The organism is Micromonospora sp. NPDC005172, assembly GCF_040608555.1.
GTDB lineage: Bacteria > Actinomycetota > Actinomycetes > Mycobacteriales > Micromonosporaceae > Micromonospora.
Map to the genome: position 1 here is coordinate 57672 of NZ_JBEXIL010000019.1, position 57343 is coordinate 115014.

Sequence of the window (57343 nt, forward strand, 5' to 3'; positions counted from 1 at the left end):
GACCGGATCGGCCGGTACGGTGTCGTGGCCGGCGGCGGCGAGCAGTCGGCCGGCGGCGGCCACCGCGTCCCGGTTGGGCGCGTCCGGCGCGACTCCGCGCACCGGCGAGCGCAGCGAGACGCCCACCCGCAGCCGCTGCGGCGGCACCAGCTTCTCCGGGCGTCGACCGGCGAGCACCGAGAAACCGACAGCGGCGTCCGCGACCGTGCTGGTGAGCATCCCGTGCTCGGTGAGGCCGAACCAGTCGTCAGCGCCGAGCTGACAGGGCACCACACCGCGGCCGGGCTTGAGGCCGACCAGGCCGCAGCAGGCCGCCGGGATGCGGATCGAGCCGAGGCCGTCGTTGCCGTGCGCGATCGGCACCAGGCCGGCCGCGACCGCGGCGGCGGCACCGCCCGAAGATCCTCCGGGGGTACGCGTGTTGTCCCACGGGTTGCGGGTCACCGCGCTCTCGTCGTCGGTGAGTGCCCACAGCCCCAGCTCGGGCATCCGGGTGACCCCGAGGATCACCGCGCCCGCGCCGCGCAGCCGGCGGACCACCTCGTGGTCGGCCTCGGCGACGTCGGTCCGTGCGGCGGCCGACCCGTTCCAGGTCGGCAGGCCGGCGACCGGGGTGTTCTCCTTGACCGCCACCGGCACCCCGGCCAGGGGGAGGTTGGCGAGGTCCTCCTGCTCGTCGACCTTCTCCGCCTCGGTGATCGCCTCGCCGCCGCGAACGGCGCGGAACGCGGCCAGTTCGCGGTCGGCCGAGGCGATGTACTCGAGGTGGTCGGCAACGACCTGGGTGGCCGAGACGTCACCCCGACGTACGCCCCGGGCGATCTGCTTGGCGGTCGCCCCGACCCAGGTCGCCATGATGTCCTGCACGGCCGTCCTCCCCAGCGGTCAGCCCAGCGCCTGCTCCAGATCGGCGAGCAGGTCGTCGACCGTCTCGATGCCGACAGACAGTCGCACGAGATCGCCGGGAACTTCAAGCGGCGAGCCGGCAGCACTTGCGTGTGTCATCCGACCCGGGTGTTCGATAAGCGACTCGACACCGCCCAGCGACTCGGCGAGCACGAAGAGCTTGGCCCGGTTGCAGATCTCCACGGCGTGCTCCTCACCTCCCGAGGCACGGAACGAGATCATGCCGCCGAAACGGCGCATCTGCTTGGCCGCCACCTCGTGACCAGGGTGCGAAGGCAGCCCGGGATAGATCACCTCGGACACCTTGGCGTGCCCGTCGAGGTACGCGGCGAGGCGCTCGGCGTTGTCGCAGTGCCGGTCCATGCGTACCCCGAGGGTCTTGATGCCGCGCAGGGTGAGCCAGGCGTCGAACGGGCCGTTGATCGCGCCCATCGCGTTCTGGTGGTACCGCAGTTCCTCGCCGAGCGCCGCGTCGGCGACGACGAGCGCGCCCCCGACCACGTCGGAGTGGCCGCCGACGTACTTGGTGGTGGAGTGCACCACCACGTCCGCGCCGAAGGCGATCGGCTGCTGGAGGTACGGCGAGGCGAAGGTGTTGTCGACCACGAGCAGCGCACCGGCGTCGTGCGCCACAGCGGCCAGGACCGCGAGGTCGGCGATGCCGAGCAGCGGGTTCGTCGGCGTCTCCACCCAGATGATCTTCGTCCGACCGGGCTGCACGGCAGCCCGGACCGCTGCCGCGTCGGAGACCTTGGCCGGCGTGAACTCCAGACCCCAGCGCTGGGCCACGCGGGCGAAGAGTCGATAGGTGCCGCCGTACGCATCGTCCGGGATGATCACGTGGTCGCCCGGCTGGCAGACCGCCCGCAGCAGGGTGTCCTCCGCGGCCAGACCACTGGCGAAGGCGAGACCCACCGGCCCGCCCTCCAACGCGGCCAGGCACTCCTGGAGGGCATCGCGGGTCGGGTTGCCGGAGCGGCTGTACTCGTAGCCGAGCCGGGGCGCGCCGACGGCGTCCTGGGCGTACGTGCTGGTCTGGTAGATCGGCGGGATCACCGCGCCGGTGCGGGCCTCAGGGTCCTGACCGGCGTGAATGGCGAGCGTCTCGAAGCCGTGACTCATTCTGGTGAGGCTAGTGCCCCGTCGCGGCGGCCTGGAACGGAACCCGTGCTCCGGGCGGGGGCCGGACCGATCGGTCCGACCCCCGCGCTCCGGTTCGGGGTCGTCGAGGGCTCTCAGCCGGCCGGGACGGGCAGGACGTGCAGGGTGACCGGGTGGGCGCCGGTCCAGTCGTAGGAGACCGCGTAGAGCCGGGCGCCGTTCGGCGCCCAGGCCAGCGCGCCGGAGCTGAGGTCGTCGCCCAGCTCGAAGTGGGCCACCTCGGTGCCGGCCGTGGTGAAGACGAACACGTCCGGGTCGTAGGAGGCGTCGGCACCGCCGGCGACCCGGGTGCCGTCGCGCGAGACCTCGACAGCATTGGGGTACGCACCGGTGGGGTAGGTCGCCGAGGGCGTGGTGATGTCCGCGAACGGGAACGCCTGCACCTCGTACGGGGCGCCGGACGCGGTGAACACGGTGGCGCCGGTCGGGTCGAGGGCGATGTCGCGCAGGTTGCTGCCGATCGCCATGAACTCGTTGGTGCCCGGCGCGCTCAGCACGCCCCCCGCGCCGATGGTGTACGTGTAGACCGAGGCGGGGCTCAGACCCGGCTGCCCGGCCAGCAGCACCGAACGGTTCTGGCTGGCGGCGGTCAGCAGCGGAGCACCGTAGAAGCCGCTGCCGGTGTCCAGGCCGGTGGTCACGCGAGCCGGCTGGCGGCCCAGGTCGATCCGGCCGATGTTGCCGTCCCAACCGCCACAGCCGTACCCGAACCACAGGTAGCGCCCGGTCAACGCCAGCGACGACGGGCACGCGCCCGCGCCGGTGTCGTACCGGGCCGACTCGACGAGCGTGCCGGTGTCGAAGGCGGCGATGGCATTGGCGGTGGGCAGCGCCACGTAGAGGGTCTGCCGGTCACCGCTGAGCACCAGGTCGGACGGACCGGGCAGGCCGGACAGGGTGCCGACGACCGCGCCCGTCGCGCTGGCCACCACGACGTCGGTCGACGAGGGGCCACCGCTGACGAAGACCCGATCACCAGCCGAGACCACGTCGGACACCGCCGGCAGCGACAGCGGGGTGGCCGTCGGCGTGGCGGCGGCCTGAGCGGGGCCCGGGAGACCGGCGGTGAGCAGCCCGGCGGCGGCCAGTGTCGCCAGCGCCAGGGTCGTGCCTCTCTTGATGTACACGTGCGTTCCCCCCATGTTTTGATCCAGACGCGTCAATGAGTACCACAGTCGATGCGTGCGTGGGGGGCACGTTCCGGCAGATCGGGGCTATAGCCTGGCGCGATGAACGGGTGCGTGTTCTGCGGGATCGTGGCGGGTGAGGTTCCGGCGTTCCGGGTCGCCGACGAGCCGGACGGGGTGGCGTTCCTGGACACCCGTCCGGTCTTCGCGGGGCACGTACTGGTGGTGCCGAGGACGCACCTGGTCACCCTTGCCGAACTGCCGGCCGACCTGCTGCCCGGCTACTTCGCGCTGGTCCAGCGACTGGCGGTGGCGGTAGAGGCCGGTCTGGGTGCCGGTGGGACGTTCGTGGCGATGAACAACAGGGTGTCCCAGTCCGTTCCGCACCTGCACACCCACGTGGTCCCCCGCACCAAGGGTGACGGGCTGCGGGGCTTCTTCTGGCCGCGCACTCGGTACACCGACGACACCGAGGCACAGACCTACGCCGACCGGGTCGCCGCCGCCCTCGGCAGCGGGGCCTGAGTCACAGCGGCGCGGGTAAGGAAGCACGACTCACCGGTGTTACACGCTGGCAGAGGCATGAGAGGAGTCCCACCGTGTTCCTGCGCCGTATGAACGCCGAGATGATTTCGCCCGAGCAGGCCCTGCCGGGCCGGCCGATCGCGATGCCGGTCGCCGACCGCCACGAGGTGCTGGGCACCCCGCTGAAGGGCCCGTTCCCGGAGGGCCTTCAGGTCGCCGTCTTCGGCATGGGCTGTTTCTGGGGCGCCGAGCGGCTGTTCTGGACGCTGCCCGGCGTGTACACGACCTCCGCCGGCTACGCGGGCGGCTTCACCACCAACCCGACGTACGAGGAGACGTGTTCCGGCCGGACCGGGCACGCCGAGGTCGTCCAGGTGGTGTACGACCCCAGCAAGATCACGTACGAGGACCTGCTGAAGGTCTTCTGGGAGAACCACGACCCGACCCAGGGCATGCGCCAGGGCAACGACGTGGGCAGCCAGTACCGGTCGGCGATCTACACGACCACCGACGAGCAGCGGGCGATCGCGGAGTCGTCCCGGGACGCCTTCCAGCCGATCGTGACCCGGGCCGGCAAGGGTGAGATCACCACCGAGATCGCCCCGCTCGGCAGCTATTTCCTCGCCGAGGACTATCACCAGCAGTACCTGGCACCGACCAAGAACCCGAACGGGTACTGCAACCACGGCCCGAACGGGCTGAGCTGCCCGGTCGGCGTGGCCCGTACCGCAGGCTGACCCCGTCCACCTGCTGGAGCGCGATGCCCGGCCGCCGACATGGCGGCCGGGCATTCCCGTTCGGCCCTGTGATCGAAATCCGTTGCCGAGCCCGCGGGTACTGGATAGCGTGGCAGTACACGTGAAAGGAGGTGGTCCAGACTTGTATAGCAATCGGACTCGTGAGGTGGCTGTCCGCTAGCCGCTGTCCTCGACAGTGAACCGTCCGCCGCGAGGCGGGCAACCAGTACGACCGTCGAGACCGTGTGGCAGCGGTACGGCGAATCCACGACAGCCACCCGACCCCCGGGGTGCCGGCATAGTCCAGCCGGCCCACGCGACAGCGTGGAGCGCCCCGGGGGTCGCTTCATATCCGCGGGAGATCAGCGTGTCGATGCGCGAGCTGGTGATTCTCGGGACGGCCAGCCAGACGCCCACCCGGCAGCGCAACCACAACGGTTACGTGCTGCGCTGGGACGACGAGGTGATCCTCTTCGACCCCGGCGAGGGCAGTCAGCGCCAACTCCTGCACACCACGGTCACCGCCACCGACCTGACCCGGATCTGTGTGACGCACTTCCACGGCGACCACTGCCTCGGCCTGCCCGGCACCATCCAGCGACTCTCGCTGGACCGGGTGTCACGTCCGGTCGCCGTGCACTTCCCCGCAGGCGGCGCCGAGTACTTCGCCCGACTGCGGCACGCCACCTCCTTCTACGAGACCGCGGAGCTGGCGGTCACCCCGATCGAGACCGACGGCCAACGGATCGCCTTGAGCTGCGGCACGCTGGAGGCCCGCCGGCTGCGACATCCCGTCGAGACGTACGGCTATCGGCTCGTAGAGCCGGACGGCTGCCGGATGCTGCCGGAGAAGCTGGCCGCGTACGGCATCGCCGGTCCGGCCGTCGGGGAGCTGATCCGCGTCGGGCACCTGGACCTCGACGGGCGTCGCGTCACCCGGGACGAGGTGAGCGTGCCCCGACCGGGGCAGCGGTTCGCCTTCGTGATGGACACCGGCCTCTGCGACGGCGTGTACGCCCTGGCCGAGCACGCCGACCTGCTGGTCATCGAGTCGACGTTCCTGGAGTCGGAGGCCGCGTTGGCCGCCGAGGTCGGCCACCTGACGGCGGCGCAGGCCGCGCGGGTGGCGACCGAATCGGGGGTACGAACGCTGGTGCTGACGCACTTCTCGCAGCGCTACCCCGACCCGCGCCGGTTCTTCGACGAGGCCCGCGCGCACTTCGACGGTGATCTGGTCGTCGCCGAGGATCTGACCACCGTGCAGGTCCCGCCGCGCCGGGTAGCCTCGGCCGGGTGACCGTCACGCTCCGCCCCGCCAGCGATCAGGACCTGATGGGGGTCGGTGCCCTGCACCAGCGCTCCCGGGTCGCCGCGTACTCGTCGTTCCTGCCGGCCGAGGCGCTGGCCGAGCCGACCGGTGAGGCGATGGGGCGGTACTGGGCCGAGCGGTGGCGTTGGGAGCGCGACGACCACCGGCTGACCGTGGCCGAGCGGGCAGGGACGCTGGTGGGCTTCAGCTACCTGGGTCCGGACGACGAGGACGACCCCGCCACCGGGCTGCTCAACGCGATCCACCTTGACCCACGCGAGCAGGGCCGGGGCATCGGTCGCGCGCTGATGGTGGACGCCCTGGACGACATGCGTGCCCGGGGTTGGCGTCACGCGGCGCTCTGGGTGCTGCGGGAGAATGCCCACGCCCGCTCGTTCTACGAGCGCGGCGGCTGGACGTCGACGGGCACGGAACGCGAGGAGCACATCGGCGCGGCCCTCACGCCTCAACTCCGCTACACCCGCCCTCTCTGAGGGCGGCGCCGCGGTAGCAGACCGACCGCTCTGAGCACGGCGCGACGGCACCCGTCCCACCGCGCCCCACCCAGGCCCGCCCACCCAGGCCCGCCCACCCTCACCCGGGCCGACCCTCACCCGGGCCCGCCCACCCCACCCGGGCCCTTTGCTCTGCTTCAACGGAGGCAACAGTGACGGGGCGTCTTTGTTGCCTGGGTTGAAGCAGAGCAAAGGACGAGGACGAGGTGGTGCCGTGCCCACCCGCAGGTGGGCACCCGGTGACGCGCGGTGGGGGTAGAAGCAGCTAGTGGGCGCCGAGGTGGGACAGGAGGTCCTGGCGCGTCAGGACGCCCTTGGGCTTGCCGTCGACCAGGACCAGGGCGGCGTCGGACTTCTCCAGCAGGCCCACGGCCTCGCTGACCGGCTGGCCGCCACCGATCATCGGCAACGGCTCGCCCATGTGCCGCTCGATGGTGTCGTGCAGGTGGGCCTGGCCGGTGAACAGCGCGTCGAGCAGGTCCCGTTCGGCGATCGAGCCGGCGACCTCGCCGGTCACGACCGGCGGCTCGGCCTTGAGCACCGGCAACTGCGAGACGCCGTACTCACGCATGTAGTCGATCGCGTCGCGGACCGTCTCGGTCGGGTGCACGTGCACCAGTTCCGGCAGCCCGCCCGGCTTGCTGGCCAGCGCGTCGGCCACCGTCGGCTCGGCGCCGGAGTTGTCGAGGAAGCCGTACCGGGCCATCCACGAGTCGTTGAAGATCTTCGAGAGGTAGCCCCGCCCACCATCGGGCAGCAGGACCACCACGACGTCGTCCGGGCCGGCCTTGCGCGCGACCTCCAGGGCGGCCACCACGGCCATCCCGCAGGAGCCGCCGACCAGCAGCCCCTCCTCGCGGGCCAGCCGCCGGGTCATCTCGAACGACGCCTTGTCGGACACCTCGACGATCTCGTCGGCGACACTGCGGTCGTAGGTCTCCGGCCAGAAGTCCTCGCCGACACCCTCCACCAGGTACGGCCGACCGGTGCCGCCGGAGTAGACCGAACCCTCCGGGTCGGCCCCGACGATGCGAACCCGACCCTCGGACGCCTCCTTGAGATAGCGGCCGATGCCGGAGATCGTGCCGCCGGTGCCGACGCCCGTCACGAAGTGGGTGAGCCCGCCCTCGGTCTGCTTCCACAGCTCCGGGCCGGTCGTCTCGTAGTGCGAGCGCGGGTTCGCCGGGTTGCTGTACTGGTTGGGCTTCCACGCGCCGGGGATCTCGCGGGTCAGCCGGTCGGAGACGTTGTAGTAGGAGCGCGGGTCCTCCGGGGCGACCGCAGTCGGGCAGACCACCACCTCGGCGCCGTACGCCCGCAGCACGTCCTGCTTGTCCTGACTGACCTTGTCGGGGCAGACGAACACGCACCGGTAACCCTTGAGCTGTGCCACCAGGGCCAGCCCGACGCCGGTGTTGCCGCTGGTCGGCTCGACGATGGTCCCGCCCGGCTTGAGCAGACCGGCGGCCTCGGCGTCCTCGACCATCCGCAGGGCGATCCGGTCCTTGACCGAGCCACCCGGGTTGACGTACTCGACCTTGGCGAGCACGGTGGCCTGGATGCCCTCGGTGACGTTGCGCAGGCGTACCAGCGGGGTGTTGCCGATCATGTCGACGACATTGTCGTAGTACTGCACGGTGTGCCCTTCGTTGCGGCGCCGGCGACGGCGGCCGGGCAGACGTATCCTCGCCGCCCAGCGTACGTGTCGTCAGTGCACCAGACCCCCGGGGATGACCGAGCTGCGCCGGGCCTCCCACTCCAGGAAGCGGTCGGTCTCGGAGAGCACGCTGCCCGCCAGCCAGGTGACCATGACGGCGTCGTCGGCCAGCCCGAAGATCGCCAGCGGGATCTCCGGCAGGAAGTCGATGGGCGAGACGATGTACGCCGTGGCCGCCGTCATCAGGGCCAGCCGGAGCCCACCGTCGTACTGCCCCCTGGTGGTGGCCCGGATCATCCGGGGCAGCGCCGCCAGCCGGGTGCCCAGCGACGGCCCGCCGCGTGCCCCCGCCGCCAGCGCCCGCGCCAGGGCCGCGAACGCCGCGCTGCGCTTCAGTGTCTTCCCCATCGTCGCGCTCCTCTCCGCCGGATCAGCGTGGCGGGTCGGCGCAAGTCCGCCGGCCTCCACCGGACAGGTACCCCGTCGCGTCGGTTTCCAGGCACCCGCGAGCCGTGACGACGACAGCGGTGTGTCGGGCCGGCGCGATAATGTCGGCATATGGGGGTGGCTGGTTCTGTCGTACCCGTTGGTCCGCGCTGGCGGCAGGCCTGGCGGATCGCCCGGCTGGCGGCGATCGGCACGGGCGCCACGGCGGCGGCCGCGATGGCGACCGGCGGGGTGCTGCTCGGCCAGGCCCGCCAGGCCCGTCGCACCATTCCGATGGCCGAGGCGCCACCACCGCGCTGCGACGGGCTGTACGGCGCGAAGTTCCCCGGCCCCGCGCTCACCATGGTCGTGCTCGGCGACTCGTCGGCGGCCGGCTACGGGGTGCACCGTCGCCGGGAGACACCCGGAGCGCTGCTCGCCACCGGCCTGTCCCGGCGGCTGCACCGCCCGGTGCTGCTGCACCGGTTCGCGGTGGTCGGTGCCATCTCCGCGGCCCTGCGGCACCAGGTGGAGGCGGCGCTGGAATGCGCCCCGGACATCGCGGTGATCCTGATCGGCGGCAATGACATCACCAACCGCACCCCGCGCGGCCTGGCCGTGCGCTACCTGGTCGAGGCGGTCCGCTCGCTGCGCGACGCCGGCTGCGAGGTGGTCGTCGGCACCTGCCCCGACCTCGGCGCGATCCGACCCATCCAGCCGCCGCTGCGCTGGCTGGCGCACCGGTGGAGTCGCCAGCTCGCCGCCGCCCAGACGGTGGCCGTGGTCGAGGCGGGCGGCTGGACGGTGTCCCTGGGCGACCTGCTCGGCCCACGGTTCGCGGCCGAGCCGCTGCGGATGTTCGCCTGGGACCGGTTCCACCCCTCCGCTGAGGGGTACGCGATGGCCGCCGCCGCCCTGCTGCCGACGATGTTGTCCGCGCTCGGCGCGGGGCAGGAACGACGGGTCGCACCGGCGCGGGGCGAGGGCGTACGGTCGCTGCCAGAGGCCGCGCAGGAGGCGGCCCGGCACGCCGGCACCGAGGTCAGCGGCACCCAGGTCCGGGGCCGCGACCGGGGTCCGGCCGGCCGGTGGGCGCAGCTGCGTCGCCGGGCGTTCTTCGGTGTGCACGCGGTGCCGCAGCCAGGCCCCGCGGACACCTCGACAGTGGAGGGACTGGCATGAACCAGCGCAGCGAGCGGGACGTGACAGCCGGCCTCCCCGGCCGCCTGGGTCGGGCGGCGGCGCTCTCGCTGCTGGCCGGCACTGTTGGCAGCGCCGCCGTCCTTGCGGGCGAGGCGTTCGTCGCGCGCCACCGGCGCTACGCCCAGCCGGAACTGGGGCTTGCGCTGCGCGCCACGATCGGCGGGGCCGATGCCGCACCGCTGCGCCTGGTGCTGCTCGGTGACTCGTCGGCACTGGGTGTGGGCGTCGACCGCCTCGACGACACCATCGGTGGGCAGTTGGCCAATCTCCTCGCCGAGGGTCCGTCCGGCCGGCGGGTGCACCTGTCCAGCGTCGGCGTCTCGGGGTCCCGCTCGACGGATCTGACCACCCAGGTCGCCCGGGCGCTGCTCGGCGAGCGGCCCGACGTGGCGCTGATCCTGATCGGCGCGAACGACGCCACCGGGCTGCGCCGGCCCGGTGACGCATCCGCCTATCTGGCCGCGGCGGTGCACCGGCTGCGGGAGGCACGCGTCGAGGTGGTGGTGGGCACCTGCCCCGACCTCGGGGCCGTACGCGCCATCGCGCCACCGCTGCGTCAACTCGTCGGCTGGTCCGGCCGGAGGATGGCCCGCGCGCAGACCACGGCGGTGCTGGAGGCGGGCGGGACGGTGGTCGACCTGGCCACCGAGACCGGGCCGGTGTTCCGGGCCGACGCGGGCACGCTGTGCCACGACGGCTTCCACCCGTCGGCCGACGGCTACCGGGTATGGGCGCACGCCCTGCTGCCGGCAGTCGTGGCCGCCGCGGCGGTCGCCTCCCGGCGGTGACGCACGCCCGGCGAGGGTGACATTTCCCGCCGTGCCCGCTTCTTCCGCGCCATGTTACCGGCGGGTTAACGTTGGCCCATGCCGATTGAGTCGTCCCGCGACGCTGTCATCGTCGCTACCGCCCGATCCCCCATCGGCCGGGCGCACAAGGGGTCCCTGCGCGATGTCCGCTCCGACGACCTCGCCGCGACCATCGTCCAGGCCGCCCTCGACAAGGTCCCCCAGCTCGACCCGACCACCATCGACGACATCTACCTCGGGTGCGGCCTGCCCGGCGGCGAGCAGGGCTTCAACATGGCCCGCGTGGTGGCCACGCTGCTCGGTCTGGACACCGTGCCGGGTGCCACGTTGACCCGCTACTGCGCGTCGTCGTTGCAGACCACGCGGATGGCCCTGCACGCGATCCGTGCCGGGGAGGGCGACGTGTTCGTCTCCGCCGGCGTCGAGATGGTCTCCCGGTACGCCCGGGGCAGCTCCGACGGCCTGCCACCGGAGGCTCAGGCGCTGGTCGGCGGCGGCTGGGAGAACCCCCGCTTCGCGTCCGCCGCCGAGCGCTCGAAGCGCCGCGCGCAGGGCGACGCCGAGGTGTGGACCGACCCGCGCGACGCCGGCGAACTGCCGGACATCTACCTGACCATGGGGCAGACCGCGGAGAACCTGGCCCAGGTGTACGACGTCACCCGCGCCGACATGGACGAGTTCGGCGTACGCAGTCAGAACCTCGCCGAGAAGGCCATCGCCGACGGCTTCTGGGCCCGGGAGATCACCCCGGTCACCACGCCGGACGGCACTCTGGTGAGCACCGACGACGGCCCCCGACCCGGCGTCACGCTCGACGCGGTCGCCGGCCTGAAGCCCGTGTTCCGCCCGGACGGCCGGATCACCGCGGGCAACTGCTGTCCGCTCAACGACGGCGCTGCCGCCGTCGTCGTCATGAGCGCCCAGCGGGCCGAGGAACTGGGTCTGACCCCGCTGGCCCGGATCGTCTCCACCGGCGTGACCGCGCTGTCGCCGGAGATCATGGGCCTCGGACCGGTCGAGGCGTCCCGGCAGGCGCTGCGTCGGGCCGGCATGACCATCGACGACGTCGACCTGGTCGAGATCAACGAGGCGTTCGCCGCCCAGGTCATCCCGTCCTACCGCCAGTTGGGCATCCCCGAGGAGAAGCTCAACGTCTCCGGCGGTGCGATCGCGGTCGGCCACCCGTTCGGCATGACCGGCGCCCGGATCACCGGCACCCTGCTCAACGCCCTCGAATGGCACGACAAGACGATCGGCCTGGAGACCATGTGCGTCGGCGGTGGCCAGGGCATGGCCATGGTGCTCGAACGGCTGAGCTGAGCCGGGTGCTCGAACGGCTGAGCTGAGCCGTAGTCGTCAGAGCGCGTTGCGGGTCGCCGTCACCTCGGCGGCGGCCCGCGCCAGCACCTCGGGGTCGGCCCCGGCGGCCAGCAGGTCCGCCGTCACCACCCGCACCTGGTCGGGCAGCGCCAGGTCGTTGTCCAGCCGCGGCACCGTCCGGCGCGGGATGCCCTCGGCGTCGGCGGCCAGGTTGGCGACCTCCTGCACCAGCCGGTGCACCAGGTCGGCGCGGGGCACGTTGCCGGTGGTCGCCGTCGCGGCCCAGCGTGGTTGTTCCCAGTGCCCGACCTGGCCGACCAGCAACCGCACGGCCTGCTCCAACTCCGCTACGCTCACCGCGCCGATTCTACGGTCGGGCGGCGGACGGCCGGTCAGCGGCGCAGGTAGCTGAGCAGTCGCAGCAGCTGCCAGTAGAGGAACACCAGACCGGTCACCAGGCCGAACGCGCTCAGCCACGCGAACCGGCGGGGTCGGCCGTCGCGCACCGACCGCTCGACCAGGTCGAAGTCGAGGATGAAGCTGAACGCGCCGGCGATGATCGCCACGACCGAGAACGCGTACGGCAGCCAGCCCACCTGGCCACTGACGCTGTAGACCGCCAGCCCCGGCCGACCGGTGACCAGGTAGGAGACGAGGTTGACCACGCTCAGCACCGCGATGCCGAGGAGCGTGCCGATCACCAGGCGGGCCAGCCGGGGCGTCGCGCGGATGACCCGGGCCCGGTACAGCGCGGCCATGCCGAGGAAGACGCCGAAGGTGCCGGCCACCGCCTGCACGACGATCCCCGGGTAGACCTGCTCGAAGGTGCGGCTGGCCACCCCGAGCAGCAGACCCTGGAGCAGCGCGTAGCCGACGATCGGCACCGGATTGGTGATCCCCCGTAGCGAGATGACCAGGACCAGCACGATCGAGGCGATGGCGGTGCCGGCCAGGGCCGCCCCCAGCCACACCGCGTCGGGCACCACCGCCCAGGACACCGCGGCGGCCGCGCCGGTGAGCAGGAGCAGTCCGACGGTACGCACCACCACGTCGTCGACGGTCATCGGCTCGACATCGCGGGAGCTGACCACCCGGGATTCCAACCGGCTGGTCTCCTCCAGTCGGTTGAGCACCGGGTTGTTGCTGCGCACCGTCGCCTCCTTCGCCCGCGTACCCCTGGCAGTCACTCTGCCAAGGGTGGCCCGGCGGTGGCGGCGAAACGGCGCGGACGACGGCGCCCGCCCCTGCGGGAAGCGGGAGCGGGCGCCGGTCAGCGGTGCGGACGAGGTCAGTCGTCGCCCTGGAAGTAGCTCAGCAGGCGCAGGATCTCGATGTAGAGCCAGACCAGGCTGACCAGGATGCCGAAGGCGGCGACCCAGGAGTAGCGCTGCGGCAGGCCCATCCGGACGCCGTCCTCGATCTCCTTGAAGCTGAGCACGAAGCTCAGCGAGGCGACCACGATGCAGACGAGGCTGAAGCCGATGGCCAGCGGGCTGCCGTCCCGCAGACCCGTGTTGACGCCGAACAGCGCCAGCACCAGGTTGATCAGCATGACGGCGGCGAGGCCGACGATGGCCGTCGACACGACCTTCACGAACATCGGGGTGGCTCGGATGATCTTCGCCTTGTAGATCATCGTCATCAGGAAGAAGATGCCGAAGCTCGCCACGGCGGCCTGGAGCACGATGCCGTCGTAGAAGGTCTCGAACGCCTTGCTGACCATGCCGACGAAGACACCCTCGACCACCGCGTACGCGATGACGAGCGCCGGGTTTGCCATCCGGGAGAACGAGATGATCAAGCCGAGGACCAGGCCGACGACTGCCGCGCCGATCCAGGCGGTACTGACCAGCGCGTCGGGCACGAGCACCCAGGCGGCCGCGGCGGTGACGCCGAGGATGCCGAGCAGGGTGACCGTCTTGACGACCACGTCGTCGACGGTCATCGGCGCCACGGCGGGCGGTGCGGCCGGGTAGCCGGCCTGGGACGGGTACTGCTGGGGAATGCCGGGCTGGCCGTACGGCCCAGCCGGGGCGTACCCGGCGGAGCGCTCCCGCTCAGCCGCCTGGCCGAGCCGGGCGAGCACCGGGTTCGAGGTCTTCACTGTCTGGCCTCCCTCAGGGGGTCGTTTGCACGTGAACGTGCACTCCAAGAGTAAACTGCCCGACCCACTCCTGGTGATCACGAATGGGAACGCGAGGCCGTGGGCGACCGGTGCCCGGGGCGGGGGTCGAACCCGCACGCCTTTCGGCAGCCGCTTTTAAGGCGGCCGTGTCTGCCGTTCCACCACCCGGGCGGGTGGCACCCGCGCGTCGACACGCACGATGCAGTGTCACCGTAGCCGGTCGGCGGCGACCCGGCGTACCCCGCCGGGCTGGCCACATTAGGGTCGATGCCGTGAGCAGCGCAGCCCCAACGGCCCCCGACGCCGGCCCTGACCAGGCCATCCGCCTCGCCGATCGCGTCGAGGGCACCACCCGGGCCGTACGGCTGCGCACCGGCGTGCGCCGCCACCGGACGGACCTTCTGGTCGCGCTGGTGTGGGTGGCGTTGGCCGGTTGGTTGACCCACGGGCTGTGGCCCGACCCGGGTGGACGCACGTTGGCGCTCAATCCCGAGGACCAGACGCTCTACGAATGGTTCCTGGCGGTCGACGCGAGAGCGCTGCTCGGTGACTTCCACCTGCTGACCGACCGGCTCAACGCCCCGGACGGCGTCAACCTGATGGCCAACACCACGATCATCGCGCTCGGCGTGCTCTGTGCGCCCGTCACCCTGCTGTTCGGCGCGCCCACCACCTTCGCGCTGCTCGCCGCCGCCAACCTGGCCGGCACCGCCCTCGCCTGGTACCTGCTGTTCCACCGGACGCTGCGCGTGCGCCGCCTCGCCGCCGCACTCGGCGGGAGCCTGTGCGGCTTCGGTCCCGGCATGGTCTCGCAGACCAACAGCCATCTGCACATGACGGCGCAGTGGCTGGTTCCGGTGATCGTCTGGTTGGTCGTACGGCTGCTGCGGGCGTCCGACCCCGGCCCCACCACGCTCGACGAGACCGGGCGCGCCCGTTCGGCCGGCCCCGACGGACGGCGGACGGTCAGCTCCGCCGTCGGGCTGGCGGCCGCCGTCACCGCGCAGGTGTTCATCGGCGAAGAGGTGCTCTTCCTCTGCGCCGTCACCCTGCTGGTGATGGCGGTCGGCTACGGCGCCGCGGACCGGGACCTCGCCCGACGGGCACTGCCCGGGTTCCTGGGCGGGCTGGCCATCGCCGCCGGCCTGGCGTTGCTGGTGCTCGGCTACCCGCTGTGGTTCCAGTTCGCCGGACCACAGGGTGTCGCCGACGGGATGTTCAGCCCGGCCTACTTCTCCGCCGACCTCAGTAGTTGGTGGGTGGTCTCCCCGCTGTCGATCGCCGGCAGCGACGAGGCCTCCCGCCTCACCACCGGCCCGGCCGAATACAACAGCTTCCTCGGCTGGCCCCTGCTGCTGGTCACCGCCGCCTGCGCGATCTGGGCCGAGCGACGCCGGATCGTGCTCCCGTGCGTGGTGGCGGCCCTCGTGATGGGCGCACTCTCGCTCGGCCCGGAGGTCGTGCTCGGCGGCACCCGCACCGCGCTGCCCGGCCCGTACGCCCTGCTGGCCGGCCTGCCGGTGGTGGACGGCGCCCTGCCGATGCGGTTCGGCCTGGCGCTGCTCCCGATCGTGGCGACGCTGCTGACCCTCGCCGTCGACCGGGCACTGAGCGGCACCGGGCGGGCACGCAGGCTGGTGCCGCTGGCCGTCGTCGCGGCCCTGCTGCCGATCTTCCCGACCCCGCTGCCCACCGCCGGCCGACCCGCCGTGCCGGAGTTCATCACCGGCGGGCACTGGCGGCAGTGCGTCGAGCCCGGTGGTGTGCTGGTCCCGGTGCCGCTGCCCACTCCCAAGGATCCGTGGCCGATGCGCTGGGCGGCCGTCGCCGACGCCGGCTTCGGCCTACCCGAGGGATTCTTCATCGGCCCGTACGGGCGGGGCGGCACCGCCGCCATGGGCACCTTCAAGCAGCCCACCTCGGCGCTGCTGGCCGACGTCGCCCGCCGCGGCGACCAGCCGGCCATCGGTGACGAGCAGCGCCGGCAGGCCGCGAAGGACGCGGACTTCTGGGGCGCGTCCTGCGTGGCGCTGGCCGACGACGCACCGCACGCGGCGAGCCTCAAGACCACCCTGGAGCAGCTCTACGGCCCCGCCACCAGGATCGCCGACGCGTGGACCTGGAAGGTCTGACCCACCCCCGGACAGCACGAAAGGACCCCTCCGGCAAGGAGAGGCCCTTTCGTCACATCTGTCAGACTCGTGGAGCCCCGACCGGCTGGGACGCCTCGACGAACTCCTCGCGGGGGTCGTGGAGCTGACCCAACGCGACGACCTCACGCTTGAGGAAGAACGCCAGCGACCAGTCCACCACCACACGGACCTTGCGGTTGAACGAGGGAATCCGGCTCATGTGGTATGTCCGGTGCATGAACCAGGCCGGCCAGCCGGTCATCTTGATGCCGTACACCTGGGCGACGCCCTTGTGCAGGCCGAGGCTGGCGACGCTGCCCACGTGCTTGTGCTTGTAGTCGACCGGCTCGCGACCCCGGATCACCGCGACGATGTTGTCGGCCATCCGCGCCGCCTGACGCACGGCGTGCTGCGCGCTCGGCGAGCAGAAGTTGCCCGGCTCCTTGGTCAGGTCCGGCACGGCCGCGCAGTCACCGGCGCTCCACGCGCCCTCGATGACCCGGTCACCGTCGACCACCTGGAGAGTGGGGATACAGGTGACCCGCCGGCGCTCGTCACGCGGGAAGTCCGTCGCGTCCAGCATCGGCGACGGCTTCACACCCGCCGTCCAGACGATCGTGTCGGACCGGAAGCTGTCCCCGTCGGAGAGCTTCACCACCCCGTCGACACAGGACTCCAGGCGGGTGTCCAGCCGGATGTCCATGTTGCGCTTCATGAGCTGCTGCACCGTGTAGGCGCCCATGTCCCGGTCGACCTCGGGCAGCACCCGCTGGGTCGCCTCGACGAGCACCCAGCGCATGTCCTCCGGCTTCAGCTCCGGGTAGTAGCGCAGGGCGTCGCGGGCCATGTCCTCCATCTCGGCGAGCGCCTCGATGCCCGCGTACCCGCCGCCGACGAACGTGAAGGTCAACGCCGAGCGGCGGACCTCCGCATCCGGGGTCACGGCCGCAACGTCCAGCCGGTCCAGCACGTGGTTGCGGAGGTAGATCGCCTCACCGATGGTCTTGAACCCGATGCCCTGTTCGTGCAGGCCCGGAATCGGCAGCGTCCGGGACACCGAACCCGGCGCGACGATCACGTGGTCGTACGCGATCTCCCGGGCCGGGCCGACGATCGGCTGCACGGTCGCCACCTTGCGGTCGTGCTCGACGCGCGTCACGGTCCCCGCCACCACCGTGCACCGGCGCAGCTCGCGGCGCAGCGGCACCACGGCATGCCGCGGGGAGATGTTCCCCGCCGCGGCCTCGGGGAGGAACGGCTGATAGGTCATGTGGGGCTGGGGGTCCACGACGATGACCTCAGCCTCACGGGAGCTGAGCTTCTTCGACAGGCGCAGGGCGGCGTAGAGACCGACGTGCCCAGCACCCACCACAAGGATCCGCTTCGGATTCACGTCATCTATCTTTCCCCGCCCTGCTCAGGTAATCCCGCTCGCGCCCCCCATCTGTGACGGAACACAACCCCTGTGACCTGCGTAACCCTGTTGCATCACTGGTTCACCTACGCCGCAGCAGCCAACCCAGCAACGCGGCGACACCCACCGCCACCAGCAGCCCCAGCACCGTCACCCACTGGTGCCCGACCTCCCCGCCCAGGCCCGCCATCCGCAGCAGCAGCACCCCCAACACGGCCGTACCCAGCAGCACCGCTCCCACCCGCAGCAACCACCGGGTGATCAGCTCCGGATCCACCACCCCGTCGTACGGCAGCAGCGCCGCCAGCGCGCACAGGGAGTGCCCCAGGTACAACAGCGCGGCGACGGCGAGCAGCCGCCACAACGCCACCGGTCGGCCGTACCCGTCGGTGGCGAGCAACCAGCCGCCAGCCATCACCAGCGCCGCGAAGGTGGGCCACAACCGCCGCGGACCCGCCGCGGGCAGCAGCGCGGCCACCGCCAGGAAGAGCAGCGGTCGACCGGTCAACACCTCGCCGGGGAACGCCAGCGCGAACCCGACAAGCGTCGTGACGAAGATCGCGGCCCGCACCAGCAGCGGGACGGCGCTGATCCGGGCCACGGCGTCCTGAGCAGCTCGCACCCGCTCCGTGATCGCGCTCACTGTGGTCCTGTCGTTCGCGACTGCGGGGCTCGCAAACCCGGCTCACTCCTCGCGCTCACCGGCCACCGACTCTCGGGGCCGTCGCCAGTCGCGCCACGTCCCGCAGCACCTCGTCGAGGCTGCCCGCGCCGGCCCAGCGCACGACTGGTACGCCGTGCTCACGGAGCTGCCCGATCATCGTTTCCCGGTCCAGTCGCCAGAGGCGGTACGCCACCTCGGCCCAACCCCGGTCCTTCGGCGGCGTCAGGTCGGCCGGCAACGTGTCGACCGCCACCACGAACCGGCCGGCGCGGGCCAGCCGCGCCAGCATCTGCGCCGAACGCTCGTCCAGCAGCGGGGTGAGGACGACCACCAGCGCGTCCGAGGACAGCAACTGTGGGCCGAAGACCTGGTCGTACGGCTCGTGCTGGGCCGCTTCGGCGCGTACGTCGAGCAGCCATTCCAGCACCGTCAGGTACTGCCGACGGCCGGCGGCGGGGCGTAGCCGGCGGGCTCCCGGCCCGTACTCCAGCAGCGACACCCGGTCGCCCCGATGCAGGTAGTGCTCGGCGATCGCGGCGGTGGCCCGCACGGTGGTGTCCAGCACGGACGCGGCACCGTCCACACCACCGGAACGGCCCGCCTCGGCGAGCACGTCGAGCAACACCACCACCTCCGCGTCGCGGTCGGACAGGGTGGCCGCCACGTGCAACTGCCGGGCCCGCAGGGACACCCGCCAGTCGACGCGGCGGAGCCGGTCGCCCGGGGCGAAGACCCGCACTCCGGCCAGTTCACCGCCCTCTCCGGGACGTCGGGAGTGGTGCGCGCCCACCAGACCGGCGGCGCGGGGCATCGCCTCCACCGCCTCGAACGGCTCGGTACGCGGGTAGACCCGCACCCCGACCGGTTCGGTGATCACCGCTCGGGACACCAGCAGCCCGCCCGCCGCGGCGACCCGAGCCCCGGCCGGTCCGACGGGGTGCCGACCCCAGCGCAGAGCCCGCCCGGCCAGTTCCAGATCCACCGCCGCCGAAGCGGGCACCGACGTCACGAACGGTCGATCGGCGACCGAGCGTCCCCTGCCGGCGGCCGACGGGGTCTCGGCGGGCGGCGGTGCGTCGGTGGGTTCGGCGCTGGCGAAGCCGGCACGGGCGATCCGCAGCCACGGCGAGACCCGTGACCGCACCACCACGAGGTCGTAGTCGACCGTGTCCGGGTTGCCGACACTCACCGCGGCCGACACCTCGCCGCCCTCGACCAGCGGGCCGTCCTCCGCGGTGGTGATCCAGACCTGCGGCAGCGCGGTGGGCCGGCGACGCAGCGCGTACGCGGTGCCCAGCGCGAACGGCGCGGCCAGCACGACGAGGTCGACGCGTCCCAGCAGCACCCCCGCCACCAGCAACAAACCGGTGAGCAGCACGGCGCGACCGAGCGCAGGGGTGGGCGCCCAGCCGGCGGTCGACTCCGGCTCGGTGGATCGCGGCGCGGACGCGGTCGGGCCGGACATCAGTGCCGGAGCCCGCCGGCGGCGTAGCTGGGCAGCGCGCCACTGGCCGGGGCGGGCGTCGCCTCCAGCACCTCACCGACCACGAACGCCGGGTCGACGCGACGTAGCCACATCTCGGGGCGCAGGGTGATCCGGTGGGCGAGCGCGGGCGCGGCGACCGCCTTGACGTCCTCCGGCACCACGTAGTCCCGGCCGTCGAACACGGCGCGTACCCGGGACAGCAGCAGCAACGCCAACGAACCACGCGGCGATGCACCGACCAGCACCGACGGGTGTTCCCGGGTGGCCGCGGTGAGCGCCACGATGTAGCGGCCGATCGAGTCCTCCACCACCACGTCCTCCAGGGCGGCCTGCATCGCCCGCAGGGTGGCGGCGTCCACCACCGGTTTGATGTCCGCCTCCTCGCGGCGGCGGCTCATCCGACGGCGCAGCACCTCCCACTCCTCCTCCTGCAGCGGGTAGCCGAAGGAGACCCGCAGCAGGAACCGGTCGAGCTGCGCCTCGGGCAGCGGGTAGGTGCCCTCGTACTCGATGGGGTTCGCGGTCGCCAGCACGTGGAAGGGTTCGTCCAGCTTGTACGTCACGCCCTCGACCGAGACCTGCTTCTCCTGCATGGCCTCGAGCAGCGCGGACTGGGTCTTCGGCGGCGTCCGGTTGATCTCGTCGGCGAGGAGCAGGTTGGTGAAGACGGGCCCCGCCCGGAAGGTGAAGTCGCCGCTGCGCTGGTCGTAGAGGAACGAGCCGGTGACGTCGGCGGGGAGCAGGTCCGGGGTGAACTGGAGACGGCGGAAGTCCAGCCCGAGCGCCTGCGCGAACGAGCGCGCGGTGAGCGTCTTGCCCAGGCCGGGCAGATCCTCCAAGAGCACGTGCCCACCGGCCAGGATTCCGGCGAGGACCAACTCCAACGCGTCGCGCTTGCCGACCACGACGGTGCCGACGGCGTCCAGGACGGCCCGGGCCAGGCGGCCGACCTCGGCGGCGGGCATGCTCCGGTCCACGTCGTTCATCAGATCTTCTCCAGTTCGGCGACGATCACCGCGAGATCGCGCGGCGACGGGGGGCGTCGGGGCGGGGTTTCCAGGAACGTCCACAGCCGGTCGCCCAGCAGGGCGCGAGCGCGGACCGGGTCCGACTCACGGGTCACGGAGTGCTTCAGGCGAAGCCGCTCGTCGGCCAGTTCCGCGAGCCGGGGCAGGATGACCTCGGTGAAACGTTCGGGTCGGGTCGTGGACCAGTCCAGCGGCAGTTCCCAGCCGTTGATCGCGGCGCGCAGCGCATCCCGGGCACCCCAGTTCCAGGAGCCGTCGTCGTGCTGGGCGAGCGAAGGGCGGGACCTCGCCGCCGGCGTCGGTGCCAGCGCGGCGGCGACCCGGCGCACCCCGGACACGGCGAACACCCCGGCGATGAGGATCGCCAGCGAGACCTGCAGGCCGACCGCCCGGAGACCGACGACGAGCACGGCGACCAGGGCCGCGTTGCCGGCCAGGGCCCGGAACACGCGTCCGAACCGGCCGCCCTTGGCCCGTTCGTCGTGCCGTGGCCCCTCCTCCTCGAAGGTGAGCAGGTCGTCGATGCTGGCGCTGCCGCTCATGCCGGCACCTCGGGAGCACCCGTCGTCACGATGGCGAGTTCGCCGCGCAGCCGCCGCAGCGCGGCACGGGCGTCGTCGCGGGTGCCCTCGCCGACCTCACGTGTGGCGTAGCGGGCCTCGCGGTAGACGTGTGCGAACTCGGCCAGCACGTCGGCGCTGACGATCGCCGGCACCCCGGCCGACTCGTCGCCCCGCAGCAATCGCGTGACCAGGTCGGTCGGTGTGTCGCCGGGACGCCGGGACACACCTGCCGCAGCGGCCGCCTCCTCCAGGCGTACCCAGCAGGCGATCACCGCGACACGGGGGTCGGTGGCCTGGTCGTCCAGCTCGACGAGGCCGGCGTCCAGGGCGGCGACCACCTCGCGGGCGGTGCCCTCGGCCGTACGCCGGGCCCGCTGCGCCGGCAGGGCCCGCGAGGTACGGCGCAGCGCGCCACGGAGCAGGATCCAGGTGAGGTAGCCCAGCACCGCGAGGATGGCCAGCCCGAGCAGGGCCATCGCCACGGTGGCGATCCACTGCGGGATGTGCGCCTGGGTGGCTTCGCCGGCGTCCCTCGGCTCGACCGGGATCGACGGGGACGGCACGTCGGTCGGGTATTCCGGCACCCAGGGCACGTTCTCGGCAGCGGGCGGAATCCGGCTGGCGCCGATCGACGAGTGGGCGGACGCCAGCGCGGCCGCCGCGAGCAGCGCCGCCACCGCGCCCACCGGCCACCAGCGGCGCAGCAGGCCGAGCACCGGGCGGACCACACCCGGTCCGGCGGGTGGCGACGGCGCGGGCGGGCGTGTTCCGTTCGTCATCGCCACCACCCCACGCGTTCTCAGTCCACTTCGGCCAGTTGCTTGGCCCGGCCGAAGACGTCGTCCAACATCCCCGGTGTCAGCCGGCCGGTGAAGGTGTTCTGCTGGCTGACGTGGTAGCAACCGAGCAAGTCCGGCACAGCCGCGCCGGACCAGTGTGCCCCATGGCCGAACGCGGGTCGCGGGCTGGGCGGGCGCTGCTCGTACACCTGGCGCAGCACCGGCCACCACGCGGCCCAGGCGAACGCGCCCAGCGCGACCACGACGCGCAGGGTGGGTCGGATCAGCGTGACCTCGCGGTGCAGCCAGGGAGCGCAGGTGTCCCGTTCCTCCGGGGTGGGCTTGTTGTCCGGTGGCGCGCAGCGGACCGCCGAGAAGATCCGGGTGTCACGCAGGGCGAGGCCGTCGTCGGCGGCGACGCTTGTCGGCTGATTGGCCAACCCGGCCCGGTACAGGGCCGCGAAGAGGACGTCGCCCGAGCGGTCGCCGGTGAAGATCCGGCCGGTGCGGTTGCCGCCGTGCGCGGCGGGCGCGAGCCCGAGGATGGCGATCCGCGCGTCGCCGGGGCCGAAGCCGGGCACCGGCCGGCCCCAGTACTCCTGGTCGCGGAAGGCGGCCCGCCGGACGCGGGCCACCTCCTCCCGCCACCGGACGAGGCGGGGACAGGCGAAACAGCCACTGACCGCCGCGTCGAGGTCGGCCAGGTCGGTCGCCCGCGCGGCGCGGGCGACGACCTGATCGGGGGTACGCGACTCAGCCAAGTTTGGCCCGGAACAGTTCCAGGGTGCGCGCCCAGGCGCTGGCGGCGGCACGCTGGTCGAACGCCTCGGGCCGGTCGTCGTCGAAGAACGCGTGCGAGGTGCCCGGGTAGTCGTAGAGCTGGCAGGTGCCGCCGGCCTCCTCGATGGCCCGGCGTACGGCCTGCACACCCTCGTCGGTCGAGGTGCCGTCCTCTTCGGAGCAGTGGATGACCGCCGCCTTGCCGGCGTAGTCGACCCGGTCGGTGGGCATCGACCCACCGGACAGCACGGGATAGAACCCGGCGGTGGCCACGATCCGCTCGGAGAGGGACGCCGACCTGAGGGCCAGGCTGCCACCGGCGCCGAACCCGACCGCGCCGACCTTCCCGGTGACCTCCGGGCGCCCGGCGAGGTAGTCGGCCGCGTCGGCGATGTCCTTCGCCGCCTCGTCCAGGCGCGTCGCCAGCAGGCGCTGCGCCTCGGCGGGCTCGTCGGTCGCCGTACCGTGCCGGACGTCCGGGGCGAGAGCGACGAAGCCGGCCTCGGCGAACCGGTCCGCGACCGACCGGATGTGCGGGACCAGGCCCCACGACTCCTGCAGGACGATGACGGCGGGGCTGGCCGTGCCGCTCGCGGGTATCGCGAGATACCCCTCGCTCGTACCCCCGTTGCTGCGGTAACTCACCATTTCGCCCATCGGCCGTCCTCCTAGCGGTCAGTCATCGTTGGCTGGTCGCCCAGTGGTCCTACGTGCCGGTAGCCTGCCACGCCGTGACCCCGGCCGGGAAGACGTCGGAACAGTGGCATTCACCTCCTGTTCGCCGCATGGTGACCGCGGGTACGCCGACGGCGGCGGGGAAGATTCCCCCGCCGCCGTCATCGGTGCCTCAGGCGTGTGGTCAGGCCTTCTTGGTCAGGCAGAGGACGTAGCCCTTCTTGCCGGACTCGATGCTGTAGAAGACGTACCCCTCCTCGCCTTCCTTGAAGAAATCGTTGCAGGCGGTGTCGGCCTTGGCCTGGGCCTCGGTCTGCCCGTCGACCCGACCGACCACGTTGTACGCCGCGTCGGTGGAGGTGCACTTGACGACCTTGGCGCCGTCGACCTCCTCCTCCTTGTCACCCTTGATCTCGGGCAGTTCGGCGATGCAGTCGCCGGCCTTCGCGTCGGCGGTGTCGTCCTTGTTCACGAAGTTGCCGATGGCCGTGCCCAGGCCGAACTTCAGACCTGCGATGACGAGGAAGATGACGATCGCGCCGATGATGCCGAGCGCCTTCTTGGCACCGGACTTACCCTCCGGCTCGGCCGGCGGCGGCGTCTCTGCGGCCGGCTGGGCCGGCGTCTCGGCGGCCGGCTCAGCCGGCGCTGCGTCGGACGCGGGGGGCGGTGCGACCTGCTCTGACACGGGGGTTCCTTCCGAGGGATGGATGAGCAGACGACACCGTAACGATCATTGATTTCTGGTGCCGTCCCGCTCACCTCGTCCGTTCAGCTATTTCCCAGCATCGTGTGCATGATCTGGTTCACATCGCCCATCAGCTCGTCGGGGTCGGAGTCGGCTCGTCACTCGGCGTCGCGCTCGGACTCGCCGGAGTCGCCGTCGGCGTCGCCACGGTCGGTGACTCGCTTGCCGACGGCGTGCTGGTCGGCACCGCTGGCGCCCCGGGCATGTCCGGACCCCGGGGCGGCCCGAAGGGCGCCCGGTCGGGGCAGTACGGGTACGGCCGCAACAGCGGGTTGTTGTACGCCTCGGCGGGGTCGAGACAGTCCGGGTAGCCGAGTCGGATGGGGTTGCCGTTCTCGTCGAACAGGCGCGCGTTCTCCACCAGCCGACCGTCGCTGTCGTAGACGAAGACGTCCCGGATCCGGTCGTACGGGTTGTCGACCGAGGTCGGGTTGTAGCCGTAGTCGCCGTACCGCATCCGGTCCTCCGCCTGCACGAGGGCGGAGAGCGCGAAGACGACCAGCACCGCGCTGCCGACCTGCACCGCCGAGCGCGGCCAGCGGGCGAGTTGCGCCGAACGGCGACCGAGCCAGATCGAGGCGAGCACGAACCCGATCAGCATGATCAGCCCGGCGAGCAACTCCCCACCGAACCGGGGCAGCACACCGAAGCTGCCGCCGGTGCTGATCGCGGTGAGCAGCATGGCCGCCAGGTAGCCGCGCAGCACCCACCAGCCGGGGCGCAGCAGGCGGAGGAAGTCACTCGCCGTCGCGTACCCCAGAGGTGGGCCGAGCCGGGAGTCGATCGCACGCAGCCGGCCGCGGACCCGGATTACGGCGGTGGCGACCCGGTGGTCCAGGTTGCGACCGCCGCCGACACCGACGCCGGCAGCGGCGCGCAGCTCGGCGGCGTACGTCTCCGGCTCGCCCAGTCGCTCGACGAGGGTGCCCTCACTCTCGGCGGCGACCTCGGTGAGGTGGTCGGCGAGGTCCTCGGTCAGCTCGGTGCGCCGGTCGGGCGGCACGTCGGCCAGGGCGGCCCGGACCCGTGCCACATAGTCGGTGATCTCCTGCTCCGTGACGGTCATGCCGCCAGCCCCCGATCGTCGAGCAGCGTGTCCATGGTGGTGGCGAACGAGCGCCAGAGCTTGCCGGAGCGGGTCAACTGGTCACGCCCGGCGGCGTTGAGCGAGTAGTACTTGCGGTGCGGGCCGGTCTCGCTCGGCACCACGTACGTGGTGAGCAGGCCGGCGGCGAAGAGGCGGCGCAGCGTGCCGTAGACCGAGGCGTCGCCGATCTCCTCCAGGCCGGCTTCGCGGAGCCGGCGCAGGATGTCGTAGCCGTAACCGTCCTCCTCCCGGAGGACCGCCAGGACGGCCAGATCGAGCACGCCCTTCAACAACTGTGTGGTGTCCACGCATCGCACACTACTGTGCAATGCGAAGTAGCGTCAACGACTTCGGCCAACGGCACGCCGGGTGCGGACCTGCTACTGGAGGCTCCAGGCGATGCCGTCCAGGATGTCGTGCTCCGAGGCGACCACCGACGGCATGCCGGCCCGCTCCATGATCACGCGCAGCACCAGCGACCCCGCGCCGATCACGTCGGCCCGTCCGGGGTGCATCACCGGGATCTCCAGCCGCTGCGCGCTGGTCCGCGCGAGCAGGTCCGCGGTCACCCGCGCCACCTCCTCGTACGACACGCGGGCGTGGTGGATGCGCTCCGGGTCGTACCCCTGAAGGTTCTGGGCGATGGCGACCACGGTGGTGACCGAACCGGCGAGGCCGATCAGGGTGGCGGCCTCGCGGCCGGGCACCTGGGCGAGCGCCCGGTCCACGACGGCGGCGATGTCGGCCTCCGCCGCCGCGACCTCCTCCGGCGTCGGCGGGTCACCCGGCAGGTGCCGCTCCGTCATCCGGACGCAGCCGATGTCGACCGACACCGCCGACCGCACACCGCTCCGGTCACCGACCACGAACTCGGTCGAGCCGCCACCGATGTCGACGACGAGGAAGGGCTCCTCGGCGTCGGACGGCAGCCCGCGCACCGCCCCGGTGAACGACAGCCGGGCCTCCTCGTCGCCGCTCACCACCTCGGGCGCCACGCCCAGCGTCTGCTGCACCATCTCGGTGAAGTCCGCGGCGTTGGCGGCGTCCCGGGAGGCCGAGGTCGCGCACATGCGTACCCGCTGCGCGCCCAACTTCTCGATGTCGGCGGCGTAGGACGCCAGCGCCACACGGGTCCGTTCGATCGCCTCCGGCGCGAGCCGGCCGGTCCGGTCGACGCCCTGCCCCAGCCGGACGATCTCCATCCGCCGGGTCACGTCGGTCAGCGGGGCCTGCGGCCCGGCCGACTCCTCCGGCAGGTCGGCGACCAGTAGTCGGATCGAGTTGGTCCCGCAGTCGATGGCCGCCACACGCGTCGTCACCCGGCAACCCTACGACAGCCATCCGCCGGGGTCCCCTCGCGATCGGCGGGCCCGGGCCGGCCGGTCGCCGATGAGCGTGATGCCTGTGAGTCATCTTGATGCCGCACAGGCATCAGGCTCAGCAGAGTGCCCGCCCCCGACGGCTCGCCGCCGGGTCGCCACAGGCGCGCGCCGCTACAGGCGCAGCAGCATCCGGGTGTTGCCGAGCGTGTTCGGCTTGACCCGCTCGAGGTCCAGGAACTCCGCGACACCCTCGTCGTACGAGCGCAGAAGCTGCTCGTAGACCGGCTGCGGCACCGGCGCGCCGTCGATCTCCCGGAAGCCGAACGAGCCGAAGAACCGGGTCTCGAAGGTGAGCACGAAGATCCGCGCCACGCCCAGTGTGCGGGCCGCGTCGATCAGTTCGCTGACCAGCCGGTGCCCGATCCGCTGACCCCGGCAGGACGGGTCCACGGCCACCGTACGGATCTCGGCCAGGTCCTCCCACATGACGTGCAGCGCGCCGCACCCCACCACGACACCGTCGTCGGGCCGGACCGCCACCCGGAACTCCTGCACGTCCTCGTACAGGGTCACAGTGGCCTTGCTCAGCAACCGCCGGTCGTCGGTGTACGTGTCGACCAGCCGGCGGATGCCCCGCACATCCCGGGTGCGGGCGCGCCGCACCAGGATCTGCCCCTCGGCCTGTGCGGTCATTCGCTGTCGGGCACGTCCACGCAGGGGCCCGCCGTCCACCAGGGCTCGACCAGCGCCAACGTCTCGTCGCCGAACGGGTTCACGCCGGGGCCGGCACCCAGGGCGTGGCCGAGGTGCACGTGCAGGCACTTCACCCGCCCCGGCATTCCACCGGCGGAGATGCCGGCGATCTCCGGCACCTCGCCGATCGCGTCCCGGCGGGCGAGGTAGTCCTCGTGCGCCGCCCGGTAGTGGGCGGCCAGCTCCGGATCGGTCGCCAACCGGTCGGCCATCTCCCGCATCAGACCCGCCGACTCCAACCTGCTGCACGCCGCGGTCGCCCGGGGGCAGGTCAGGTAGAACAGCGTCGGGAACGGGGTGCCGTCGGCGAGGCGGGGCGTCGTCTCCACCACGTCGGGCAGGCCGCACGGGCAGCGGTGGGCCACCGCCCGGGTGCCCCGGGGCGGGCGGCCGAGCTGCGCGGCCACCGCGGCCAGGTCGGCCTCGGTCGCCGGTTCCCGCTGCGGCAGGGGTACGGAATCCGCCGCCGGCTCCGACGGGGGTACGACAGTCACGGTGCTCGTCTCTCCTGGTGTGCTGGTCGGTGGGTCACTTGCCCGGCTGCTGGCTGTCCGCCGCGCGCACGCTCGACCAGAGGGTGTCGTACCAGGTCGAAGGCCCTGCCGGGGCACCCGAACCGGCCGGCTTGCCGGCGTCGCGGGCCGCGCCCTCGGCGTCGTTCATGACCACCATCATCTTCTCGCCCGGCCGACCCATGAAGAACCGCTCCCGGGCCTGCGTCATCTTGTACTCGTCGTCCTGCCACTTGGCGGCCTCGGCGGCGAGCTCGGCGATCTCCCTCTCCTGCGCCGACTGGGCCGCCTCCATCCGCTCGATGTCGGCCTGCTGGTCCAGGTAGACCCGCACCGGATAGGTGTACGCCAGGGCGAGCGCGATCAGCACCGCGAAGAGCACCGTGGCGCGGCCGGTGAAGCGGCGGGGATGGGGTGCGGAGAGCCGCTTGACCGCGCCACCACCGGCGGCGGTACGTCGGGCGGCGGCCGGACGGCTCGCGGAGCGCACACCCTCGGCACCCCGGACCGCGCCCGGGGCCCGACCGGCGGCGCCACGCGGCTCGGCGCGTATGCCGGCGTCCCGGACCGACCCGCGGGTGGCCCGCCCGGCGCCCGGCCGGCCGGACTGACCCGGTCGGCGGGCGGGTCGTTGACCACCCGGTGTGCGGCGCTGCATCGTCACACCCCTCCCCCGAGGCTACGTCTGTCGCGTACGTCCGTCGGGAAGCCCCACCGCATGTGAGGCTTCCCGACAACCACACTCAGGCCGAACGGTAACGCGGGAACGCACCCGCGCCCGCGTAGCGCGCCGCGTCGGCCAGCTCCTCCTCGATGCGGAGCAGCTGGTTGTACTTGGCGACCCGGTCCGAGCGGGCCGGAGCGCCGGTCTTGATCTGACCGCAGCCGGTGGCGACCGCCAGGTCGGCGATGGTGGTGTCCTCGGTCTCGCCGGAGCGGTGGCTCATCATGCACTTGAAGCCGGCCCGGTGGGCCAGGTCCACCGCGTCCAGGGTCTCGGTCAGCGAACCGATCTGGTTGACCTTCACCAGGACGGCGTTGGCCGCCTTCTCGGCGATACCGCGGGCGATGCGCTGCGGGTTGGTCACGAACAGGTCGTCACCGACGATCTGCACCCGGTCGCCGATCGACGCGGTCAGGGTCTGCCAGCCGGACCAGTCGTCCTCCGCCAGCGGGTCCTCGATCGACACGATCGGGTACTCGTCGGCAAGCTTGGTGTAGTACGTGCTCATGTCCTCGGCGGACTTCGCGGCGCCCTCGAACGTGTAGGTGCCGTTGTCGAAGAACTCGGTGGCCGCTACGTCGAGCGCGAACACGATGTCGGTGCCGAGCCGGTAGCCGGCCTTCTCGACCGCCTCGGCGATCAGGTCCAGGGCGGCGGCGTTCGTGGGCAGGTTCGGCGCGAAGCCGCCCTCGTCACCCAGCCCGGTCGACAGGCCCTTCTTCTTCAGCACCGACTTCAGCGCGTGGTAGACCTCCGCGCCGGAGCGCAGCGCCTCGCGGAAGGTGGGCGCGCCGATCGGCGCGACCATGAACTCCTGGACGTCGACGTTGGAGTCGGCGTGCGCGCCACCGTTGAGGATGTTCATCATCGGCACCGGCAGCAGGTGCGCGTTCGGGCCACCCAGGTAGCGGAAGAGGCTCAGCTCCGCGCTGCTGGCGGCGGCCTTCGCCACCGCCAGGGAGACCCCGAGGATGGCGTTCGCGCCCAGCTCCGACTTGCTGTCGGTGCCGTCGATGTCGAGCATCTTCTGGTCGATGAGCCGCTGCTCGCTGGCCTCGTAGCCGATGAGCTGGTCGACGATCTTGTCTTCGACGTTGGAGACCGCCTTCTCCACGCCCTTGCCCTGGTAGCGGTCGGCGTCACCGTCGCGCAGCTCGATCGCCTCGAACGCGCCGGTGGAGGCGCCGGAGGGCACCGCGGCGCGAGCCACCGTGCCGTCGTCCAGGCCGATCTCGACCTCGACCGTCGGGTTGCCCCGCGAGTCGAGAATCTCCCGGGCGACGATTCCCTCGATGGTTGCCACTGAGTCGCTCCTCGTTGTTGTGATCCGGTCCGTGGGTGGGCCGCGACGGTGCGGCTGAGGCAGGTGTTGAACGCAGCGTATCGGGCGGCGAGATCGGGCACGGCGTCGCCCGCGCCCCCGAGTAGCCCCGCGATGACGGACATTCCCGGATTTCCGGGAGTCAACCGGCAACGGGTTTGCGCTGCGCCGACTAGATCCACCAGGCTGGTCGCCATGCCCGCCGCCACGACCACCCTCCGCATGCTCGCCGTGTCGGTCATCGCGTCGCTCACGGTCACCGGCTGTCAGAATTTTGAGGACGCCGGCCGCGCCATGGGGCGCTCGGATCTCGTCAACGACCTCGCCGCGCGCCTCGACCGGGCGCTGGAGTTGACCTACACGGCCGACTACCAACTGCCCGGCGGTCAGACCGCCGCGATCGTGCAGGCGCAGGACCCGGCCCGCTCCGCGTACACCTACCCGGGTGGGCGGCTCACCGTCACTCCCGACGCCGTCACCCGCTGCACAGCGACCGACGGCCGGACGGCGTGCACGCTCGTCGCGCCACCCACCCCCGGCAGCAAGCCCACCGTGGCGCTGTTCACCGAGGCGAACCAGCAGGGTCTCGTCACCCCGCCGGTGGTGGTCGGCCTGCTGACCGCCGCCGCCCTCGACCCACAGGCGGTGATCAAGCAGAGCGACACCACAGTCGCGGGGCACCACGCCGCCTGCGTCGAGGTGCAGCGTTCGGACGGCGACTTCAGCGCCTGCGTCACCACCGAGGGCGTGCTCGGCAGCTTCCTCGGCTCGGTCGACGGCAAACCGATGGAGCTGGCGTTGAGCGACTATTCCGAGACGGTCGAGAAGGACGCGTTCGACCCGCCCGCCGGAGCAGGCGTGGTGGACAACCGCCCCGGCGGCTCCTGAGGCATCCGGAGCCCGGCAGTCCCCCGCGCCCGCACCGCGCACGCCCGCACGCCCGCACCGCGCACGCCCGCACGCCCGCACGCCCGCAGCGCTCAAGATCCGCGCAACTTCGGGGTAGTTGCTGCCTCCGGCGGGTCGGAAGCAGCAACATCAGGGAAGTTGCGCGGATCTTGGCGGGTGCGCGTGGGTGGGAGTCAGACGCCGAGCAGGGTGCGCAGGTGTCGTGGGGGCGGGCAGTCGTGGGCGAGCATCGCGTCGTGCCAGTCGCGTGCCGACACGCCCTCCGGACGGGCGGCGGCGATCTCGGCCACCTCGCTGTACCCGACGAAGTACGTGGAGAGCTGCGTCGAGGTGAGCAGGGACCGGCGCCACTTGCCGGCCGCCTCGCCCTCCTCCTGGAAGCCGCGACCGGTCATCAACGCCATCGCCTCGGCCTCGGGCAGCTCCTCGGCGTGCACCAACTGGTCGAGCAGCGCGTTGATGGTCATGCGGAGCTGCATCTTGAGCTGCTGCAACCGCACCGGCAGACCGCCGAAGCCGAGACCGGCCATCAGCTCCTCGGCGTACACCGCCCAACCCTCGACGAACGGGCCGGAACGGGCCAGCGCCCGCACCCGCGTACCGCCGACGTGACGTCGGGCGTGGGCGAGCTGGAGGAAGTGGCCGGGCATCGCCTCGTGCACGGTCAGGTTGCGGACCATGTGGTCGTTGTACTCGCGGTAGAAGGAGTCCACGCGCTGCACCGACCACTCCGCCGGGGTGGGCGCGATGCAGTAGAACGTCGGCACCGCCGCGGTCTCCAACGGGCCGGGCGAGTCGCAGTACGCGACCGCCACGCCCCGCGCGAACTCCGGCATCTCCTGGATCACGCATCGGTCGTCGACAAGGGTGACCAGGTCGTGCAGCCGGACGAAGTCGGTCGCCTCGTCGAGCGTCACACCGGCCAGCTCGACGATCGTCGAGTCGTCCGGATGTTCGGCGGCGAGCACGTCCAACGCCCGGCGTACCGTCTCGTCGTCGGCTGGACCACCGACCAGCTCGACGGCCGCCGCGCGGATCTCCTCGGTGACCCGGTCCAGGTTGGCCCAGGCCCGACGCTGGATCTCGGCGGCTCCCAGCTCGGTGTCGAGGGTGTGCCAGAGCCGCGCCTCCCAGCGGCGGCGGCCCAGGCGCGGGTCACGGCCGGGACCGCTGTCGGCGGCCAGCCGAGTTCGCAGCCACGCGACGAACTCGTCGAGCGCGGCGATGGCGGCGGTGGCCGCCGGCTCGACCTTCCCGAGGCTGCCCGGCGCCTGCGCGATCAGCCCCGGCAGCTCGTCGCGGATGAGCGCGGCCGTGCCGGTGAACTGCCCGACCGCCGTCTCGGCGTGGATCCGCGGCATGTCGCGCAGCGTCGCGCGGGCGGTGGCGAGGGCATCCGGTACGGCGGCGAGCCGGCCGGCCACCTGCGTCAACCGGACCTCGGCCGGGGCGTACGAGCGGGCCAGCAGCGGGTGCAGCAGCGGGCCGGGGTTGTGGTGCAGCGGGTCCCACTCGTGCGACCGGATCTCGGTCAGCTCGAACAGCTCCCGGTCGACGAAGGAGGTGAGCAGCGCGTGGTCGACCTGCTCGTCGACGTCCAGCGAGTCGGGGTCCAGTTCGGACAGCGCGTTCGCCGCGTCGGTGAGCATCACCCGGTCGGCGGCCAGCGCGTCGGCGGACAGATCGGGAAGCCGGTCGTCGAACCGGTGATCCCCTGCCGAGGTGGCGACCCCCGGCCGAGTCTCCAGCAGTGCCTCGACAACCCGCTCGGCCAGCACTCCAAACTCTTCCACCCGGCAACCCTACCGACCGCCCCGCGCCCCTTCCGTTGATCATGAAGTTGTTGCCCGCCGTGTCGGCATGTCATGGCAACAACTTCATGATCAGCGCGGTGGGGTGGGTGGGGGTTCGGCGGCGCGGATGGTTTCGGCGTGGGTTAGGGTCGCGCGGCGGAGGGCTGCCTCCGGGTCCAGGCCGGCCTTGCGGGCTTCCGTCACCAGGGCCAGGAGGGTTGCGCCCAGCTTCGCCTCCTCGTCCACCTCGGTGTCGGGCGGTGCGAGCGGGACGGTCAGGCCCACACGGGCGGCGCGGTCGAGGATCTGCGCGGCCAGGGACAGGGCGGGTTGGCTGAGCGCCACGCCGTCCAGCACGGAGTCACGCGCCTTCTCAACTCGCTTGATCCGCTCCCAGTTGGCGGTGATCTCCTCCAGGGTGCCCGCCTCCGCACCGGCGAAGACGTGCGGGTTGCGCCGGATCATCTTGTCGACCAGGCCACCGGCCACGTCGTCGATGCTCCACCGCTCACCCTCCGGCAACTCCTCGGCCAGCCGCGCGTGCAACACCACCTGGAGCAGGACGTCGCCCAACTCCTCACGGAGCGCGTCGGTGTCGTCGGCCTTGATCGCGTCGTACGCCTCGTAGCTCTCCTCCAGCAGGTAACCCGCGAGGCTACGGTGCGTCTGCGCCCGCTTCCACGGGTCGCCGCCCGGCGAGGCCAGCCGGTCCAGCACGGCCACCGCGTCGAGCAGCCGGGCCCCCGGCGGGTCCCACGAGCCGTACATCAGCTCCATCTCGGCCAGCCCCGGCTCCCGGGCCAGCCGCAGACCCAACTCCCGGGCCACCGACTCGTCGCCGGCCGGGCCGGCCAACCAGACCGCCGTGCCGTGCGCCGCCACCGTCTCCAGCAGCGCCTGCGTGGCCGGGCCGTCGACGACGGTCACCTCGCCGCCCGCGTGACGCACGGCCGTCGCCAACTCGCTCTCCGCACCGGCCAGAACCGGATACCGGCGTACGACGTCCCAGGCGGCCGAGGTCAGCAGGCCGGCCGGCAGCCGCGGTGACGTGACCAGCAGGACGATCCGTGCCGTCATGCTCAGCTGGCCGTGCCCTCGGTGTCGGGGTTGGGGCTCGACGGCGACGCGTCCGGGGTCGAGATGTCGGTGACCGGCCCCTCCTCGTTGATGAACGGCAGCGAGTAGAAGATGACCGACTGACCGCTGCTCACCAGCGAGGGCACGCCCACCTCCCGGTAACGGGGGTTGATCGAGACGTCGGCCCGGTCCGCCTCGTCCTCCAGGGCGACACTGAGCGCGGTGGCGCTGCCGACGAAGGCTCCCTCGCCGAACTTCTGGCGGACCTCGGCCACCTGCAGCCCACCCTGGATCGCCCCGACCTTGGCCAGCGCCTGGTAGACGGCCATCACCGACGCGTCGCTCACCTCGGCCGGCGGGAGCTGCTGGTTGAACGCCTGAAGCAGGTCGACCCACTCACCCCAGAGCTTGGTGTACTCGGTGGTGGCCGGCACCCGCAGGCTCTGCTCCAACTGCTGCGGGCTGACCTCGTCGGGCACCTGGATGTTCTTGGCCTTCGCCACCCGCTTGCCCAGCTCCAGGCTGACCAGCAGGTTCACCACGTCCTGCCGGGTGACGGGCGACCGCAACTGCTCGGGCGAGGGCGTCGCGGCAGTCTGACCGGCCGCCTGACGGACCACGTCGCCGTACTTCGTCTGCACCTCGTCGTAGATCCCGTCGACCCGGTCGAGCGAATAGCTCGTGTCACCGACGTACGCGGCGACGTCCGGCGCGGACCTCTCGCACGCGGCGAGGGAGAGGACACCCAGAGCCGCGACGCTGGCGGCGGCGATCACACGGCGAGCACGCATGCCCGTCACTCTCTCATGCCCTCCTGGTGGCTGTGACGGCCCCCACCTCACCACGCGGTCGGCGTGCCACGTCAGGCGGTCGCGGCCGCCAGCGGGGCGGGGGCGCCCAGCACGTCGGAGAGCAGTTGCGCGCACCATTCGAGCAGCGCCTGGTCGCGCAGCGGTTCGCCACCGATCCGGCGGGTGCTCGGCCGGGGCACGCTGACCTGGTCGTTGGCCTGCTTGTAGACGGCGTCCGGGTGGTAGCGCTTGAGCCGCAACTGCTTCGAGTCCGGCAGCGGCAGCGGCCCGAACCGCACGTGCTTGCCCTGCATGGACACGTCACTGAGGCCGTACCGGCGGGCCAGCAGGCGGAACCGCGCCACCGCCACCAGGTTCTGCACCGGGGCGGGCGGCTCGCCGTACCGGTCGGTCATCTCGGCGACGACCTCCCCCAGACGGGCCTCGTCGCGCGCCTCGGCGAGCTTGCGGTACATCTCCAGACGCAGCCGCTCCACGCTCACGTAGTCGTGCGGCAGGTGCGCGTCGATCGGCAGGTCGATCTTGACGTCGGCCTCCTCCTCCGGACGCTCACCCTTGAACGCGGAGACAGCCTCGCCGACCATGCGCACGTACAGGTCGAAGCCCACGCCCTCGATGTGGCCGGACTGCTCGCCGCCGAGCAGGTTGCCCGCGCCGCGGATCTCCAGGTCCTTCATCGCGACGTACATGCCCGCGCCCAGCTCGGTGTGCTGGGCGATGGTCGCCAGCCGCTCGTGTGCGTGCTCGGTGAGCGGCTTCTCCGGCGGGTAGAGGAAGTACGCGTACGCCCGCTCGCGGCCCCGGCCGACCCGACCACGGATCTGGTGCAGCTGGGCCAGGCCGAGCAGGTCGGCCCGCTCGACGATCAGGGTGTTGGCGTTCGGGATGTCGATGCCGGACTCCACGATGGTCGTGCAGACCAGGACGTCGAACTCCTTCTCCCAGAAGCCGACCATGACCTTCTCCAGGGCCTCCTCGCCCATCTGGCCATGTGCCACGGCGACCCGCGCCTCGGGCACCAGCTCGCGCAGCCGCCGCGCGGCCCGGTCGATCGACTCGACCCGGTTGTGCAGGTAGAAGACCTGCCCGTCGCGCAGCAGCTCGCGGTGGATGGAGGCGGCGACCTGCCGGTCGTCCTGCGCGCCCACGAAGGTGAGCACCGGGTGCCGCTCCTCCGGCGGGGTGGCGATGGTGGACATCTCCCGGATGCCGGTGATGGCCATCTCCAGGGTGCGCGGGATCGGGGTGGCCGACATGCTCAGCACGTCCACCGACGCGCGCAGCGTCTTCAGGTGCTCCTTGTGCTCGACACCGAAGCGCTGCTCCTCGTCGACGATGACCAGACCCAACTGCTTGAACCGGGTCGCCGTCTGCAGGAGCCGGTGCGTGCCGATGACGATGTCGACGGTGCCGTCGGCGACCATCTCCAACGTCCGCTCGGTCTCCTTGGGAGTCTGGAAGCGGGAGAGCTGCCGGATCTGCACCGGGAACTGGCTCATCCGCTCGGCGAACGTGTTGTAGTGCTGCTGCACCAGCAGGGTCGTCGGCACGAGCACCGCCACCTGCTTGCCGTCCTGCACCGCCTTGAACGCCGCCCGGACCGCGATCTCCGTCTTGCCGTAGCCGACGTCGCCACAGATCAGCCGGTCCATCGGGACGGTCTGCTCCATGTCCCGCTTGACCTCGTCGATCGCGGCGAGCTGGTCGGGCGTCTCCTGCCACGGGAAGGCGTCCTCCAACTCCCGCTGCCACGGGGTGTCCGGGCCGAACGAGTGGCCCTTGGACGCCTTGCGCGCTGCGTAGAGCTGGATGAGCTGCGCGGCGATCTCCCGGACCGCCTTGCGCGCCCGAGCCTTGGACTTCTGCCAGTCCGAGCCGCCCATCTTGTGCAGGGTCGGCTGCTCACCGCCGACATAACGGGAGAGCTGGTCGAGCTGGTCGGTCGGCACGAACAGCCGGTCGCCGGGCTGGCCGCGCTTGCTGGCCGCGTACTCGATGACCAGGTATTCCCTGCTGGCGCCGTTGACGGTGCGCTGCACCAGCTCGACGTACCGGCCGATGCCGTGCTGCTCGTGCACCACGAAGTCGCCGGCCTTGAGCTCCAACGGGTCGATGGTGTTGCGTCGGCGGCTCGGCATCTTGCGCATGTCCCGCGTCGAGGTGCCCCGGCCACCGGTGACGTCGTTGCCGGTCAGCAGCACGAAACGGGACGCCTCGTCGACGAAGCCGGCGCTGAGCGCACCACAGGTGACCACCAGCTCGCCGGGGGTGGGCGCGGTCGGCACCTCCTCGGTGAGCCGGGCGCCCAGCCCGGCGTCGCGCAGCACCTCCACCGCCCGCTGGGCAGGGCCGTGCCCCTCGAAGACCAGCGCGATCGACCAGCCCTCGCCGGCCCAACGCTTGAGGTCGTCGACCACCCGCGCGGTCTCACCGTGGTAGAGCGGGGCCGGCTGGGCGGAGAGAGTCACCGCGATGGCGTCGTCCGGGGTGACGCTGGCCTGCTCGGGCGCGTCCTCCCAGGGCTGCCGCGCGGCCGTCCCGGTCGTCTCGGCCTCGACGAGACCGAAGGGGGACAGCGTCCACCAGGGCTGGCCGAGCGCGCCGGCGGTGGCGCGTACCTCGGCAAGGGTGCGGAAGGCGGCGGCGCCGACGTCCACCGGGGCTTGGCCGCCCACGGCGGCGGCGGCCCAGCTGGCCTGCAAAAATTCCTCAGAGGTACGCACCAGATCGTGCGCCCGGGTGCGGATGCGCTCCGGGTCGCAGAGCAGCACGTGGGTGCCGGCCGGCATCGCGTCCAGCAGCAACTCCAGCGAGTCGGGGCCGACCAGCACCGGGGCCAGCGACTCCATCCCCTCCACCGGGATGCCCTCGGCCAGCTTGTCCAGGATCTCGGCCAACTCGGGGTGCTGCTCGGCGAGCGCGGCGGCCCGCTCACGGACCTCGGGGGTGAGTAGCAGCTCGCGGCAGGGCGGCGCCCACAGCAGCGGCACCTGCTCGATGGTGCGCTGGTCGGCGACGGCGAAGGTGCGGATCTCCTCCACCTCGTCGCCCCAGAACTCGACCCGGGACGGGTGCTCGTCGGTGGGCGGGAAGACGTCCAGGATGCCGCCGCGCACCGCGAACTCGCCGCGCTTGGTGACCAGGTCGACCCGGGCGTACGCCATGTCGGTGAGCCGGCGGGCGACCTCCTCCAGGTCCGCCTCCTCGCCGGCGGCGAGCTGCACCGGCTCCAGGTCACCCAGACCCTTGAGCTGCGGTTGCAGCAGCGACCGGACCGGGGCGACCACCACCCGCAGCGGCCCGGTCCGGCCGTGCGCGTCGGCCGACCCGGGGTGCGCGAGGCGGCGCAGGACAGCCAGCCGTCGACCTACCGTGTCCGAGCGTGGGGACAGCCGCTCGTGCGGCAACGTCTCCCAGGAGGGGAAGACCACCACCTGCTCCGGAGGCAGCAGCCCACCCAGCGCGGCGGCCAGGTCGTCGGCCTCACGGGAGGTGGCGGTCACGGCCAGTACCGGTCGCCCGGCGCCCTCGGTGTCGGCAGCGACAGCCGCCACAGCGAACGGGCGCAGCGCGGCAGGAGCGGTGATGTCGAGGCCGTCGACCTGGGCAGCACCGGAGCGCGCCAGGTCACGCGCCCGGGCCAGCCCGGGATCGGCCAGGGCGGCGGAGAACAGACCGGTGAGCAAGGGAAACCTTCCAGGGGAGTGGACGCACACGAGCGCGGCCCCTCGTCCAGCCGGACGGGGGGTGCACGCCGTCAAGCCTATCCCCGTCCACCGACACCCACCCCGTTCCGCCCAGGTCCCGCGCGCCCCGCACCCCCGCGCGCCCCGCACCCCCGCGCGCCCCGCACCCCCGCGCGCCCCGCACCCCCGCGCGCCCCGCGCCGCCAAGATCCGCACAACTTCACGGAAATTGCTGTCTCCGGCGCGGCTGAGGCAGCAACTTCCCTGTTGTTGCGCGGATCTTGGCCGGGCCGGGCCGGGCCGGGACGAGGCGGGACGGGCGGGGACGAGGCGGGACGGGACGAGGCGGGACGGGACGAGGCGGGACGGGCCGGGACGAGGCGGGCCGGGACGAGGCGGGCCGGGACAGCAGGAGGCGGGGTCGCGCGTCCCCACCCGCGTCGCACGGCCGCGCGCGGTACTGCCCGATCCCGCCATGATCGCGCTTGATCCAGGATCTAGTGGCTTGTCGACGCCGCGAGGCCACTACATCCTGGATCGAGCGCGATCATGGGAAGCCCAGCGCACGGATCTTGACCAGGGCGGGGAGCCGTGGTCGAGTGCGGGATGGGTGAGCAGGCGGGGATGGGTGAGCAGTGGCGGGCGCAGTTTGACGCGCAGGTGAGCTTCGCCAACGGAGGCGGCCTGCGCACCGAGGGGTTCCGGCTGGACGTCCCGGGGCAGGAGATCACCGACGACGACCTCGCCGCGCTCTTCGTCCGGCACCTCGGGCTGCTCATGGTCGCCGAGGTCCGGATCAGCGCCAAGACGATGATCCGAGAGCCGCACAAGGGCGGTCGCGCCGTCGCCACGGCCGGCGGCGGTCGTCGGCTGGTCGAGTTGAGCCATGTGATCAGCGACGGCATGGGCACCCTGCCCGGGTGGCCGGGGCCGCGGATCACCGACTGGCTGACGTACGCGGCGTCCCGGGAGCGGTACGCGCCGGGCACCGAGTTCCACGTGGCCCGGATCGACATGATCGCCAACACCGGCACGTACGTGGACACCCCCGCGCACCGCTGGGCGGGCCGGGAGGATCTGACCGGGGTGTCGCTGGACCGCCTCGCCGACCTGCCCGGGGTGGTGGTGCGGGTGCCGGCCGACACCCGGGCCGTGGATCGGCTGATGCTGGCGCCGTACGAGGTGGCCGGGCGCGCGGTACTGCTGCACAGCGGGTGGGACGCGCACTTCGGCACCGCGCGGTACGGCGCTCCGGAGGCGCCGTACCTGAGCGAGGACGGCGCCCAGGCGCTTGTCGACGCCGGGGCGGCCCTGGTCGGCATCGACTCGATCAACATCGACGACATGGGCCCGGCGTCGGCGGGCGTACGCCCTGCGCACAGCATCCTGCTCGCCGCCGGCATCCCGGTGGTGGAGCATCTGACCGGCCTCGACGCGCTGCCGCCGACCGGGTTCCGGTTCACCGCGGCCCCGCCGATGGTGGCCGGTATGGGTACCTTCCCGGTCCGCGCCTTCGCCGTCGTGGAGGGCGCGGCGGCCTGACGGGCGATGGGGGTGCCGTACGCGGGTCGTACGGCACCCCCACGGGCACGGGTCCTCACCGGGGCTTCGGGCCTCCCCGAACAGGCCCGCGTGCTCCGGTCCGGCCGCCTCCGGTGGGGCGGCAACCGCACCGACGTGAACCATCGTCGCGGCGCGGGCTTGAACAGGTCTTGAGGAAGCCGGTCGGGCGGTGGCCAGGGTCGGACGACCGCCGGTGGAAACGCCGCATTCAGGGCAAACAGCGCCCTAGGCTGGACTGGTGGACGAGGCGCCGGAGGTCCGGGTACGCGACCAGCTCCCCCGTACGATCGGCCTGCTGCTCGGCACCCTCGCGCTGGCCGTCGCGTTCATCGCCGCGTATGTCGGCGCGCTGCACCAGCCCCACCCCCGCGACGTGCCGGTCGGCGTGGCGACCGGCGACCAGGCCGCACGCACGGTCCTGGCCGCCGTCCGCGATCGGACCGACAAGATCAAAGCCATCGAGTACGCCGACCCGGGCGCCGCCGAGGATGCCCTGACGAGCCGCGCGGTGTACGGGGTGCTCGGCTCCACCCCCGACGGCGGCCTCGTCCTGACCACCGCCAGCGCCAGCGCGCCGGCCGCCACCGACGTGGTCATCCAGGTGCTCACCACCGCCGCCGAGCAGGCCCGCCTGCCACTGCGGGTGACCGACGACGTGCCGGTCGCCGACACCGATCCCCGTGGTCTGGTTCCGTTCTACCTGGCGATCGGGTACGTCCTCGGCGGGTACCTGGCCTCGACCGCGCTCGGCATCTCGGTCGGCACCACCCCGCGCACCCTGCGTCGCGCGGGCCTGCGGATCGGGGCGCTCGCCGTCTACAGCGTGGTGCTCGGCATCGCCGGCGCGGTGATCGTCGGCCCGGTGCTGGACGTCTGGCACCACGACCTGCCGGCCGTCGCCGGCACCGGCATGCTGGCCGCCTTCGCCGCCGCGATGGTGGCCGCCGCCGTACAGGGATGGTTGGGCGTGCTCGGCACCGGACTGGTCATCCTGCTGCTGGTGGTGCTCGGCAATCCCGGCTCCGGCGGCATCTACGCACCGGAGTTCCTGCCCACCTGGCTGCGCGGCATGCACCGGTGGAACGTGCCCGGCCTGGCCACCGACCTGATCAAGTCGGCGGTGTACTTCGACCGGCGCTCGATCGGCTGGCCGCTGACCGGACTGGTGCTGTGGGCGGTGCTCGCCCTGGTGGCCCTGCTCGCCGCGACAGTGGTGCGGGGAGGTCGGGCAACCGCCCGCGCAAGACCCTGAGGTGATCTCCGGGGTGTTCCGTCTCACGGCGCGGCATGTGGAGAGCCCCTCCTGCGGAACGGCCAGACGCGGATACCATCCAGGGAGTCGGACAGCGCTGTCCTTCGTACTCACGTAAGGAGCGCATCGTGACCGACCAGCACGACCACGACGGCCCGGACGCCGCGCTGCGCGCTGACATCCGCCGGCTCGGCACCCTCCTCGGCCAGACCCTGGCCCGCCAGGAGGGTCGCCCACTGCTCGACCTCGTCGAGGAGATCCGCGCCCAGGTACGCACCGACGTCCCGGCCGCCGCCCAGCGGCTCGGCGGGCTCGATGTGACGACCGGCACCAAGCTGGCTCGCGCCTTCTCCACCTACTTCCACCTGGCCAACATCACCGAGCAGGTGCACCGCGCCCGGGATCTGCGCCGTCGCCGCGCCGTGCAGGGCGGCTGGCTGGACCAGGCGGCCAAGATGATCGCCGAACGCGGCGTACCGGCCGAGGAGATTGCCGCCGCCGCTCGCCGGCTGGCGGTCCGGCCGGTCTTCACCGCCCACCCGACCGAGGCCGCTCGCCGCTCGATCCTGTCGAAGCTGCGGGCCATCGCCGACGAACTGGACACCGAGACCGCCAACGCGATCCTCTACGGCGCGAGCGACGAGGGCCCGGCCAACCGCCGGCTGGCCGAGTTGCTGGACCTCATGTGGCAGACCGACGAGCTGCGACTGGACCGGCCGGATCCGACCGACGAGGCGCGTAACGCCATCTACTACCTGCGCGACCTGTACGCCGAGGCCGCCCCGCAGGTGCTCGACGACCTGGCCGACACGCTGCGCGCCCTCGGCGTGGAGACGTCGCCGACGGCCCGCCCGCTGAGTTTCGGCACCTGGATCGGCGGCGACCGGGACGGCAACCCGTTCGTCACCCCGGCGGTCACCCGCGAGGTGCTGACCATCCAGCACGAGCACGGCATCGCCGCCACCGAGAAGGCGATGGACCACCTGATCAACGAGGTCTCGGTCTCGCGCCGGCTGCGTGGGGTGTCCCTGGACCTCTCCGCCAGCCTCGCCGCCGACCTCGACGCGCTGCCCGAGGTGGCGCCCCGGTTCCGTCGGGTCAACGCCGAGGAGCCCTACCGGCTCAAGGCGCGCTGTGTGAAGGCGAAGCTCGCCAATACCCGCCAGCGGCTGCGCCAGGGCACCGCCCACGTCCCGGGTCGGGACTACCGCGGTTCCGCCGAGCTGATCGCCGACCTGGACCTGCTGCGCGCGTCGCTGGCCCGTAACTCGGGGCAGCTCACGGCCGTCGGCCGGCTGGCCTCCACCATCCGGACGATGTCCGCGTTCGGCCTGCACCTGGCGACCCTGGACGTCCGGGAGCACGCCGAGGCGCACCACGCCGTCCTCGCCCAGCTCTACGAGGCGGTCGGCGAGGTGTCCGACTACCCGTCGTTGAGCCGGCTGGAACGCACCAAGCTGCTCGCCGACGAGCTGACCGGCCGCCGGCCGCTGTCCACCGCGGACACCCCGCTCTCCGAGCTGTCCCGCAAGACGTTCGACGTGTTCAGCACGATCCGGGAGGCGCAGGACCGGTTCGGCGGCGAGGTCATCGAGTCGTACATCATCTCGATGACCCTGGGCGTCGACGACGTCCTCGCCGCCGTGGTGCTCGCCCGCGAGGCCGGGCTGGTCGACGTGCACAGCGGCCGGGCCCGCATCGGTTTCGTGCCGCTCCTGGAGACCCCGGGCGAGCTGAACGCCGGCGGCGAGATCCTCGACGAGCTGCTGTCGCTGCCCGCGTACCGGGCGCTGGTCGCGGCCCGCGGCGACGTGCAGGAGGTCATGCTCGGCTACTCCGACTCCAACAAGGAGGCCGGGATCACCACCAGCCAGTGGTCGATCCACCGGGCGCAGCGCGCGTTGCGTGACGTGGCCGCCCGGCACGGCGTACACCTGCGGCTCTTCCACGGCCGGGGCGGCACGGTCGGGCGCGGCGGCGGCCCGACGCACGAGGCGATCCTGGCGCAGCCGTACGGCACCATGGACGGCGCGATCAAGGTGACCGAGCAGGGTGAGGTGATCTCCGACAAGTACACCCTGCCCTCACTGGCCCGGGAGAACCTGGAGCTCACCCTCGCCGCGGTGCTCCAGGCGACGCTTCTGCACACCGCACCCCGGCAGCCGGCCGAGATGTTGGAGCGCTGGGACGCGACGATGGACGTGGTGTCCGAGTCGGCGTTCCGGTCGTACCGGTCGCTCGTCGAGGACCCGGACCTGCCGGCGTACTTCTGGGCGTCCACGCCCACCGAGCTGCTCGGCGCGCTCAACATCGGCTCGCGTCCGGCGAAGCGCCCGAACACCGGCGCCGGGCTGTCCGGGCTGCGGGCCATCCCGTGGGTGTTCGGCTGGACGCAGACCCGGCAGATCGTGCCGGGCTGGTTCGGCGTCGGCTCCGGCCTGGCCGCCGCCCGCGAGGCCGGGTTGGCGGACGTGCTGGCCGAGATGCACCGCAACTGGCACTTCTTCCGCACGTTCCTGTCGAACGTCGAGATGATGCTGACCAAGACCGACCTCAGCATCGCCCGCCGGTACGTCGAGACCCTCGTGCCGAAGAAGCTGCACCCGATCTTCGAGCAGATCGAGCAGGAGTACGAGCTGACCAAACGTGAGGTGCTGGCGGTGACCGCCTCGCCGGCCCTGCTGGAGAACTCTCCGGTGCTCCAGCGCACCCTGGCCGTGCGCGACACCTACCTGGAGCCGCTGCACCACCTCCAGGTGGCGCTGCTGCGCCAGTACCGGGAGTCCGGGGCGGCGGGCCGGGCGGTCGCCACCGCACCGGGTGGGCGACGCGCTCCCAGCGACGGCACCGCTCTGGAGCGGGCGCTGCTCACCACCGTGAACGGCATCGCCGCCGGCATGCGCAACACCGGCTGACCAGACAGCACGGCAACGGGCCCCGGTCGAGTCGACCGGGGCCCGTTTTCGCAATGGTGGTCAGCGGTGTGCGCCCGTTACGAGCGGGTGCCCGGCCGTCGTGTCGTCACCAGTCGCCGCCGCCGAAATCGCCACCACCGAAGTCGCCGCCGCCGAAGTCACCGCCACCGAAACCCCCGCCGCCGAAGTCGCCGCCGGCATAGTCACCGCCGCCGCCGAAGTCACCCGCCTGGTCGCCGCCACCGAAGTCGCCGCCCTGGTCGCCGTAGTCGCCGCCCTGGTCGCCGTAGTCGCCGCCCTGGTCGCCGGCGTCGGCACCCTGGTCGTCGGTGTAGTCGGCACCGTCGCCGAAGCCCTCCTGGTAGCCCTGGTCATAGCCGTACCCGGGATCGGCGAAGGCCGGCGAGAACAGCGCGTCGGCGATCAGCATGCCGCCGAGCACACCGGCGCCCGCGCCGAGCGCGGTCTTCCACCACGGCGTCGAGTACCAACCGGCCGGCACTGGCCGGCCCTGGTACCGCCCACCCGGGTAGTAGTAGGGCGTCTCCCGACCCGGCTGCGGGCCCGCCCGGAAGGTCTGGCCCTGCACGTCGACCTCGCGCTCCTTGGTGAGCTGCCCGACGCCCCGCGCGGCGGCGAGCGCCGGCAACTCGGGGCCGGGGTCGATGCCCAGCGCGGTCCGCGCCGCCCGGATGTACGCCAACCCCTCCAGCGCGGTCTCCCGGGCGAGCGCGAACTGGTGCGGCGTACGCGCCTGCTCCAACTGGGAACCGGCCGCGTTGTAGCGCTCCCCCGCGTCGGCCAGCGCCTGCCGGACGGCGGGCTCCTCGCCGTGCAGGGTCATCAACTGGCCGCCGAGGCGCTCGTACCACCGTTGGGCGTCGGCGCGGGCGTCACCGAGCGCGGCGCTCCGCTGGGCCTTGGCCCGGGAGTAGGCGAGCACGGCGGCACCCACCACGCCGGCGAGGATGACCGCGAGGCACAGCACAGCTTCCATGTCAACGAACGTACCCCCGGGTGTCACGTCGTACCCGTCTGGCAAGCTCCGGTGATGGACGTCTCGACGTTGCTGGTGGTGGTCGTCTGCCTCGGTGCCGGCGGGGCGGTGGGCTGGCTCGCGGCCCGGTCCCGGTCGGCGGCCGACATCGCCCGACTGGACGCCACCCTGACCGCGACCCGCGAGGGCGAGGGGCGGCTCGAGCAGTCCATGCGGGCGTTGAGCTACGAGGCCACGGCCCAGTCGCAGGAGGCGGTGGCCCGTGCCGTGGCGCCACTGCACGACAGCCTGCGCCGTTACGAGCAGCGGGTGGCCGAGCTGGAACACGACCGCGTCGACGCGTACGCCGAGCTGCGCGAGCAGGTCCGCTCGATGAACGCGGTCTCCGGTGAGCTGCGCACCGAGACCAAGCATCTGGTGGCCGCGCTGCGCGCCCCGCAGGTGCGGGGTCGCTGGGGCGAACACCAACTGCGCCGCATCGTCGAGGCCGCCGGGATGCTGGAGCACTGCGACTTCTCCGAACAGGTGACCGCCGCCACCGACGAGCAGGTCGTCCGCCCGGATCTGGTGGTACGCCTGCACGGCGGCCGGTCGGTGGTGGTGGACGCGAAGGCGCCCTTCGACGCGTACCTCACCGCCATGGAGGCCCGCGACGAGCGTGGCCGGGACACCTACCTCGATGCGCACGCCCGGCACCTGCGGGGGCACGTCGACGCCCTGGCCGCCAAGTCGTACTGGTCGGCGTTCGACAGCTCGCCCGAGTTCGTGGTGCTGTTCGTCCCGGCCGACCCGTTCCTCGACGTCGCGCTCCAACGCGACCCGACGCTGCTGGAGCACGCGTTCGCCCGCAACGTGGTGCTGGCCACACCGGCCACCCTGGTCGCGCTGCTGCGCACGGTCGCCTACTCGTGGCGGCAGGAGGCGCTGGCCCGTAACGCGCTGGCGGTGCACACCCTCGCCCGGGAGCTGTACGGCCGGCTCTCCACCCTCGGCGACCACGTGAGCAAGCTCGGGTCGTCGCTGGCCGGCGCGGTGACCGCCTACAACCGGGCGGTCGGGTCGTTGGAGGCGCGGGTGCTGGTCAGCGCGCGCAAGCTCGCCGAGTTGGGCGTCTCGGACGAGGAGCTGGCGGCCCCCGCCCAGGTCGAGCTGACCCCGCGCCAGCCGCAGGCACCGGAACTGCTCGACGACGCCGGCGCGGGCCACTGACTAGCGGCGGTTGGCATCCTCCACGAGGAACGGGATGCCCTGCTGGCAGGTGGTCATCGTGCCCTTCTCCACCCGACCGGTGACGGTGACCCGGGCACCGGGGGTCAGCACGTCGCGGGGGCCGCCCACCAGCAGGTACTCGTCGAGGAGCACGCAGTTCGGCTCCACCCCGGCGGTGATCGTGCCGGTGATTTCGGTGGCGCCGATCGGCGGCGGGACGCTGGGCCCGCCCGGCGACTTGATCGGCGGGGCGGGACTGCTCGGCGAGGCGGAGGCGGGCTGCCCGGTCGTCTCCGCGGGCGCGCCGGGGGTGGCGGAGCCGTCAGTCCCACCGCAGGCGCTCAGCGCCGCGCAGATGACCAGAGCGGGTACGACAAACCGAAGTGTCCTCATGTCGCCTTCGACGTACGGGAGGGGCGCGGCGTTCCCACCGAGCCGGAGCTGGGCGTTGTCAGCCGCGAGTCGCGGCGGCCTTCATGTCCCGCTTGAGCTCCTGCGGGAGCGAGAAGGTGAGCCGCTCGTTGGCGGTGGTGATCTCCTCGACGTCGGCGAAGCCGCGCTCGGCCAGGTGCGCCAGCACGTCGCGGACCAGGTCCTCCGGGACACTCGCGCCGGAGGACACGCCGACCGTCCGGGCGTCGACCAGCCAGGCGTCCTCGATCTCGTGGGCGAAGTCGATCAGGTGCCCCGCGCGTGCTCCGGCATCCAGGGCGACCTCGACCAGCCGGACCGAGTTGGAGGAGTTCGTCGAGCCGACGACGATCACGACGTCGCACTCCGGGGCGATCTCCTTGACCACGTGCTGCCGGTTGGACGTGGCGTAGCAGATGTCGTCGCTGGGCGGGGACTGGAGCAGCGGCAGCCGCTGCTTGAGGCGGGCGACCGTCTCCAGGGTCTCGTCCACCGAGAGCGTGGTCTGGGAGAGCCAGACCACCTTCTCCGGGTCGCGCACGGTCACCTTGTCGACGCCGTCCGGACCGTCCACGAGCTGGATGTGCGCGGGTGCCTCACCGGCGGTGCCGATGACCTCCTCGTGCCCCTCGTGACCGATCAGCAGGATGTCGTAGTCGTCGGCGGCGAACCGCTTCGCCTCCTGGTGCACCTTGGTGACCAGTGGGCAGGTCGCGTCGATGGCCTTGAGCGAACGCTCCCGCGCCTGCTCGTAGACCTCGGGTGCCACGCCGTGCGCGGAGAAGATCACGGTCGAGCCCTCCGGCACCTCCTCGTTCTCCTCCACGAAGATCGCGCCCTGGGCCTCCAGGGTCTGCACGACATGCTTGTTGTGCACGATCTGCTTGCGGACGTAGATCGGGGCGCCGTACAGCTTCAGCGCCTCCTCGACGGTCTGCACGGCGCGGTCCACACCCGCGCAGTAGCCGCGAGGCTTGGCCAAAAGCACGCGCTTACCGCTCCGGAGATCAGTCACTCCCCCATCGTACGTGCTCGCCCCCGACCCACCACCGTCCACAACCTGGGCCCCGCTCCAGCTCGTCGATCATGAAGTTGTTGCCACGACACGCCGCCAGCCAGCGCAATAACTTCATGATCAACGGGGGTCAGCGGGGGTGGTCGTAGGGTGGGCGGGTGGGTGTTGGTGGTGGGGGCAGTGGTGGGGGCGGCGAGGGTAGGAGCAGCGCGGAGGAACCTTGGCCGGTTCGGGTTGTCTCGCAGAAGGTCGGGGCGTGGATCGCCAAGCTGGGCTGGGTGTGGGTGGACGGGCAGGTGGCGCAGATCAGCCGCCGTCCCGGTGCCACCACGGTTTTCCTGACCCTGCGTGATCCGTCCGCCGACCTGAGCCTGACCGTCACCACCAACCGTGACGTGCTCGACGCGGGCGCACCGGAGCTGCGCGAGGGCGCCCGGGTGGTGCTGCACGCCAAGCCGGAGTTCTACGCCGCCCGGGGCACGTTGAGCCTGCGGGCCGACGAGATCCGGCAGGTGGGGCTCGGCGAGCTGCTGGCCCGGTTGGAGAAGCTCAAGAAACTGCTCGCCGCCGAGGGCCTGTTCGACCGGGCCCGCAAGCGCCGGCTGCCGTTCCTTCCCGGCCGGATCGGGCTGATCACCGGCCGGGCGTCCGCCGCCGAGCGGGACGTGCTGACCAATGCCCGTCGGCGCTGGCCAGCCGTGGAGTTCCGGACGGTCAACGTCGCCGTGCAGGGGCCGTCCGCCGTACCGCAGATCGTGGACGCCCTCAAGGTCCTGGACGCGGACCCGACCATCGACGTGATCATCATCGCCCGGGGCGGTGGGGGCATCGAGGATCTGCTGCCCTTCTCCGACGAGGCGCTCTGTCGGGCCGTCTTCGCCTGCCGTACCCCGGTGGTCAGCGCGATCGGCCACGAGACGGACGCGCCGCTGATCGACTACGTCGCCGACCTGCGGGCCTCCACCCCGACCGACGCGGCCAAGCGGGTGGTTCCCGACCTCACCGAGGAGGTACGCCTCATCGGCCAGGCCCGGCACCGACTCCAGCGGGCGGTCCGCCACCTGGTCGACCGCGAGTCCCACCGCCTCGACAGCCTGCGGTCCCGGCCCGTGCTGGCCCGCCCCCAGGTGATGGTGGAGCACCGCGCGACCGAGTTGGCGGCGCTGCGTCAACGCGCCAGCCGCTGCCTGGACCACCGTCTCGCGGCCGCCGACGACGATCTGCGACACACCCTCGCCCGGCTGCGCGCCCTCTCCCCCGCCGCGACGTTGGACCGGGGGTACGCGATCGTGCAACGCGCCGACGGGCACGTCGTCCGCGCGGCGACCGAGGTGGGCAAGGGCGATCCGCTACGGGTACGCCTCGCCGAGGGCGAACTGGCCGCGACTGTCGACGGGGACGTGGCGACGCGGTGACGTCGACCGGGGTGTGCTGAGATGGACGCGATGACTGACGACACGAAGGCCGGGCCGGACGAGCGGCTCAGCTACGAGCAGGCCCGCGCCGAACTGGCCTCGGTGGTCGAGCGGCTGGAAGCCGGTGGCACGTCCCTGGAGGAGTCGCTGGCGCTCTGGGAGCGCGGCGAGGCGCTGGCGGTGATCTGCCAACGCTGGCTGGACGGCGCCCGGGAGCGGATCGACGCCGCCCGCCAGGACCCCTCAGCCTGATCGCGGGCCGCAGGTGTCGCCGCCGAGCCCGGCGGCGACATCACGACGGCCGCCGGGACCGGCACCGTCGGTGGGGCGACGGGAGCCACCCCACCGACGTACGGCGGTCAGTTGAACAGGCTGTACAGCTCGGCCGGCGCCTCGACGACCTGGTCCGCCGGGGGCTTCTGGGCCGCGGTGGCGGTGCCGTAGTCGGAGTACGTCATCTTGATCTCCTGAGCCGTGGTCTGGCCGGAGGCCGGGAGTTGCAGCACCAGTTCGCTCAGCCGGCCCTGCGGGTCGACCTTCGCGGTGAACGGGACCGTCTTCGCCTGGGTGCCGAGCGCGGCGATCGTGGCGGCGTTCAACGAGCCCGCCTCGGCGGCCTTGGTGACGTCGATGGTGCCGGCGTACGTGCCGGTGCCGGTGCTGCGGACCTCGGTGATGCCCTGGGTCAGCACGGTGCTGCCGGCCGGGTCGACCTTGTCGAAGTCGAAGCCGAGGTTCTTGTTGCCCTTGATGCGGGCCTGGTCGAGGTGCTGGTACTTGCCGAGGTTGAGCTGCTTGATCGCGGGCAGGCTGTCGGCCGTGGGGCCGGTCAGTTCCAGCTTCACCCAGCTGTCCGGCTTGGCGTGGATCACGTCAAGCTTCATGGCCAGGTCGGAGGAGGGACCACCGATGGCGAACTTCAGAGCGGCGCTCTGACTCGGCTGGTGCACCTGCCCCTCGGCGGTGGACCCGGCGCCGGAGAGGGTGAACCGGAAGTTGCCGTTGCTGATCTCCTTGGTGGAGTCGAGCAGGGCCTGCTTGGCGTCACCGGACACCGGCGCACCGCCGGACTGGCTCGGCGCGCCGGACGCGCTCACCGTCGGGGACGCGGTCGACCCGGCGGTGCCGGTCGTACCGCCGGCGCAGGCGGCCAGGGCGGGCGTGAACAGGGCGGCGGCTACCAGGCCGGCACCGAGTCGTCGAACAGTCATGCGTGTCTCCCATGGGGGTCACCCGACGACCTTGTCGGCGCCGGAAACCGGGCGACGCGGCAGCCCTTCGGCCACGTCGCGCGATCCGGGCCGAGCGGCACGCCCGGATCACTTCCTCCTTGTTCCCTGTCGAGGGGTCGGACAATCACCCTTCTTGTCCGGTTACTCGTGAACAACCGGCGTCGAACGCACCGGACCGGGGTGACCGGTGGCCACCCCGGTCCGTAGACGGCCTACTTGAACAGCTCGTACGTCTCCGCCGAGGCCTCGACGACCTTGTCCGCCGACGGCTTCTGCGCGCCGGTGCCGGTGCCGTAGCCCGCGTACCCGATCTTGATGTCGTGCGCCGCGGTCTCGCCGGCGGCCGGAACCGAGATGACCAACTCGGTGAGGCGGCCCTGCGGGTCGAGCTTGGCGGTGAACGGCAGCGCCTTGGCCCGCGCGCCCAGCGCCGTGACGACGTCCTCGTCGAGGGCGACCGACTCGCTGGAGGCGGTGATGTCGATCTTGCCGGCGTAGGTGCCCTCGCCGGTCTTCTGCACCTCGGTCAGGCCCTTGACCAGGGTCTCGCTGTCGAGCGGGTCGAGCGTCTCCGGGTCGAGCTGGAGGTCCTTGATGCCCTTGACCTTGGTCTTGTCGAGGTGCTGGTACTTGCCCTTGTTCTTGGCCGCGCCGGGGATCATCGCGCCCAGAGCACCGCCGACGTCCAACTTCACCCAGCTCTCCGAGTCGATGTAGATGAGGTCCATCTCCATCGACACGTCCTGCGAGGCGTCGCCCAGCTTCATGGTCAACTGCGCGCTGTTGCTGGGCTTGTGCACCAGGCCGCCGCCGGTCAGGTCGGCGCCCGCCAGGGTGAAGGTGAAGTCCCCCTTGGCCGCCTCCTTCGTGGAGGCGAGCAGCGCCTCCTTCGGGTCGGCCGGCACGGCCGGTGCGGTCGGGCTGGGTGCGGCGGCCGGCTCGGCAGCGTCGGACTTGCACGCGGCCAGGCCGGGGACGAGCAGGGCGGCGGCGAGGAAGCCGAAGCTCCACCGTCGAATGTTCACTGGGTTCTCACTTCACCGGGAATGGACATGGCCCGGTCGCAGCGTGCGGACCGGACCGAGCCGAGGGAGCGTAACGGATGTACCCCTCGGCGTGGGGGCCTGTCGACGGTGGACTCGTCAGCGCAGCGCGCCGGCGAGTTCCCGCAGCTCGTTGTCCCGTGCGTCGCCGATGACGAGCACCGCGCGGTTCGGCTCGAGCAGGACCAGCGCCTGCTGGTTTCCGCGGGCCGTGTACCGCTGCCAGGTGCGGCCATCCAGCTCGGTCTGGCCCTGTGGCTGGCCCTGGTCGGTCAGTTCGGCCGGGAGCAGCCGCTCGGCCGGCACGCTGCTCTGCACGAGTTGCACACCCCGCCCCTCGGGCGTGAGGTAGCCGATCCGCAGCGTCGCGCCGCCCTCGACGGTCTGGTAGCGGGCGCTGACCGTACGCCAGCCGGACCCGAGCCCCTGCGGCTCGCTCACCGCGAAGGTGTTCGCGGACCGCGCCTGCTCGATGGCCGGAGCCGGGTCGACGGTGGTGGCCTGGTCCCCGCCGAGGAAACCCCGGTAGAACGCCAGCAGCAGCGCGATCGGGATGAGCAGCACCAGCAGGGAGATCGCCATGTCCTTGGGCGACCGCTCGGCCTTGGGTGACCGCTCGGCCTTGGCCGTCCTCGCCGCAGCGGCCCGGGGCGGCGGCGCGGGACGTTCACCGGTTCCCGTCACGTCGTCGGGCCCACCGGCGAGGTCAGCCGGCACCGGAGGCTGCGCCGACGGGTCCGGCGTCGGCGCATCGGCGACGAGGGCCGGCTCGCCGGCGGCCGGCGTCGCCGGGTCCGTCGCGGCGGGCTCGGAAGCCGCGAGGTCGGCCGGCGGCTGGCCGTCGGGCGGCGTGCGGTCGGCGGGTACGCGGTCGGCAGGCTGTGCGGGTTCCACCCTGCCATCTTCGCAGCAGCCCGACCGGCGGTATCCGGCCCATCACCGCCCCGCACCGTCGCTCGGTCGGCCATCGTGTGAGGATCAGCGACAAAGCCGGCAGCGGTGCCGCTCCGCCGCCGGCTGTCCCCGCACCGTCGCGAGGAGGAGCAGCCGTCATGACGAACACCAGGACGCGGATCCCACAGGATCTCGACCGTAACCTGGCCCTCGACCTGGTCCGGGTCACCGAGGCCGCGGCGATGGCCGCCGGCCGCTGGGTCGGTCGGGGCGACAAGGAGGGCGGCGACGGAGCCGCCGTCGACGCCATGCGCAAACTGATCAACTCGATCCAGATGCGCGGCATCGTGGTGATCGGCGAGGGCGAGAAGGACAACGCCCCGATGCTCTTCAACGGCGAACACGTCGGCGACGGCACGGGCCCGGAGGTGGACGTCGCGGTCGATCCCGTCGACGGCACCACCCTGATGAGCAAGGGCATGCCGAACGCCCTCGCGGTGCTCGCCGTCTCCGAGCGAGGCGCGATGTTCGACCCCAGCGCGGTCTTCTACATGGAGAAGCTCGCCGTCGGCCCGGCGTACGCCGACGTGATCGACATCAACGCCGGAGTGGCCGAGAACCTACGCCGGATCGCCAAGGTCAAGGGCACCGACGTCTCCGAGGTGACGGTCTGCGTACTGGACCGCAGCCGCCACGACGACCTGGTCGCCCAGATCCGCCGGACCGGCGCGGGCATCAGGTTCATTTCCGACGGCGACATCGCCGGTTCCATCCTGGCGGCCCGTGGCGAGTCGGACGTCGACGTGCTCATGGGTATCGGCGGCACACCGGAGGGCATCATCTCGGCCTGTGCGCTCAAGTGCATGGGCGGCGCGATGCAGGCCAAGCTCTGGCCGCGCGACGCCGAGGAGCGGGAGAAGGCGCTCGCCGCAGGGCACGACCTGGACCGGGTGCTCGGCACCGACGACCTGGTCACCGGGGACAACTGCTTCTTCGTGGCGACCGGCGTCACCTCCGGCGACCTGCTGCGCGGGGTGCGGTACCGGGCCGGTGGCGCGTACACCCAGTCGATCGTGATGCGCTCGAAGAGCGGCACCATCCGGGTCATCGACTCGTACCACCGGCTCGAGAAGTTGGCGCTCTACTCCGCTGTCGACTTCGACGGTCGTCCGCTCGCCGAACAGGAGTGAACGGCACCGGCACCGCGACACCGCCGACCCTGCCAGCCCCCCGCCGGATCATCGGTGTCGCGCTGGCGTCGGTCGCCGGGGTCGCGGTGGCGGTGCAGTCCCGGATCAACGGCGAACTGGGCGTACGCCTGGCCGACGGGTTCGCCGCCGCGGTGGTCTCGTTCGGGCTGGGCCTGGTGGTGCTGCTGGTGCTGGTACCGGCCACCCCCGGCGGACGACGAGGGCTGCTCGCGGTACGGCGTGCACTCACCGCCGGCACCCTGCGTCCCTGGCAGTGCCTGGGCGGGATGTGCGGCGCGCTCCTGGTGGCCACGCAGGGGCTCACCATCGGTGCGCTGGGGGTGGCGGTCTTCACCGTGGCGGTGGTCGCCGGCCAGTCCGGCAGCAGTCTCGTTGTCGACCGCGCCGGCATCGGCCCGACCGGTCGGCAGCCGATCACCCGCCAGCGCCTGGCCGGCGCGGTGCTCACGGTGCTCGCGGTCGTCCTGGCGGTCGGTGACCGGCTTGGCGACCCCGGAGGGTTGGCCCTGGCGCTGCTGCCCCTGTTGGCCGGGGTGGGCATCGCGTGGCAGCAGGCCGTCAACGGCCAGGTCCGCGCCGCGGCCGACAGCGCGTTGACCGCCACGCTGGTCAACTTCGCCGTGGGTACGGTCACGCTGCTGGTCGCGTTCGCGATCGACATCGCCGTACGCGGCTGGCCGACCGGTCACCCGCCGAGCGAGCCGTGGCTCTATCTGGGCGGCCCGATCGGCATCGTGTTCATCGCGATCGCCGCCGCGATCGTGCGCTTCACAGGTGTGCTGCTGCTCGGCCTGGCCACCATCGCTGGTCAGGTGATCGGGGCCGTCCTGCTGGACCTGGTGCTGCCCACAGCAGCCTCACACCCGGGGGGGAACACCCTGCTCGGGGCCGCGCTCACGATGCTGGCCGTACTGGTCACCGCCCTGGCACCACCGACCCGCAAACCCTGACCGGGCCGAGGCCGGGGCACCCCGACCCGCGCCGATCTTGCGGTTTCTGTCGCGACCTAAGCCGCATTTGCACACACTTCAGCAACAGAAAGTGCAAGATCGACGCGGGTGGGAGGTGCCAGGGCCACGGTCAGCCCACGTCGGAGGAGTGCCCGGGGAACAGGTGGGCGCTCGGGTCGATGGCCACCGCAGCGTTGTTGACCGCCGTGGCGGCCTCGCCGAAGCCGGTGGCGATCAGGCGCACCTTGCCCGGGTACTCGGTGATGTCGCCGGCCGCGAAGACCCTCGGCAGGTTCGTCGCCATCGCGCTGTCCACCACGATGTGCCGGCGGTCCAGCCGGAGCCCCCATTCGGCGAGCGGGCCCAGGTCGGCGGTGAAGCCGAGGGCGGCGACGACCGTGTCCACCGGCAGGGTCTCGGCCGCGCCGCCGCGCACGGTCACCTCGGCACCGGTCACCGTGGCGTCCCCGACCAGGCGGGTGACCTCGGCGTTGACCACCACCCGTACCGGCAGGGACAGCACCCGGGCGACCGTCGAGGCGTGTGCCCGGAACTTCTCCCGTCGGTGCACGAGGGTCACCGAGCGGGCCAGCGGTTCCAGCGCCAGCGCCCAGTCGAAGGCCGAGTCGCCGCCGCCGACGATGAGCACGTCCCGGTCGGTCAGCTCGGCCGGGTCGGTCACGAAGTAGACGATGCCGTCGCCGGGGGCGCCGTCCGCACAGGGCAGCGGCCGTGGGCTGAAGCTGCCGAGCCCGCCGGTGACCACGACCGCGCCACAGCCGAGCTGTTCGCCGCCGGCCAGGCCCAGCACCGGCCGGTCGTCGGCATACGACAGCTTCTCGGCCCTCGTCCCGAGCAGGTACTGCGGACCGAAGGGCGCCGCCTGGGCGACGAGGTTGGCGACCAGGTCTCGCCCCTTGACGGCGGGGAACCCGGCGACGTCGAGGATGAGCTTCTCCGGGTACATGGCGGTGATCTGGCCGCCCGGCTCCGGCAGCGCGTCGATCACCGCCACGGACAGCCCTCGGAAACCCGCGTAGTACGCGGCGAAGAGGCCGGCGGGACCGGCCCCGATCACGGCGACATCGACCTCGCGCATGGCTTACCGTCGCTTTCCGCTCGCGGATCAACGCGTGCTGATCACGACGGTAGGCGGGGCGCAGCGGTCGGGCAAGCATGTCCCAGAGGCGCGCCGACGAGCAGGTCAGGGCAGGCTGAGGGTGGACCCCGAGTAGTCCGGACCGTCCACCGTGGGCCGGCGACGACGGAACAGGATCGCCGCCACCACGCCGCCGAGCAGCCCGAACAGGTGCCCCTGCCAGGAGATCCGTTCGTCGGTGGGGAGGATGCCGACGAGCTGCCAGCCGTACAGCAGGCCGACGAGCAGGAAGACGGCGAAGTTCCACCAACTGCGCTCGACGATGCCGCGGGTGAGCAGGATGCCGAGGTAGCCGAAGATCACCCCGCTCGCGCCGACCACGATCGAGTTCGGCGAGCCGGTGAACCAGACCCCCAGCCCCGAGACCAGGATGATGATCAGGGTCGACCACAGGAACCGGCGCGCGCCGGCGGCCAGCACGAAGGTGCCCAGCAGGATCAGCGGGATGCTGTTGCTGTAGAGGTGGTCGAAGCCGTGGTGCAGGAACGGAGAGAAGAAGACCCCGTCGAGGCCGTCGATGCGGTGCGGGATGATGCCGGCGGTCGCGTCCAGACCGAACGCGAGCCCCTGGTCGATCGCCTCGATGAGAAAGAGGAACGGGACCACCGCGCACATGGCGACGAAGGCCCGGCCGAGCGAGGCGTAGAACGCCTCGGTGCCGAACCGGAACGGGTCGCCGCTTGGCGGGTGCAGGCTCACCCCCCAACTGCTATCAGCAAACGGGGCCTACCGCCACTCGCATCCCGACCGGGGTACGCGCGACGGCGGGGCGGATGGTCGTCCATCCACCCCGCCGTCGGACGTCGTGTCAGTAGTGGCCGTTGTTCTGGAAGTAGGTCCAGGCGCCACAGGGCGACTTGTACTTGCCCTTGATATAGCCCAACCCCCAGATGATCTGGGTGGCCGGGTTCGTCTTCCAGTCGTCCGCGACCGAGCCCATCTTGCTGCCCGGCAGCGACTGCGGAATGCCGTACGCGCCGGAGGAGCCGTTGCTGGCCTTGTGGTTCCAGCCGCTCTCCTTGGTCCAGAGCTTCTCCAGGCAGGGGAACTCGGAGATGCCGAAGCCCTTTTCGAGCATCAGCGCGCAGCCGATCTTGCGGTTGCCGCTGTACTCCGCGCAGGATGCCGGGATCGGCCCGTCGTACGGCTTGGCGGCCTTCTCCGCCGCGTCCCGCTCGCGCTTGCGCGATGCCGCTGCGGCCTCGGCCCTGCGGGCCCGCTCGGCGGCTTCCTTGGCAGCCTGAGCCGCCCGCAGCTTGGCCTGGTACTCGGCGGCCCGCTGCCGGGCGAACCCGACCTGATGGCTGGCCTGGCGCTCGCGCTGGTAGGCGAAGTCGACGCGGTCGACCTCGACGCTCTCCTGCGCGGTCAGGCCCTGTTGCTGGGTCTCCCGGTCTTCGCCCAGGTAGAAGCCACCGGCGACGCCCACGGAGAGCAACGCGACAGCGGCCGTACGGGCGCCCAACCGGCTCCACAGCCGACTCACGAAGTGGTCCCTTCGTCGGGGGCAAGGACACGGCGCGACCGGGCCACGTCAGCCCTCAGCCGTGCCGTGAGCGCCCCGACCGGTGAGCCGGTCGCGCCGACGTACCGACCGTCACTGATGCCGCCCCGAGGTGGGACGACGATCACCGACGATGCCTGTGGTGCGTGGGCGCTCGTGGGACACCATCGCGCACAGTGAGACACATGGGAAACCGACCACGCCGTTTGTGATCTGTGCCACACCGAAAATAGGGACGAATAGCTACAAAATCCGCATCACAACGGGATGTCCTCCAACAGGTCGGTCACCATCGCGGCGATCGGCGACCGCTCCGAACGGCTGAGCGTGACGTGGGCGAAGAGCGGATGACCCTTCAATGCCTCGATCACCGCGGTCACGCCGTCATGCCGGCCGACCCGCAGGTTGTCCCGCTGAGCCACGTCGTGGGTGAGCACCACCCGCGACCCCTGCCCGATGCGGGAGAGCACGGTCAGCAGCACCCCGCG

At 72.1% G+C, this 57343-nt stretch carries 55 protein-coding genes and 1 tRNA gene (2 of these 56 only partly in view); 17 read left to right on the plus strand and 39 right to left on the minus strand.

What is annotated here, in order from left to right; all coding sequences use genetic code 11:
• The 3 genes from ABZV06_RS15795 to ABZV06_RS15805 form a co-directional block, all read right to left on the minus strand.
• Nucleotides 1–855 carry the 5' portion of an amidase family protein gene (locus ABZV06_RS15795; protein WP_355239824.1) on the minus strand. 537 nt of this gene lie to the left of the window's left edge, so only the first 855 of its 1392 coding nucleotides appear in the window; its start codon is at nt 853–855; its stop codon lies off the left edge, out of view.
• A 30-nt stretch (nt 856–885) separates the two neighbouring features.
• Entirely contained in the window at nt 886–2028 is a 1143-nt protein-coding gene (locus tag ABZV06_RS15800; RefSeq protein ID WP_355621993.1) for a cystathionine gamma-synthase, read from the minus strand.
• 113 nt (nt 2029–2141) lie between these two features.
• Nucleotides 2142–3194 (minus strand): hypothetical protein, encoded by a 1053-nt coding sequence (locus tag ABZV06_RS15805; protein WP_355621996.1) that lies wholly within the window; start codon nt 3192–3194, stop codon nt 2142–2144.
• Between the two features lie 102 nt (nt 3195–3296).
• Between ABZV06_RS15805 and ABZV06_RS15810 the strand changes: the two genes are divergently transcribed.
• The 4 genes from ABZV06_RS15810 (at nt 3297) to ABZV06_RS15825 (ending at nt 6259) form a co-directional block, all read left to right on the plus strand.
• Complete coding sequence (locus tag ABZV06_RS15810) at nt 3297–3719, plus strand: HIT family protein (protein ID WP_355239591.1); 423 nt, start codon at nt 3297–3299, stop codon at nt 3717–3719.
• Nucleotides 3720–3793: 74 nt separating this feature from the next.
• Nucleotides 3794–4456 (plus strand): peptide-methionine (S)-S-oxide reductase MsrA, encoded by a 663-nt coding sequence (msrA, locus tag ABZV06_RS15815; RefSeq protein ID WP_355621999.1) that lies wholly within the window; start codon nt 3794–3796, stop codon nt 4454–4456.
• 367 nt (nt 4457–4823) lie between these two features.
• On the plus strand, nt 4824–5753 hold the full coding sequence (locus ABZV06_RS15820; protein ID WP_355622002.1) for a ribonuclease Z: 930 nt from the start codon (nt 4824–4826) through the stop codon (nt 5751–5753).
• Nucleotides 5750–6259, plus strand: a complete 510-nt coding sequence (locus ABZV06_RS15825) for a GNAT family N-acetyltransferase (RefSeq protein ID WP_355239582.1) — start codon at nt 5750–5752, stop codon at nt 6257–6259. Before ABZV06_RS15820 ends, ABZV06_RS15825 begins: the two co-directional genes overlap by 4 nt.
• A 286-nt stretch (nt 6260–6545) precedes the next feature.
• Here the strand turns inward: ABZV06_RS15825 and ABZV06_RS15830 are convergent, their stop codons facing one another.
• Both ABZV06_RS15830 and ABZV06_RS15835 read right to left on the minus strand, forming a co-directional pair.
• Entirely contained in the window at nt 6546–7916 is a 1371-nt protein-coding gene (locus ABZV06_RS15830; protein WP_355239580.1) for a cystathionine beta-synthase, read from the minus strand.
• A 72-nt stretch (nt 7917–7988) separates the two neighbouring features.
• On the minus strand, nt 7989–8345 hold the full coding sequence (locus ABZV06_RS15835; RefSeq protein ID WP_355622005.1) for a YkvA family protein: 357 nt from the start codon (nt 8343–8345) through the stop codon (nt 7989–7991).
• A 150-nt stretch (nt 8346–8495) separates the two neighbouring features.
• On the opposite strand from ABZV06_RS15835, the gene ABZV06_RS15840 reads away from it, so the two are divergent.
• From ABZV06_RS15840 to ABZV06_RS15850, 3 genes are all read left to right on the plus strand, one after another.
• On the plus strand, nt 8496–9545 hold the full coding sequence (locus ABZV06_RS15840) for an SGNH/GDSL hydrolase family protein (RefSeq protein WP_355239575.1): 1050 nt from the start codon (nt 8496–8498) through the stop codon (nt 9543–9545).
• Entirely contained in the window at nt 9542–10354 is an 813-nt protein-coding gene (locus ABZV06_RS15845; RefSeq protein WP_355622008.1) for an SGNH/GDSL hydrolase family protein, read from the plus strand. Before ABZV06_RS15840 ends, ABZV06_RS15845 begins: the two co-directional genes overlap by 4 nt.
• A 78-nt stretch (nt 10355–10432) precedes the next feature.
• On the plus strand, nt 10433–11695 hold the full coding sequence (locus tag ABZV06_RS15850) for an acetyl-CoA C-acetyltransferase (protein WP_355239570.1): 1263 nt from the start codon (nt 10433–10435) through the stop codon (nt 11693–11695).
• A 36-nt stretch (nt 11696–11731) separates the two neighbouring features.
• On the opposite strand, the gene ABZV06_RS15855 is transcribed toward ABZV06_RS15850, so the two are convergent.
• The 4 genes from ABZV06_RS15855 to ABZV06_RS15870 form a co-directional block, all read right to left on the minus strand.
• Nucleotides 11732–12052, minus strand: coding sequence for a hypothetical protein (locus ABZV06_RS15855; protein WP_355239568.1), 321 nt, complete (start codon nt 12050–12052; stop codon nt 11732–11734).
• Between the two features lie 35 nt (nt 12053–12087).
• Nucleotides 12088–12846, minus strand: a complete 759-nt coding sequence (locus ABZV06_RS15860) for a Bax inhibitor-1/YccA family protein (RefSeq protein WP_355622011.1) — start codon at nt 12844–12846, stop codon at nt 12088–12090.
• Between the two features lie 137 nt (nt 12847–12983).
• Nucleotides 12984–13799, minus strand: a complete 816-nt coding sequence (locus ABZV06_RS15865) for a Bax inhibitor-1/YccA family protein (RefSeq protein WP_355239563.1) — start codon at nt 13797–13799, stop codon at nt 12984–12986.
• Nucleotides 13800–13910: 111 nt separating this feature from the next.
• A tRNA-Leu gene (locus ABZV06_RS15870) sits at nt 13911–13991 on the minus strand.
• 101 nt (nt 13992–14092) lie between these two features.
• On the opposite strand from ABZV06_RS15870, the gene ABZV06_RS15875 reads away from it, so the two are divergent.
• A complete protein-coding gene (locus ABZV06_RS15875) occupies nt 14093–15952 on the plus strand; it encodes a hypothetical protein (protein ID WP_355622014.1) in 1860 nt (619 codons plus the stop codon).
• A 61-nt stretch (nt 15953–16013) separates the two neighbouring features.
• Here the strand turns inward: ABZV06_RS15875 and ABZV06_RS15880 are convergent, their stop codons facing one another.
• The 16 genes from ABZV06_RS15880 to eno all read right to left on the minus strand — a co-directional run bounded on the left by ABZV06_RS15880 (nt 16014) and on the right by eno (nt 29790).
• On the minus strand, nt 16014–17345 hold the full coding sequence (locus ABZV06_RS15880) for an NAD(P)/FAD-dependent oxidoreductase (protein WP_355622017.1): 1332 nt from the start codon (nt 17343–17345) through the stop codon (nt 16014–16016).
• Between the two features lie 103 nt (nt 17346–17448).
• On the minus strand, nt 17449–18009 hold the full coding sequence (locus tag ABZV06_RS15885) for a hypothetical protein (RefSeq protein ID WP_355239546.1): 561 nt from the start codon (nt 18007–18009) through the stop codon (nt 17449–17451).
• Nucleotides 18010–18064: 55 nt separating this feature from the next.
• Nucleotides 18065–19495 (minus strand): DUF58 domain-containing protein, encoded by a 1431-nt coding sequence (locus ABZV06_RS15890; protein WP_355239543.1) that lies wholly within the window; start codon nt 19493–19495, stop codon nt 18065–18067.
• Entirely contained in the window at nt 19495–20502 is a 1008-nt protein-coding gene (locus ABZV06_RS15895) for a MoxR family ATPase (RefSeq protein ID WP_355239540.1), read from the minus strand. Before ABZV06_RS15895 ends, ABZV06_RS15890 begins: the two co-directional genes overlap by 1 nt.
• On the minus strand, nt 20502–21086 hold the full coding sequence (locus ABZV06_RS15900) for a hypothetical protein (RefSeq protein ID WP_355239537.1): 585 nt from the start codon (nt 21084–21086) through the stop codon (nt 20502–20504). Before ABZV06_RS15900 ends, ABZV06_RS15895 begins: the two co-directional genes overlap by 1 nt.
• Complete coding sequence (locus ABZV06_RS15905) at nt 21083–21886, minus strand: DUF4129 domain-containing protein (protein WP_355622020.1); 804 nt, start codon at nt 21884–21886, stop codon at nt 21083–21085. The genes ABZV06_RS15900 and ABZV06_RS15905 overlap by 4 nt, the downstream gene beginning before the upstream one ends.
• Nucleotides 21887–21906: 20 nt before the next feature.
• Nucleotides 21907–22647 (minus strand): uracil-DNA glycosylase, encoded by a 741-nt coding sequence (locus tag ABZV06_RS15910; RefSeq protein ID WP_355622023.1) that lies wholly within the window; start codon nt 22645–22647, stop codon nt 21907–21909.
• The gene (locus tag ABZV06_RS15915; RefSeq protein ID WP_355622026.1) at nt 22640–23323 is read right to left on the minus strand and encodes a dienelactone hydrolase family protein; all 684 of its coding nucleotides are present in this window, start codon (nt 23321–23323) and stop codon (nt 22640–22642) included. Before ABZV06_RS15915 ends, ABZV06_RS15910 begins: the two co-directional genes overlap by 8 nt.
• Nucleotides 23324–23525: 202 nt before the next feature.
• A complete protein-coding gene (locus tag ABZV06_RS15920; protein ID WP_355239526.1) occupies nt 23526–24029 on the minus strand; it encodes a hypothetical protein in 504 nt (167 codons plus the stop codon).
• 130 nt (nt 24030–24159) lie between these two features.
• Complete coding sequence (locus ABZV06_RS15925) at nt 24160–25155, minus strand: hypothetical protein (RefSeq protein WP_355622028.1); 996 nt, start codon at nt 25153–25155, stop codon at nt 24160–24162.
• The gene (locus ABZV06_RS15930; protein WP_007455685.1) at nt 25152–25484 is read right to left on the minus strand and encodes a PadR family transcriptional regulator; all 333 of its coding nucleotides are present in this window, start codon (nt 25482–25484) and stop codon (nt 25152–25154) included. The genes ABZV06_RS15925 and ABZV06_RS15930 overlap by 4 nt, the downstream gene beginning before the upstream one ends.
• Before the next feature lie 72 nt (nt 25485–25556).
• On the minus strand, nt 25557–26483 hold the full coding sequence (locus ABZV06_RS15935; protein WP_355239821.1) for a Ppx/GppA phosphatase family protein: 927 nt from the start codon (nt 26481–26483) through the stop codon (nt 25557–25559).
• Nucleotides 26484–26669: 186 nt separating this feature from the next.
• Nucleotides 26670–27191 (minus strand): amino-acid N-acetyltransferase, encoded by a 522-nt coding sequence (locus ABZV06_RS15940; protein ID WP_355239520.1) that lies wholly within the window; start codon nt 27189–27191, stop codon nt 26670–26672.
• Nucleotides 27188–27745 (minus strand): DUF501 domain-containing protein, encoded by a 558-nt coding sequence (locus ABZV06_RS15945; protein WP_355239517.1) that lies wholly within the window; start codon nt 27743–27745, stop codon nt 27188–27190. The genes ABZV06_RS15940 and ABZV06_RS15945 overlap by 4 nt, the downstream gene beginning before the upstream one ends.
• A gap of 34 nt (nt 27746–27779) precedes the next feature.
• The gene (locus ABZV06_RS15950) at nt 27780–28421 is read right to left on the minus strand and encodes a septum formation initiator family protein (protein WP_355622031.1); all 642 of its coding nucleotides are present in this window, start codon (nt 28419–28421) and stop codon (nt 27780–27782) included.
• Nucleotides 28422–28506: 85 nt separating this feature from the next.
• Nucleotides 28507–29790, minus strand: coding sequence for a phosphopyruvate hydratase (gene eno, locus ABZV06_RS15955; RefSeq protein ID WP_355239512.1), 1284 nt, complete (start codon nt 29788–29790; stop codon nt 28507–28509).
• 213 nt (nt 29791–30003) lie between these two features.
• Here eno and ABZV06_RS15960 point away from each other — a divergent pair, with 213 nt between their 5' ends.
• Nucleotides 30004–30696 (plus strand): hypothetical protein, encoded by a 693-nt coding sequence (locus ABZV06_RS15960; RefSeq protein ID WP_355622034.1) that lies wholly within the window; start codon nt 30004–30006, stop codon nt 30694–30696.
• A gap of 194 nt (nt 30697–30890) precedes the next feature.
• Here the strand turns inward: ABZV06_RS15960 and ABZV06_RS15965 are convergent, their stop codons facing one another.
• From ABZV06_RS15965 to mfd, 4 genes are all read right to left on the minus strand, one after another.
• Entirely contained in the window at nt 30891–32510 is a 1620-nt protein-coding gene (locus ABZV06_RS15965; protein WP_355622037.1) for a DUF885 domain-containing protein, read from the minus strand.
• 90 nt (nt 32511–32600) lie between these two features.
• Nucleotides 32601–33587 carry a nucleoside triphosphate pyrophosphohydrolase gene (locus ABZV06_RS15970; RefSeq protein WP_355622040.1) on the minus strand — a complete coding sequence of 329 codons (987 nt, stop codon included), beginning with the start codon at nt 33585–33587 and terminating at the stop codon, nt 32601–32603.
• A gap of 2 nt (nt 33588–33589) precedes the next feature.
• Nucleotides 33590–34378 carry a hypothetical protein gene (locus ABZV06_RS15975; RefSeq protein ID WP_355239500.1) on the minus strand — a complete coding sequence of 263 codons (789 nt, stop codon included), beginning with the start codon at nt 34376–34378 and terminating at the stop codon, nt 33590–33592.
• Nucleotides 34379–34449: 71 nt separating this feature from the next.
• Nucleotides 34450–38085: a transcription-repair coupling factor gene (gene mfd / locus ABZV06_RS15980; protein ID WP_355622042.1), complete on the minus strand. Its 3636-nt coding sequence runs from the start codon at nt 38083–38085 to the stop codon at nt 34450–34452.
• 606 nt (nt 38086–38691) lie between these two features.
• Here mfd and ABZV06_RS15985 point away from each other — a divergent pair.
• The 3 genes from ABZV06_RS15985 (at nt 38692) to ppc (ending at nt 43815) form a co-directional block, all read left to right on the plus strand.
• Nucleotides 38692–39627, plus strand: a complete 936-nt coding sequence (locus tag ABZV06_RS15985; RefSeq protein ID WP_355622045.1) for a cyclase family protein — start codon at nt 38692–38694, stop codon at nt 39625–39627.
• Nucleotides 39628–39886: 259 nt separating this feature from the next.
• Nucleotides 39887–40900 (plus strand): hypothetical protein, encoded by a 1014-nt coding sequence (locus ABZV06_RS15990; protein ID WP_355622048.1) that lies wholly within the window; start codon nt 39887–39889, stop codon nt 40898–40900.
• A 128-nt stretch (nt 40901–41028) separates the two neighbouring features.
• On the plus strand, nt 41029–43815 hold the full coding sequence (gene ppc / locus ABZV06_RS15995; RefSeq protein ID WP_355622051.1) for a phosphoenolpyruvate carboxylase: 2787 nt from the start codon (nt 41029–41031) through the stop codon (nt 43813–43815).
• Nucleotides 43816–43921: 106 nt separating this feature from the next.
• Here ppc and ABZV06_RS16000 read toward each other — a convergent pair whose 3' ends face one another.
• Nucleotides 43922–44812, minus strand: coding sequence for a hypothetical protein (locus ABZV06_RS16000; protein ID WP_355622054.1), 891 nt, complete (start codon nt 44810–44812; stop codon nt 43922–43924).
• A gap of 54 nt (nt 44813–44866) precedes the next feature.
• On the opposite strand from ABZV06_RS16000, the gene ABZV06_RS16005 reads away from it, so the two are divergent.
• Nucleotides 44867–46021, plus strand: a complete 1155-nt coding sequence (locus ABZV06_RS16005) for a DNA recombination protein RmuC (protein ID WP_355622057.1) — start codon at nt 44867–44869, stop codon at nt 46019–46021.
• On the opposite strand, the gene ABZV06_RS16010 is transcribed toward ABZV06_RS16005, so the two are convergent.
• Both ABZV06_RS16010 and ABZV06_RS16015 read right to left on the minus strand, forming a co-directional pair.
• Nucleotides 46022–46414, minus strand: coding sequence for a hypothetical protein (locus ABZV06_RS16010; protein WP_355239480.1), 393 nt, complete (start codon nt 46412–46414; stop codon nt 46022–46024).
• A 58-nt stretch (nt 46415–46472) separates the two neighbouring features.
• Nucleotides 46473–47447 (minus strand): 4-hydroxy-3-methylbut-2-enyl diphosphate reductase, encoded by a 975-nt coding sequence (locus ABZV06_RS16015; RefSeq protein WP_355622060.1) that lies wholly within the window; start codon nt 47445–47447, stop codon nt 46473–46475.
• A 158-nt stretch (nt 47448–47605) separates the two neighbouring features.
• On the opposite strand from ABZV06_RS16015, the gene xseA reads away from it, so the two are divergent.
• The gene (gene xseA, locus ABZV06_RS16020) at nt 47606–48862 is read left to right on the plus strand and encodes an exodeoxyribonuclease VII large subunit (protein WP_355239475.1); all 1257 of its coding nucleotides are present in this window, start codon (nt 47606–47608) and stop codon (nt 48860–48862) included.
• Nucleotides 48863–48892: 30 nt separating this feature from the next.
• Complete coding sequence (locus ABZV06_RS16025) at nt 48893–49114, plus strand: exodeoxyribonuclease VII small subunit (RefSeq protein WP_355239472.1); 222 nt, start codon at nt 48893–48895, stop codon at nt 49112–49114.
• 107 nt (nt 49115–49221) lie between these two features.
• Here the strand turns inward: ABZV06_RS16025 and ABZV06_RS16030 are convergent, their stop codons facing one another.
• From ABZV06_RS16030 to ABZV06_RS16040, 3 genes are all read right to left on the minus strand, one after another.
• Entirely contained in the window at nt 49222–50073 is an 852-nt protein-coding gene (locus ABZV06_RS16030; RefSeq protein ID WP_355239469.1) for a hypothetical protein, read from the minus strand.
• A 233-nt stretch (nt 50074–50306) separates the two neighbouring features.
• Nucleotides 50307–51119 (minus strand): hypothetical protein, encoded by an 813-nt coding sequence (locus ABZV06_RS16035; protein WP_355622062.1) that lies wholly within the window; start codon nt 51117–51119, stop codon nt 50307–50309.
• Between the two features lie 117 nt (nt 51120–51236).
• The gene (locus ABZV06_RS16040) at nt 51237–52031 is read right to left on the minus strand and encodes a DUF4245 domain-containing protein (RefSeq protein WP_355622065.1); all 795 of its coding nucleotides are present in this window, start codon (nt 52029–52031) and stop codon (nt 51237–51239) included.
• 158 nt (nt 52032–52189) lie between these two features.
• On the opposite strand from ABZV06_RS16040, the gene glpX reads away from it, so the two are divergent.
• On the plus strand, nt 52190–53221 hold the full coding sequence (gene glpX / locus ABZV06_RS16045) for a class II fructose-bisphosphatase (protein ID WP_355622068.1): 1032 nt from the start codon (nt 52190–52192) through the stop codon (nt 53219–53221).
• The gene (locus ABZV06_RS16050) at nt 53218–54192 is read left to right on the plus strand and encodes a DMT family transporter (protein ID WP_355239457.1); all 975 of its coding nucleotides are present in this window, start codon (nt 53218–53220) and stop codon (nt 54190–54192) included. The genes glpX and ABZV06_RS16050 overlap by 4 nt, the downstream gene beginning before the upstream one ends.
• A gap of 130 nt (nt 54193–54322) precedes the next feature.
• On the opposite strand, the gene ABZV06_RS16055 is transcribed toward ABZV06_RS16050, so the two are convergent.
• The 4 genes from ABZV06_RS16055 to ABZV06_RS16070 all read right to left on the minus strand — a co-directional run.
• Nucleotides 54323–55291 carry an NAD(P)/FAD-dependent oxidoreductase gene (locus tag ABZV06_RS16055; protein ID WP_355239454.1) on the minus strand — a complete coding sequence of 323 codons (969 nt, stop codon included), beginning with the start codon at nt 55289–55291 and terminating at the stop codon, nt 54323–54325.
• A 105-nt stretch (nt 55292–55396) separates the two neighbouring features.
• Entirely contained in the window at nt 55397–56050 is a 654-nt protein-coding gene (locus ABZV06_RS16060; protein WP_355239451.1) for a rhomboid family intramembrane serine protease, read from the minus strand.
• 109 nt (nt 56051–56159) lie between these two features.
• Nucleotides 56160–56837, minus strand: a complete 678-nt coding sequence (locus tag ABZV06_RS16065) for a lytic transglycosylase domain-containing protein (RefSeq protein WP_355239448.1) — start codon at nt 56835–56837, stop codon at nt 56160–56162.
• A 275-nt stretch (nt 56838–57112) separates the two neighbouring features.
• A protein-coding gene (locus tag ABZV06_RS16070; protein ID WP_355239446.1) for a PhoH family protein crosses the window boundary here: on the minus strand, nt 57113–57343 show its 3' portion. The gene runs 1185 nt beyond the window's last position; only the last 231 of its 1416 coding nucleotides appear in the window; its start codon lies beyond the right edge, outside the window — the gene reads right to left on this strand; its stop codon occupies nt 57113–57115.

Excerpts from the sequence above, each read along its gene's own strand:
- glpX (WP_355622068.1), top strand. The coding sequence starts at position 52,190 with ATGACGAACACCAGGACGCGGATCCCACAGGATCTCGACCGTAACCTG.
- ABZV06_RS15900 (WP_355239537.1), bottom strand. The coding sequence starts at position 21,086 with ATGAGCGGCAGCGCCAGCATCGACGACCTGCTCACCTTCGAGGAGGAG.
- ABZV06_RS15970 (WP_355622040.1), bottom strand. The coding sequence starts at position 33,587 with ATGACGGCACGGATCGTCCTGCTGGTCACGTCACCGCGGCTGCCGGCC.
- ABZV06_RS16005 (WP_355622057.1), top strand. The coding sequence starts at position 44,867 with ATGGACGTCTCGACGTTGCTGGTGGTGGTCGTCTGCCTCGGTGCCGGC.
- ABZV06_RS16010 (WP_355239480.1), bottom strand. The coding sequence starts at position 46,414 with ATGAGGACACTTCGGTTTGTCGTACCCGCTCTGGTCATCTGCGCGGCG.
- ABZV06_RS15915 (WP_355622026.1), bottom strand. The coding sequence starts at position 23,323 with ATGGGCGAAATGGTGAGTTACCGCAGCAACGGGGGTACGAGCGAGGGG.
- ABZV06_RS15975 (WP_355239500.1), bottom strand. The coding sequence starts at position 34,378 with ATGCGTGCTCGCCGTGTGATCGCCGCCGCCAGCGTCGCGGCTCTGGGT.
- ABZV06_RS15925 (WP_355622028.1), bottom strand. The coding sequence starts at position 25,155 with ATGACCGTCACGGAGCAGGAGATCACCGACTATGTGGCACGGGTCCGG.
- ABZV06_RS15940 (WP_355239520.1), bottom strand. The coding sequence starts at position 27,191 with ATGACCGCACAGGCCGAGGGGCAGATCCTGGTGCGGCGCGCCCGCACC.
- ABZV06_RS16055 (WP_355239454.1), bottom strand. The coding sequence starts at position 55,291 with ATGCGCGAGGTCGATGTCGCCGTGATCGGGGCCGGTCCCGCCGGCCTC.
- ABZV06_RS15850 (WP_355239570.1), top strand. The coding sequence starts at position 10,433 with ATGCCGATTGAGTCGTCCCGCGACGCTGTCATCGTCGCTACCGCCCGA.
- ABZV06_RS15810 (WP_355239591.1), top strand. The coding sequence starts at position 3,297 with ATGAACGGGTGCGTGTTCTGCGGGATCGTGGCGGGTGAGGTTCCGGCG.
- ABZV06_RS15890 (WP_355239543.1), bottom strand. The coding sequence starts at position 19,495 with ATGTCCGGCCCGACCGCGTCCGCGCCGCGATCCACCGAGCCGGAGTCG.
- ABZV06_RS16030 (WP_355239469.1), bottom strand. The coding sequence starts at position 50,073 with ATGACTGTTCGACGACTCGGTGCCGGCCTGGTAGCCGCCGCCCTGTTC.
- ABZV06_RS16000 (WP_355622054.1), bottom strand. The coding sequence starts at position 44,812 with ATGGAAGCTGTGCTGTGCCTCGCGGTCATCCTCGCCGGCGTGGTGGGT.
- ABZV06_RS15845 (WP_355622008.1), top strand. The coding sequence starts at position 9,542 with ATGAACCAGCGCAGCGAGCGGGACGTGACAGCCGGCCTCCCCGGCCGC.
- ABZV06_RS15985 (WP_355622045.1), top strand. The coding sequence starts at position 38,692 with ATGGGTGAGCAGGCGGGGATGGGTGAGCAGTGGCGGGCGCAGTTTGAC.
- ABZV06_RS16025 (WP_355239472.1), top strand. The coding sequence starts at position 48,893 with ATGACTGACGACACGAAGGCCGGGCCGGACGAGCGGCTCAGCTACGAG.
- ABZV06_RS15800 (WP_355621993.1), bottom strand. The coding sequence starts at position 2,028 with ATGAGTCACGGCTTCGAGACGCTCGCCATTCACGCCGGTCAGGACCCT.
- ABZV06_RS15960 (WP_355622034.1), top strand. The coding sequence starts at position 30,004 with ATGCCCGCCGCCACGACCACCCTCCGCATGCTCGCCGTGTCGGTCATC.
- ABZV06_RS15840 (WP_355239575.1), top strand. The coding sequence starts at position 8,496 with ATGGGGGTGGCTGGTTCTGTCGTACCCGTTGGTCCGCGCTGGCGGCAG.
- ABZV06_RS15950 (WP_355622031.1), bottom strand. The coding sequence starts at position 28,421 with ATGCAGCGCCGCACACCGGGTGGTCAACGACCCGCCCGCCGACCGGGT.
- ABZV06_RS15895 (WP_355239540.1), bottom strand. The coding sequence starts at position 20,502 with ATGAACGACGTGGACCGGAGCATGCCCGCCGCCGAGGTCGGCCGCCTG.
- ABZV06_RS15905 (WP_355622020.1), bottom strand. The coding sequence starts at position 21,886 with ATGACGAACGGAACACGCCCGCCCGCGCCGTCGCCACCCGCCGGACCG.
- ABZV06_RS15835 (WP_355622005.1), bottom strand. The coding sequence starts at position 8,345 with ATGGGGAAGACACTGAAGCGCAGCGCGGCGTTCGCGGCCCTGGCGCGG.